Here is a 57,671-nt window from a genome sequence, read left to right on the forward strand (position 1 = left end):
CGAAAGACCAAGGGTTCCTGCTTAAAGCTAATCTGAGCAGGGTAAGCCGGCCCCTAAGACGAGCCCGAAGGGGGTAGTCGATGGGAACCACGTTAATATTCGTGGGCCTGGTGGTGTGTGACGGATCTCGTGAGTTGTATCTCCTTATTGGATTGGAGGTGCTTCGAAGAGGTTCCAGGAAATAGCCCCACCGTATAGACCGTACCCGAAACCGACACAGGTGGTCAGGTAGAGTATACCAAGGCGTTTGAGAGAAGTATCCTGAAGGAACTCGGCAAATTGCCTCCGTACCTTCGGAAGAAGGAGGCCCTCACATTGCGCAAGCAGTATGAGGGGGCACAGGCCAGGGGGTAGCGACTGTTTAGCAAAAACACAGGACTCTGCTAAGTCGGCTTCAAGACGACGTATAGGGTCTGACGCCTGCCCGGTGCTGGAAGGTTAAGAGGAGGAGTGCAAGCTCCGAATTGAAGCCCCAGTAAACGGCGGCCGTAACTATAACGGTCCTAAGGTAGCGAAATTCCTTGTCGGGTAAGTTCCGACCTGCACGAATGGCGTAACGACTTCCCCACTGTCTCCAGGATATGCTCAGCGAAATTGAATTCTCCGTGAAGATGCGGAGTACCCGCGGTTAGACGGAAAGACCCCGTGCACCTTTACTGCAGCTTCAGAGTGGCATTAGGAAAGAACTGTGTAGAATAGGTGGGAGGCTTTGAAACTTGGGCGCCAGTCCGAGTGGAGCCGAAATGTGAAATACCACCCTGTTGTTTTCTGATGTCTAACCTCGCACCGTTATCCGGTGCAGGGACCCTCTGTGGCGGGTAGTTTGACTGGGGCGGTCGCCTCCTAAAGAGTAACGGAGGCGCGCGATGGTAGGCTCAGGACGGTTGGAAACCGTCTGTTAGAGTGCAATGGCATAAGCCTGCCTGACTGCGAGACTGACGAGTCGAGCAGAGACGAAAGTCGGTCATAGTGATCCGGTGGTCCCTCGTGGAAGGGCCATCGCTCAACGGATAAAAGGTACGCCGGGGATAACAGGCTGATGATTCCCAAGAGCTCATATCGACGGAATCGTTTGGCACCTCGATGTCGGCTCATCACATCCTGGGGCTGGAGCAGGTCCCAAGGGTTTGGCTGTTCGCCAATTAAAGTGGTACGTGAGCTGGGTTCAGAACGTCGCGAGACAGTTTGGTCCCTATCTGCCGTGGGCGTCGAAATTTGAGAGGAGTTGACCCTAGTACGAGAGGACCGGGTTGAACATACCTCTGGTGTACCTGTCGTGGCGCCAGCCGCGCAGCAGGGTAGCTATGTATGGACGGGATAACCGCTGAAAGCATCTAAGCGGGAAGCCTCCCTCGAGATTAGATTTCATCGAGTCGTAGTAGACCACTACGTTGATAGGTTGGGTGTGGAAGCGCAGTAATGCGTGAAGCTAACCAATCCTAATTACTCTTTTCGCGCTTGAAGTCCCACCATCAATGACAGTGCTGATCTTTCAGCAACGTCGATGGCGGATGATTAAAGTCTACCAGATAAATATTCCCTGCACGGGCATCGATTATAACCCAATTTCACTTTATTGTGAGCGCCTGCTACATTGCTTGGTGACCATAGCGTTTGTGACCCACCCGATCCCATCCCGAACTCGGCCGTGAAACCAAACTGCGCCGATGGTACTACCGCTTAAGCGTTGGAAGAGTAGGGCGTCGCCAGGCATTGCAGCCGGCGCTTGCTAATAAAGTGCATTGGAAGAACCCATTCATAATTCAAAAGGCGGACCGCTGTCGTTCATTCGACGGATGTCCGCCTTTTTTCGTTTTTGCCCCGTTGAAATACAGGGCATTTGGTGGCGCGGGATGGAGCAGCCCGGTAGCTCGTCAGGCTCATAACCTGAAGGTCGTAGGTTCAAATCCTACTCCCGCAACCAATAAAACACCCCGCCTTGCGCGGGGTTTTTTGTTGGTTTTGGTGGATTGTGGATTTTCACCTCGTTTAGCCGAAGCAATGGCAAAGCCATTGCGGAGACCACGGCGAAGCCGTGAAATCCTACTCCCGCAACCAGCAAAACAGCCCGGCTCGTCCGTTTTTTTTGTTTTTCGACAGACTGAATTTTAATATCGTTCCCACGCAGGAAACACTGCTGCAATCGGCTCGAAGTTGCGCGGGAATCCGCGTAGCAATTTGTAAATTTAATTTACCAATCTTGATTTATACCACTGACATTGCAAGAATAAGCCCGAGGGGAAATCTTGTGCCTATTGAAAAAGCTTTTGCGTATTTAATTGCTCCGGGAAAGCGTGCGGAAAAACCATCAAGCATTTCAAGCAAGGAGATTTCACTAAAGAAAAGCAAGTTGAGTGATATGCTCGCTGGAATCTTTTCTGACGAACCAAGCACGCATGATTTTGATATTCTTTTTAATCCGGCGCCCAATGGCGGACAGAACAACGAATGCCGTGACCTTATGCTGTCATTTCATTCAAATCCATCACTGAGAACCGGGCAATTGATCGCAGAACGTTTACAAAAAGTAACCGATCACCGGAGCGGGACTGGACTGTTCTTTTTGCTCAAGGGCTATCACGGTTTGAGCCAGCGGATCATTATGTCGCGGTTTCCGACAGATCAGGCGATCAGGGCTGATACAACCTCAGGGTCTTTAGATGTCGAATTTTTGGAGGAAGTATTTATAAAGCGCATGTCATCGTATAAGGCTGCTATGGTTGAGCACGAAAACCCAGTGGGCGGCTTTTGGACAGGCATTGCAACTGACCGTCAAGCAGGGCAATCGGGCGAGCACATCTCAGAGTACTGGCTTCGAGATTTTCTGAATGCTGATTTTTCTGAAACACCGGCCCACGGCACTAGACGGTTAGCTACAGCCCTTAAAGATGCGCTTAGGGCAAACCCAAGTGCCTCTGTTAAAAGCGAGATCGCTCATGCAAGCTCACTTGCATCGGCTGTATTTCAGAATAAATCTCTTACTATTCAGGCTTTCTGTCAGCATTTTGCATTGAGCGCTGCCGCTCAGGATACAATCAGGGCAGCCCTGAATAAGCCGAGTTTGTTTGGCAGAACTTTTATGTTCGATGCCAACCAATTCAAGACTGTCGCCCCCTACCGCACTATTGAAATGAACACTGGCGCTATCCTGACTGCGCCGAATGATGACTTCGAAGCGATATTTGAGTCTAATACAACAGGCGATGTAGTTGAATACAAAACTCGTGGTAAAATTAGCGACCAGCGGCTTGCTAAGAAATGAGCGCGGACTACGCGATCTTAGATGAGTATTCTGCGCGGCACTCAATATTGGTTCAAACAGCCGAAAAATTACAGCTGCATTTGAGGGAGTTAGTGTTAGGTTTACCTCGCATAGACTCCGTTGTTGCCCGCGCAAAGGACCCGCATCGGTATTTCGTAAAGGCTACCAAAGTTGACGATACCGGTAAGCCAAAATATGCTGATCCTCGATATGAAATCCAAGATCAAATTGGTGTCAGGATAAATGTGCTGTATCTGTTTGATGTTGAGATTGTGCGACAGCACCTAATGCGTTTTATGCGGCACATTGAAGAAGCGCCTAAATCGCCAATCAATGACGAGGCCTTTGGTTATTTTGGGCATCATTTTATATTCCAATTGCCTGATGATGTGGTTTCGGATTTACACAAAAAAGAAACCCCACAGTTCTTTGAACTGCAAATTAAAACCCTGTTTCAGCATGCCTGGTCAGAAACCCATCATGACCTCGGTTATAAAGCTAAAAGGGATCTGACATCTGATGAGCGCCGGCACATCGCATTTACGGCGGCACAAGCTTGGGGTGCGGACAAGATCTTTGAAGATTTAGCAGCCCCTCTTGTGTTGAACGATAATGATACAAGTCCTGACGCTTTACTACGCCACCCCCGCTGACCATGCCCAACTCGCGGACGTCATCTTTGACGCTGTGCGCAATGGGCCGAGCCTCTATACCGAAGCGCAACGGGCGGCTTGGGTGCCGGAGCGCCGAAGCGGTCCGGAGTGGGATGCGCGGCTTGCCGATAAAGACATAGTCCTTGCCCGCGATGGGGAGCGTATCGTCGGATTTATGAGTATTGAGGGCGGCGGCTATATCGATTTCGCCTTTATCCGGCCTGAAGCGCAAGGGAGTGGCCTGTTCCGCGCGCTTTTCAATAGTGTCGAGGCGCATGCCCGCGCTGCGCATGAACCACGGCTTTGGGTGCATGCCAGCCTGATGGCGCAGCCTGCCTTTGCCGCTGTCGGTTTTGACGTTGTTGAACATCAGGTCGTGCCTATTGGCGATCAGGATTTGAAACGGGCGTGCATGGAAAAGCTGCTTTAAGCTGGGCCGTCCGTTGGCCTGCCCCACCCCGCCGCCATCTCCTTCAAAACACAGCCTTTGTTGACAAAGCGTCCCATTCCCCCGCATGCTCGCCGCAAAGGATATGGGGGAATCCATGAACGACGAACAATTACAACCGCATAGCGCCTTTCGTTTTCACGGAAGCTGGCAGGAATTTGCGCGTATTGCCTTTCCCAATTTGTTGCTGACCATTGTCACCTTGGGCATTTACCGTTTTTGGGCGACGACGCGCGAACGCGAATATTTGTGGGGTAAGACCGAATTTATTGACGAACGTCTGGAATGGACGGGCCGCGGGATGGAGCTTTTTATCGGCTTCATCATGGTATTTGTGCTCATCGGTTTGCCCTTCATTGTCATTCAATTGGTGTCACAGGGCCTGATTTTTCAGGGCGTGCCGGTGTTGGCCGGACTGCTGACGTTCGCGATGTTCTTATCCTTATTCTACCTCACCGGCGTCGCCTATTTCCGCGCGCTGCGTTACCGGCTGAGCCGCACTTATTGGCGCGGCATTCGCGGTGGCAGTGATGACCCCGGCTTCCAATATGGGCTGTCCTATAACTGGAAATGGATCGTTGGCTGGCTGCCGATATTCCTGATGGTGCCCTGGGCGATGATATCCTTGTGGAACGACCGGTGGAACGCGATGAGCTTTGGCCCGCACCGGTTCAGCGCAACGGCGCAATGGACGCCGCTGATGAAGCGTTATCTGTTATTCTACCTTGTGCCGTTCCTGATTTTTGTCGGCGCCGTGATCTTTGGGATCAGCATGGCGGCCTCGGGCGGCGCGCCGGCGGCGATGGGCGGCGCTGGCATGGCGATTGGCGGCATATTGGCCATCGTCGCGGTGTTGATATTTTACATCATGTTACCTTTGGCCGCCTTGGCCTTTTACAGCAAATATTTCCGACTGGCCGTAGGTGGCTTGCGGTTACACACGCTGGAATTCGCCTTTCGCGCGCGGTCGGTGGATTGGGTGCTGTTCTTTTTGGCCAATATGGCAATCATCATCTGCACCTTGGGTATTGGCTATATCTTCATGCCCTATCGCAACTGGAAATTCTTCGTCGAGCATATGGAAGCCTATGGCGAGATTAACATCGACGAGTTGACCCAGTCGCAGACCGTGGTCGAAAAACATGGCGAAGGTTTGCTCGATGCCTTTGACGTGGGGGCGATCTAAACGATGTCCACATTCTTCACTGCCGCGCATTATGACGGGCAAAAGGCCGTTAAACGCGCGGTCGAAGTGGAAGTCATGGGCCCGCAATTTTATGTGGTGGAGAATGCCTGGCGCAGTGGCCCCTTTGCCTTTGCCGATGTCGCATATGTGACTAAGCAGGGCGATGCCGATGTCTATGGCCTTGCCGGCCATGATGGGTGGCGGTTGATATTGTCGGGGCCTATACCCGCGGACTTGAGTGCTATGTTGCCTGCGCCCCGCAAATATGGCGGATGGGTGGACCGGCTTGGGTTGGGGAAGGCCGCGATTGCCTTTGCGCTGACCAGCGCGGCAGCGGTTGCGGTGGTGTTGTTCAGCCCGCAGTGGCTGGCGCCGTTGATCCCCGACAGTGTCGACGACAGCTTGGGCGATGCATTGGTGGGCGATTTTGGCGGCCGCTTTTGCCATACGCCAGCGGGTGACGCCGCGCTCCAGAAACTGGTCGCATCGCTGGATGATGCGCCGCAAGATTTGCGGGTGGAGGTCGCCAATATTGATATGTTGAATGCGGTGGCCTTGCCCGGCGGCAATGTCATCTTGTTCGACGGGCTACTGAAACAAGCGCGCTCGCCTGATGAGGTTGCGGGCGTCTTAGCGCATGAAATCGGTCATGTCCGTGAACGGCATGTGATGCAGGCGTTGCTGCGGCAAATGGGCCTTGCGGTGGTGCTGGGCGGCGTGGATGGCAATAGTGGTGCTCTAGTCAACAATATGCTGGCGATGAGCTATAGCCGCGATGCGGAAGCCGAGGCCGATGCGTATGCGATGCAGGCGCTGGGCAGCGCTAATATCTCGCCAGTGGGCACGGCGTCCTTCTTCGACCGGCTTTCCCAATTGGATGGCAGCGCCGGCGTGGTGAAAGACAATGCAGGCATTACAGGCTATCTTTCCAGCCACCCGCTGTCTGCATCGCGCAAAGACGCGTTTGAAAAGAGCATCGTCAAAGGCAAAAATTACAAGCCAGCGCTGACACCGACAGAATGGACGGAGCTGAAAACGATGTGCGCGCAGGATCGGGAGGCGAAATCGGGCTTGGGCTTTGATTTTAATTAGGGACCGCGTTACAATCCTGCCATCCGCTCACGACATTCAATAAGGAAATCTTCCATGTTCAACCGCCTGTTTGTCGATCATCCCAAAAGCGTCGATGAAAATTATGTTGAACATTTCGGCGTTGCCAGCCGCTTTGGCTTGACGATGATTTGGGGCGGGATGAAGGCTTTGGTCCACGCGGTCATCCCCGGTCTGTGCATCACATCGGGCAGCGATACGGTAAAGCGTTTGAACACCATCATGGTCGAACAACGCCGTGCGAAGGGGCAGGATGTGACCCAAATGATGACCGTTGACTGGGTAATCTGACGCTGTTGGAAGCCGCCGCTCAATGTGTCACGCGCGCCGATGGCGTTCGTTTGGCCTATCGGCATTCGCCGGGGCGCGGACCCACTTTGGTTTTTCTGCCCGGATATAAATCGGACATGCAAGGCGGTAAGGCGCAGGCGCTCGCGGCATGGGCGGCGGCGCACGGCGTGGCCATGCTTCGGATGGATTATTCCGGTTGCGGCGAGAGCGACGGCAGGTTTGAAGACGGCACGCTCGACATGTGGCGCGACGATGTTTTGGCGGTGCTTGCGGAGGCCAAGGTCGGGCCGATCATCTTAATTGGCTCGTCCATGGGCGGGTGGCTCATGCTGTTGGTGGCCGAAAAGCTGGGTAACCAAGTCGCCGCGATGGTGGGCATTGCTGCCGCGCCCGATTTTACCGACTGGGATTTTGATGCTGCCGACCGCGCGACCATCGCCGCCACGGGTCGCATCGAACGCCCGAGCGATTATGGCTATGACCCCATGCTTATCACCCAAGATTTTTGGCAATCGGGGCAAACAAATTTACGGTTGGCGGGGCAGGTTGCCATTGATTGCCCCGTACGGTTGATTCACGGGCAATGCGACCCCGATGTGCCATGGGAAACGTCGTTGAAGCTCGCAGATGCGCTTCGTTCATCCGATGTGCAGACGATATTGGTCAAGGATGGCGACCACCGGCTTTCACGGGATCAGGATATTGCGCTGCTGATTGATGTTGTTGCGAAGCTGGCCTGCTGAACTTTACAGGAGCGACCATGCTGAATTTTCTGCCCATAATGCTGCAACTGGCAGCGCCTGCCGCTGCGCAACCGCTTCCGACTTTGGACGAAGTGCAGTTTTCCGAATGCCTGACGCTTGCCAGCAAAGACCCTGCATCGGCGATTTCCAACTTTAGTCTATGGACGCAGCAAAAGGGCGGTTATCTGGCGCGCGCGTGTCATGGCTTTGCGCTGGCGACCGATTTTAAATTTGATCTTGCGGTGCCGATTTTGACCGAGGCGGCGACTTTGGCGGAAGCCAAAGGCGACCCGCGCGCCGCGCGTTTCTGGGCACAAGCGGGCAATGCCGCGATTGCGGCGGGGCAGGCGGATATTGCGGTCGACGCGCTCGGCAAGGCGCTGGCGTCCAATAGCCTTGCGAACAACGAGCGCGCCGATAGCGAAGTGGATCGCGCGCGGGCTTTGGTGGCTTTGGGCAAAAATGCCGATGGGGAGGCCGCCTTGGCCACCGCGCGGCAATTAGCGCCCGAAAATGGCGCCGCATGGTTATTGTCGGCAACCTTGGCCCGGCGATTGAACAAATTGCCCGATGCGCTGGCCTTTATTCAAACCGCGGCGGCGGTGCTGCCCAGTGATCCGGCTGTGGCGTTGGAGGCGGGCAATATCGCCATTGCCGCTGGTGATGATGATACCGCGCGGAAGCAATGGGAACAGACCATCAAGATCGCGCCCAATAGTCGGCAAGCCACAACGGCAAGGGCGCAACTTGCGGCTTTAGCGGCGGCGTCACCAGCCCCTAAGGATGAGGTGCAATCCAGATAGGCGCGCCACCCCTTGCGTGGATAGCAGCCAAGGTTCATGATGTTGCGGCAAACAACGCGCTTTTGTGAATGGAATGAAAATGCCCATAACCTATCTGCACAGCATGATCCGTGTCACGGACCCCGACGCAACGGTCGCTTTTTTCAAGCTGATCGGGTTGGAGGAAGTGCGCCGCTTTGACAGCGAAGCAGGGCGGTTCACGCTGATCTTTTTGGCGGCACCGGGGCAGGCAGGCCTTGCTGAGGTAGAGTTGACGCACAACTGGCCGCCGGAAGATGGCAGCGCGCCGGAAGTGTATGACGGCGGACGGAATTTCGGCCATTTGGCCTATCGCGTCGATGATATTTACGCGACCTGTCAGCGGCTGATGGATGCAGGGGTGACAATCAACCGCCCGCCGCGCGACGGGCACATGGCCTTTGTGCGGACGCCCGACGGCATTTCGATTGAGCTGCTGCAAGAGGGCAATCTGCCGCCTGCGGAACCATGGGTGAGCATGCCCAATGTCGGGGTGTGGTGAGCATGCTGGAGATACTGCGCGTCCCCGTTTTGTCGGACAATTATGTCTGGCTGGTGCATGAGGCGCGTAGCGGTGAGACTTTGGTCGTCGATCCGGCGGTGGCGGCGCCTGTTTTGGCGGCGGCCGAAGCGCGCAGGTGGACAATCACCCAAATCTGGAACACGCATTGGCACCCCGACCATGTCGGCGGCAATGCAGAGATTAAGGCCGCAACGGGCTGCGTCATCACGGGGCCTGCGGACGAAGCCGAGCGGATACCGACGCTGGATGTGCATGTGCGTGGCGGGGATGTCGTCCAATTGGGCGACGTGCGCGCGACGGTGCTGGACGTGCCCGCCCATACCGCTGGCCATATCGCTTATCATTTCGCGACCGAGAAAGCCGCCTTTGTCGGCGATACCTTATTCGCGATGGGCTGTGGCCGCTTGTTCGAAGGCACGGCGGCGCAGATGTATGACAATATGCGCAAGCTGGAGGCTTTGGACGACGATACCGCGATTTATTGCGCGCATGAATATACGCTCAGCAACGCCCGCTTTGCGGTGACCGTCGAGCCGGACAATGCCGATCTCGCCGCGCGTTTGGCCGATGTCATTGCTTTGCGCGACCGTGGCGAGGCGACTGTGCCGACGACGATTGCGCTGGAACGCGCAACCAACCCGTTCATGCGCGCTGCATCGGTGGAGGAACTTGCCGCCCGCCGCGCGGCGAAGGACGCCGCCTGATATCCAAAAAGATTCCAGCCCGGGATATGTACCCGGGCCGGAACATTGCAGTTATCGGGAAATGCTTATTCCCAATAATAAGGCATGCGTTTGCGCGTTCCTGTGACCTCTTCATTCAACGTCGCTGCGTCATATAGGCGGCCACCAATCATGACCTTTGCGACCTTGTCCGAATTGCGGATGTCGACGCTGGGGTCAGCGTCCAAGATGACGAGATCCGCAAGCTTGCCAGCGGCGATGGAGCCTATATCCTTGTCATAGCCTAGCGAGCGCGCGGACTCGATGGTGCCAGCGGCCAGCGCCTCAACAGGGGACATGCCGCCACGGACGAAGGACCATAGCTCCCAATGCGCGGCAATGCCGGCTTCTTGGCCATGCGCGCCGATGGCGACAGGGACGCCCAGCTTGGCAAGCTTATGTGCCTCACGCGCGCTGTTGTCGTCGACATAATCCTCTTCCGGCGCAATTTCGCGGCGGGCATTATTGGCCGCAAGCTCGGTCGGCGGATAATGCTTGGCCATCAACGGATGCCGGAACACATCGGTGTGTGACCGCCAATAAGGGTCACCCGCTGGGCCGCCATAGGTCACGACAAGCGTCGGCGTATAACCTACCTTCGACTTGGAGAAGAATTGCAGCACGTCATCGTAAAAGATGTCGAGCGGGACATTATGTTCCACGGTGGTGTTGCCATCGGCGATCAGGTTCATGTCCATCCCGAACAGCGAACCCCCTTCGGCCACGGAGCGCATATTCTCCTGCAGCGCGGCGGCCACTACCTGCTGACGCTGTTCACGGCGCGGCTGGTTGTAGTTTTTGACGCTGTGCGCGCCTTGCGCCTTCAACCGCCGGACATGCGCCAACGCATCATCCAGACCGTTGATCTCGGCATAAACGTCCGCGGCCTTGGCGCCATAGACGATCTCGCCGGTTGAGAAGGAACGCGGCCCAAGCAACAGGCCAGCCCGTTGCATTTCCAACGCTGGGAACACAGTGGCGGCGCTGCTCGATGGGTCATGCCGTGTGGTAATGCCCATGGCGAGGTTGAGCATATTCACCCAATTTTGCTGCGGGGTCATTTCGTCCACACCATAAGGGCCATGGGCATGCGCATCGACAAGGCCGGGAATGATCGTCTTGCCAGCAACGTCAACGGTCTTTGCCCCCGCCGGAATGGCAAAGTCGCCTGCCTTGCCAACGGCCTTAATCCGTTCATTTTCGACCAAGATGACGGCATTGTCGATGATCCCGCCGCTCTTGTCCGCCATGGTGACAACGCGCGCGCCTGTAAAGGCAACGACGCCTGTCGGGCGGTCGGAGGTAACGGGCATTGAAAGCGAAATGCCTTCCTTCGGCGGGGTAAATTTGACGGGCTTTGCGTCTTTGGCCAATGGGCCATTAGGATAAAAGGCAGCGGTCTGCGCCGAATAGAGCGTTGGCCCAATGGCCCAATGCAAGGCGTCGCCATTACGGCTCCAATGCATATATTCCGCGCCGCCCTTGCTGACCTTCACCACGGGAAGCGCGCCGCCCGATGCCGAAGCCGTCACTTCTTGTGTGCCTGGCATCAGAGGCATGACAAAGGCTTCGTAATTTTGGCGGAAGGCAAAATTATTGCCGTCGGGCGATACTTCGTAAATCGTAGTTAGCTCGCCGCTGGCATGGGTGCGTTTGGCTTCGCCATTCATATCTACGCTGACGAGCATGCGCTTGTTCGCGCCCGATTCAGTATAAAACATCCGGTCGTTGGACGCACCGAAATGCGGAGTGGTTCCCGCCGAGGTGATGCGCGTCGCTGCGCCGCCCATTGCCGGCATACGGTAAATGCCGGCTTGGTCCGAGCGCAAGGGCGACGTCAGCCCGCCGCCTTCCTGCTTTTCAAAGACAATCGTCTTGCCATCGGGCGAGAAACGCGGACGGGCATAATGGCCGGGCTGCGCCGTTGCCTTTTTGGGCGTGCCGCCGCTTGCGCTGATGGTGTGGATGTTGCCAAGGCCCTTATCGGTCCAGTGCACATAAGCGATGGTTTTGCCGTCCCGTGACCAAGTGGGATATGCCTCCATACCGGTATCGGCAGAGGTCAGGCGTCGTGCGGTGCCGCCAGTGGCTGGCTTGACCCACAATTTGCCCATGGTTTCAAACAGAACGGTACGGCCGTCTGGTGAGGTCACTGGGCCACGCGGCATTTTGGTTTCAAAGCTGGCGGGCGCGACGTCTATAGCCGGGCGTGGCGGGTCAATCATATCGCGCGTGTCCGAAACGCGGAACGGTATGACGCTGGATGCGCCGCTGGGCCAATCAACCTTGCGGATCTTGCCACCGGCCCAGAAATAGATGGTCTTGCTATCGGGCGACCAGTCCATATTGGGATATACGCCCGTGACGGCCCAAGTTTCCTGCACATCTTGATCCAGCGCGTCGTAAATCTTGCGCTCTTCGCCCGTGCTGAGGTCCTTCACATATAATTTGGACTGCGTCCGTTCGCGGCGGACAAAGGCGATTTTTTGGCCATCGGGTGAAGGCGTCGGGCGGACCGATCCGCCAACGCCAGCCACTGCCGTTTCGACCTCTCCGGTTTCGATATTATAGCTTTCAATATCGAAAATCTGGCCGTTGGAATCCTGCGCATATTGGAAAATCGGGCCCGGCGTGATGTTGCGCGTGTAATAAATATGCTTGCCATCGGGCGCGAAGATGGGCTCGCCCAGCTCCTTCTGATGCTGTTCATTGGGCCGCTTGACCAACAAGACGCCCGCGCCGCCCGAAACATGGTAAAGCCAGATTTCGCCCGTCCCAAGCGAACGACCGGTGGTGAAGTGCTTCTTTGCGGCGATGAAGCGGCCATCGGGGCTCCAGCTTGGCTGATTGAGCAAGCGGAAATCCTCTTTGCTCATCTGCCGTTTGTCCGAACCGTCGCGGTTCATAATCCAGATATTGTCGCCGCCACCCCGGTCAGAGGTAAAGGCAATGCGCTTTCCATCCGGCGAAAAGCGCGGCTGCGTTTCAAAGGGCAGGCCTTCGGATATACGCGTTGGCGTGCCGCCATTGACGGGAATGGTATAAATATCGCCAAGCAGGTCGAACGCAATCGTCTTGCCATCGGGGCTGACGTCAAGGTTCATCCACGAACCTTCATCAGTGTCGATGTTGATTTGTCGCAGGGTTAGGCCTGGAGGCGCGGCGACATCCCATTTGGGTGCTTTGTCATCCATAGCGGCTGGCGCTTGGGCAAATGCGCTCGTCGGTAGGATAGCCGCGCTCAGCAGCAAGACAGATTTAATGTAATTTTTCACGGATTGGCCCCCCTGCCATTTTTGTTATGTTACAAGCTGTCATGCCTAGCGACAGACTGCAAGCCCGCATCGCCCGTTCGACAACGCGCACCCATCGTTCGGCGAACGACAATGGTAACGAAAAGGGGGAAAGCGTCGGCGGCTGAGTGCAGCCAACCGACGCATAGCAGATATGTTTGTGACTTTTTATCGAACGGTGACGGTCACCGCGCGGCGGTTTTGGGCCCAGGCCTGCTCATCCGATCCCAAGGCCGATGGCCGTTCTTTGCCATAGCTGACGGTTTGAATGCGGCTGGCATCGACGCCGATGGAAACGAGGAAGTTTTTAGCGGAATTCGCGCGGCGCTCACCCAAAGCAAGGTTGTAATCGCGCGTGCCGCGTTCATCGGCATGGCCTTCGACGGTGATGCGCGTACCTGGATATTGCGCCAACCATTGTGCCTGACGCCGGAGTATCGCCTGATCTTCGGCATCGATGTTGAAGCGATCGGTTTCAAACAAAATGCGGTCACCGAACTGACCAACCTGTTGCAGGAAATCTTCCTGACTGCCGGGCATGATCTGGCCCGCGCCCATAGCATTCGGATCGGTTGGCGTTTGGCCATAATCGGTGCCTTCGGCGGCGGGTGGTAAGGTCTCGACCTTCTTCTTGCCGCAACCCGCAACAAGTGCGGTAGATACCAACAAAAGGGCTGCCATTTTGATCGTCTTTTTCGTCATGGTATTCTCCTTGGGCTTTGCCCGACATTCGGTCGGGATTTATATATGAGCGTTAAATATGTTACGGCAAGACGGGGCCCCATGCCGGGTCGGAACCATCGACAGGCGTGGGCAATTGGCGTTCGTTGGAACCGGTCAGGTCAACTTGCCAGATACTTGTTTTCCCACTTCCCTTGGCCGTGCGGAAGAATTGGATAACCCGGCCATTGGGCGCCCAAGTCGGCGCTTCGTCTTGCCAGCTATTGGTCAATAGTCGTTCGCCCGAACCATCGGGCCGCATCGTACCCACGCGGAAGTCGCCTGCGATGCGGGTAAAGGCAATCAAATCACCCCGGGGGCTCCATTCAGGCGTGGCATAACGGCCCCCGCCAAAGCTGATCCGGCGTTGGTTGCTGCCATCGGCGTTCATCACATAGATTTGCTGGCTGCCTGAACGGTCGCTTTCAAAGACAATCTGACGGCCATCGGGGGAAAAACTGCCGCCGACATCAATGCCGGGCGAGCTGGTGAGTTTCACAGGCGTGCCGTTGCCGCTCGCCGATATTTTATAGACGTCGGTATTTCCCGAAATCGCCATCGAATATAATATGGTTTGGCCATCGGGCGACCAGCGCGGTGCGAAGGTGGGGCCGTTGGATTGCGTAATAAGCCGCTGACGCCCCGCATCAATGTCATAGACGTAAATGCGCGGATTGCCGTCAACATAGGACAAATACAGGATCGATTTATAATTGGGCGAGAAACGCGGGGTGAGTGCGGTTGATTGGCCATTGGTGATAAAGCGATGGTTTGCACCATCCGAATCCATAATCGCCAGCCGCTTAATCCGCTTATTCTTAGGCCCACTTTCGGCGATATAGGCAATGCGACTGTCGAAAAAGGGCAGCTCGCCCGTCAGCCGTGAATAAATGGCATCGGCGCATTTATGCGCAGCCCTGCGCCAGTCGCGCGGCGGTACGTTAAAGCCAAGCCGAGTGGTTTCACTGCCAAAGCCAACATCATACAGATAACAGCCAACGGTCAAATTGCCATCACCGCCCACGCGGACAAAGCCCTGCACCAGTTGTTCAACCGGACGCGATTTCCAATAACCAAATTGCGGCGCGGTCACTTCGGCTAGTCCAATCGCGCGTAAGCCATTTGGCCCTTGGGTTTCAAATACGCCCGATGCGCGCAGGTTGGAGGAGATAACCTCCGCAATTTGCCGGCCAAGCGCCGCGCTGTTGCCGGCGGGTGTATCGACTGGCGATGGCGCGACTAAGGCAGGGACCGCGATAGAGCGGGTTTTGGCGGTGTCAAACTCGACCAATTCGGGCTCATCTGTTGCAGGCGGCGGTGTTTGCGCCATTGCGGCTTGCGTGCCCAAAAACAAAAGCAGGAAAGACGCCAGTTTCCGGTTGAACGCAAAGAGTGACATATATCTCATTCCTTTATCCCGTGGCGCGCAAACGCAGCGCGTGGGTTTTCCAAACGTCATGATATTCGGGATCAAGCCCGTTATAAGGTGATGCTGCGCGCACCGCTTGCAAGATGCAATCTTTCAACAGGCCCGCTTGCGGCTGGTTGCTTTCATTTATGCCCGTTTGCCTGTCAAAACGTACGGCAGCCAACCTGCCCGATGGTTCAAGGCTAAGTGTAACGAACGTCTCGATTTTGTTGATGTCGACACCCGTAGGCGCGCAGGCGCGTACGCGACCGCGGATTTGACCCGCGATACTGACACCCACGGAGCGGCGCACTTCGGTGGCGGTTTTGGTGGCGGGTGTGCCCACCGCCTTGCCCGCGCCCGGGGCCTTGCCGATATTGTTAATACTGTCTTCAAAGCTGCGGCTGAGGCCGCCGGGCTTGGCGGGTGTCGTGCCTTTACCGCTGACGGTCGGCGCTTTGACGGTTTTGGGTGGAGCGGCGGCAGCGGTTTTTACCTGCTTGGCTGCGGCCTTGGTAACTGTTGGAGCTGTTTCTGGTTTCGCGGGTTTAGGCACAGGCTTGGGCTGCGGCTTTTCGACCTTCATGACGGGTGTCGGGGCCGGTGGCGGCTCTGCTGGCGCGGTCTCGCCGGTGGCAGGTGGCGCAGATTCCTCTTGGATCGCATCCGGCGCGCTCGATACATCGGCAATTTCACCGACAAGAGAAACCGAAATGGATTCAGGCTTAGGCGCGGTTTTCGCAGAGGCCATCAGCCCAAGCGCGAATACGCCCAATAATAGGGCGTGGCCACCAATTGCGGCGCCAAATCCTAATATTTCCGTCCGATCCATTGTCATCTGTTTAGGTGTCGTTGGATGAACCGGTGGTGACTAAGCTGACGCTGTTTAATCCCGCTCTGTTCAATTCGCCCATGACGCGCATCATTTGGCCGTAGCTGATGGCGGTATCGCCGCGCAGCATGATCTGACGCGGCTTGTCTGGGGTTTGCGTGGCGGCGATTTCGTCAAGCCTAACGGGGAGGTCCGCGGGTGCGACCTGCGTGCCATCGATGAATGTGATGCCGTCGCGGTCAATCGCGATTTCAATGGGTTCTTCTTGCTCAGCCAGCGCATTTGCGCTGCTTTCCGGTAATTCGATGGGGACGCCCGTTACCAACAAAGGCGCGGTGACCATGAAGATGATGAGCAGAACGAGCATCACATCGACAAAGGGGGTGACGTTGATGTCCGCCATCGGTGCGCGCCGTCCGCCCCGCCGCCGTCCGCGTCCGCCACCGCCGCTGCCAGATGAAGTGTTCATGGCCATGGTTTACGCCTCAAGCTCCAACTCGCGGCTCAACGTGCCATGAAAGCCATCGGCAAAGCGGCCCATGCGCGCTTCATATTGGTTCAGCCGGTGGGAAAATCGGTTATAAGCGATAACCGCTGGAATGGCGGCAAACAGACCAATAGCGGTGGCAAATAACGCCTCCGCAATCCCTGGCGCGACGACCGCAAGGCTGGAATTTTGTTCCGCTGCAATCGCGGCAAAGCTGCGCATAATGCCCCATACCGTGCCGAACAGGCCGATGAACGGCGCAACTGAGCCCGTAGTGGCGAGAAAGTTCAGACGATTGGCAAGGCGGTCGGTTTCTGCAGCAATTGTAGCATCCATCGCCGTGGCCAGCCGCTCCCGCGTTCCGGCGCGATCAATGTGCTTGCCCTTGGTTGATAGGCGCCATTCGGCCATGCCGGCGGCAAAGACCTTCGCAACCGGCAGTTCATTTTGGGCATGCGCCTTGGAAAATGCAGCAATATCCGAGCTGCCCCAAAATTCACGTTCAAACGCTTCGCTTTTCCGGTTGATGCCAGCCATTTTGATCATGAAGCTGATGACGATGGTCCACACCCAGACGCTGGACAGCGCCAGGCCGACAATGACCGATTTGACCACCAAGTCGGCGTCCATAAACAAATCAACGGGTGAAAAGCCCATATTTTGGGTCGCGATAAGCAGGCTCATGGATATCCTATTCTGCGGGGTGATGGAGTATCGGCTGGAACGCGGCAACCCAATGCGCAGGTTGTCGGCGGGCCTTGCCGTCGGGTGAAACAAAGGCCGCGGTCACCCGCGCCTCGGTGAGTATTTCGTCGCCGCGCATGACGGTTTGATGAATGTCGCAACTGGCCGCGCGGACGGTTTCCACGGTGCTAATGATGACTAACGCATCGTCAAAATGGGCCGCACGGCGGTATTTGATGTGCATGTCTGTCACGGCATATGCGCCTTGCCCCTCGGCATGAACGGCCCGTTGATCAATGCCAACGCACGCCAGCATATCGGAACGCGCCCGCTCCATGAAATGCAGATAGCGGGCATGATAGACCACGCCGGAAAAATCGGTGTCTTCAAAATATACGCGCACGGCAAAATAGTGCCGCGTGCCGTCAAAATGGCCGTGATAGGGTTGGGGCATGGACATTGATTGACGGCTTACCCCAAGGACTCCGCCACTGGAAGGGGATTTAAGGCGACTAAAGTCGCTTTATCTCGCCAACACATCAAGCCACCTACAAAAGCCGTTGCGAAGTGCCCAAATTTACGAGTCAAACAATCCGTCCTGTGACCCTGCGGGCGGGTTGAGGCCAAGATGTTTCCAGCCCGGCGCATTGAGGCAGCGGCCACGCGCGGTGCGCGCGATGAGGCCCAATTGCAGCAGATAAGGCTCGACCACATCCTCAATCGTGTCGCGCGGTTCGGACAGGCCAGCGGCCAGCGCCTCGACGCCCACGGGCCCACCGCGATAAATGTCGGCAATCATATGCAGATAACGTCGGTCCATCGCGTCTAGCCCAAGCGCATCAACCTCCAACCGGTTGAGCGCGCTATCGGCGATTTTGGCGGTGACAACGGGTTCACCCGCGACATTGGCAAAATCGCGCACGCGGCGCAGCAAACGTCCGGCAATACGCGGCGTTCCGCGGGCGCGCTTGGCAATCTCATTCGCGCCATCTGGGGCAATGCCCAAATCCAAAAGCCGCGCGGCACGCGTGACCACCAGCTCGAGCTCCGCATGGGTGTAGAAATTTAGCCGCACCGGAATACCGAAACGGTCACGCAAAGGCGTGGTCAATAAACCCTGCCGCGTGGTCGCACCGACAAGCGTAAATGCAGGCAAATCAATCCGCACCGACCGCGCCGACGGTCCTTCGCCGATCATGATATCCAACGCGCGGTCCTCCATCGCGGGATAGAGTATTTCCTCCACCACGGGGCTCAGGCGATGGATTTCGTCAATGAATAGGACGTCGCCATCTTCCAAATTGGTCAATAACGCGGCCAAGTCACCGGATTTGGCGATGACAGGGCCAGAGGTGGCGCGGAAACCGACGCCCATTTCCTTTGCGACAATCTGCGCCAAGGTCGTCTTGCCGAGCCCCGGCGGGCCAAAGAACAGCACATGGTCCAAGGGCTGCCCCCGCCCCTTTGCCGCCTCAATAAACACGCGCAAATTATCGCGCGCGGCCGCCTGACCGATAAATTCGGCAAGCGTTTTGGGCCGCAATGCAGCGTCAATATCCTCGGGCCGCTTGTCCGGCGTGGTGAGGCGGTCTTCGTCAGTCATCGCGACGCCCGCTTCAACGCCAGCCGCACGAGCGCATCCAAGCTTGCATCGGGGCCGAGTTCCTCAACGGCTTGCGCCACGGCGGTGCCTGCTTCGCCGGGTTTGAAGCCAAGGTTCGCAAGCGCGGACATCGCATCTTGCGCATGGTTCCCATTTGCGGCGCCTGTGGCCATCAATTTTGCGCCGCCGCTTATGCCGGCCAAAGCGCCGACCTTATCCTTCAATTCATTGACGATGCGGCTGGCGAGCTTTGGTCCGACACCATTGGCGCGCGCAACCATTGCCGCGTCGCCGCTGCCGATAGCCAGCGCGAGGTCGGCGGGTTCGATCGCCGACAATATCGCGAGGCCAACCTTGCCGCCGACACCTTGCACGCCCGTCAGCAGGCGGAACCAGTCGCGTTCTTCGCGGGTGGCAAAGCCGATGAGGCGCATGTCGTTTTCCGACACTTGCATTTCGGTGAAGACGGTGGCGAAATCATCGGTCTTGCCTAAGGCCGACAGCGTCCGCGCGCTGGCCTGCACCAGATAACCGACGCCGTTGACGTCAATCACCAGATGGTCAACGCCCGTTTCATCAATCCGGCCATACAGCTTTGCAATCATGTCTGTGGGTTAGCTGTTCGATTTCAAATCGGCAAGCAAAAGAGAACATCGCGTGAACAGGAGGGTGTTTTTCTCGAGATGAACGGGTCAAAGCAGGACATGATGCGCATGGGTGATGGCGACCGCCAATGCATCGGCCGCATCAGGCCCTGCGATTTTCAAGCCTGGCAACAGGATGCGCAGCATGGCTTGAACTTGCTCTTTTTCCGCTTTGCCGTTGCCCACGACGGATTTTTTCACAAGCCGCGCGGCATATTCGGTCACCGGCGTGCGGTTGCGCGCCGCCCCCAACAGCACCACGCCGCGCGCTTGCCCAAGCTTCAGCGTCGATTGCGGGTTTTTGTTGACGAACACCTCTTCAACGGCCGCATAATCGGGGCGGAAGTGATCGAGTACCGCGCTCAATTTTTCGTCCAAAAGCACGAGGCGGTTGGCCAAAGGCAGCTTGGCGTCAGTTACAATTTCGCCATTGTCGATATGCGAAAGGCGATTGCCTTCTTTGCGGATAACGCCCCAGCCGGTAGTCCCCAGGCCGGGGTCAAGCCCAAGGATGATCATCCCAGCTTCGCCATCACCTCGTCGGACACGTCATAATTGCCCCATACGGTTTGGACGTCGTCATCGTCTTCCAAAGCGTCGATCATCTTGAGCAAGGTTGCCGCATTGGCTTCGTCAACTTCGACCAAAAGCTGTGGTTTCCACGCAAGCTTAGCGCTTTCAGCCTCTCCAAGCGTGGCTTCAAGTGCCTTAGCGACTTCGTGCAGCGCATCCATGCTGGTCCAGATGCTGTGTTCGTCTTCGTTCGACTCCACATCCTCGGCGCCCGCTTCCAATGCCGCTTCAAACACGCTGTCTGCGTCGCCTGCGCGCGCAGGATAAGTGATCAGGCCCATGCGGTCGAAGCCGTGGCTCACTGCGCCCGAAGCGCCGAGATTGCCGCCATTTTTGCTAAACGCGGTGCGCACATTGGTTGCCGTGCGGTTACGGTTGTCGGTCAATGCCTCAACGATGATTGCAACGCCGCCGGGGCCATAGCCTTCGTAGCGCATTTCATCATAGCTTTCGGCGTCCCCGCCCGACGCTTTATCAATGGCGCGTTGGATATTGTCCTTGGGCATCGATTGCGCCTTGGCGGCATTGACCGCGAGACGCAGGCGTGGGTTCATGTCTGGATCGGGCATGCCCATCTTCGCGGCAACGGTAATTTCACGCGACAGCTTGGAAAATTGCGCGGAACGTTTTTTGTCCTGCGCACCTTTGCGATGCTGAATGTTCTTGAATTTGCTATGGCCTGCCATGGCTCTACTCTTCTCTGGCTAAAGGATATGAAGCAGCGCCCTTACATCAGGCACGCGCCATTGGGCAAGCCATGTGCTTTAACGCAGCTTCGCGTCGGTCGCGAAAGCCGCCGACTTACGCTAGACCAAGCGCCGATTTATAGGTGTCGAGAATGGCTTCCATTTCCTGACGGTCGTCTTGGCTCATTTTGCGCAAGCGGACGATCTGGCGCATGATTTTTGCGTCATAGCCTTGGCTCTTAGCTTCTGAATATACGTCGCGGATGTCGTCAGCGATGCCCTTTTTCTCTTCTTCCAAGCGCTCGATGCGTTCGATGAACAGACGCAGTTGGTCCGCGGCGATATTGCCTTCAGCCATGATGTTTCCCCTATGTGTTGGACGGGGTATAAAACCCCGAATCAGAATGGCACCCGCTTAGAACATGAACCCCGCGGCGTCACCCTGAACTCGTTTGCGGTTTTTGCTTTTCGGTTCGCTACTTATGTCCCGCGTTTTTCGCGACGCTTTCTTTCATCCGTTCCAATTGTTCCGGTGTTGCTTCGTTTTGATATTTCGCCTTCCACTCTGCGGCGGGCATGCCGTGGATTATCTCGCGCGCTTCGTCTTTTGTGAGCTGCCCGTCCGCTTCCATCACCCAATCGGCTAGGCAATTGCGGCAAAAGCCGGCGAGGCCCATAAGGTCGATATTCTGGGCATCATGCCGGTGCTGCAAATGCGCGACGAGGCGGCGAAATGCGTTGGCGGCGGCGGCGTCTGAAATTTGTCTGTCCTGTTGCATAGCTATGCGCCCTTTTCGTTCCTGACTTGCCGCGTTATGGGGCGTTTGACGTTTAAAATCCATATCGCGGAGCCAATTCCATGCAATATCATAAACCCCGCATGCGCAAGGTCCGCATATTGGCCACCTTGGGCCCCGCAAGCGATACGCCCGAGATGATCGAAAAATTGTTCCGCGCAGGCGCAGATGCTTTCCGCGTGAACATGAGCCATGGCGATCAGGCGGATAAAGCGCAGTTGATTGCCAATATCCGCGCGCTGGAGAAATCCTATAACCGGCCAACGACGATATTGGTGGACCTGCAAGGTCCAAAATTGCGGGTTGGAACCTTTGCCGATGGCAAGGTCGAGTTGCACACGGGCGATAATTTCCGCCTCGATACTGACGCGACACCGGGCGACGCGCATCGTGTCCATTTGCCGCATCCGGAAATCTTTGCTGCGTTGGAGGTGGGCGCACGCTTGCTGCTAGACGATGGCAAGCTGGTTTTGCGCGTGACCGAAATGGGCGCTGAACATATTAACACCATAGTTGAAGTTGGCGGGATGCTGTCGAACCGCAAGGGGCTGAACGTCCCTGATGTTGTGGTGCCGATTGCGGCGTTGACGGAGAAGGACCGTTCGGACCTTGCGTTCGCGCTGGAGCAAGGCGTCGACTGGATCGCGATGTCTTTCGTCCAACGGCCCGAGGATGTGGCCGAAGGCAAGAAGCTGATCGGCGATAAGGCCGCTTTGTTGGCCAAGATCGAAAAGCCTGCCGCGATTGGCCGGTTGGAAGAAATCCTTGAGCTGGCCGATGGGGTTATGGTTGCACGCGGCGATTTGGGCGTGGAATTACCGCCCGAGCAAGTGCCGCCGCTGCAAAAGAAGATTGTGTCCACCGCACGGCGCATGGGCAAGCCCGTCGTGGTGGCAACGCAGATGCTGGAATCGATGATCGTTTCGCCCTCACCAACACGGGCAGAGGTTTCGGATGTGGCGACGGCCATTTACGATGGCGCGGATGCCGTAATGTTATCGGCGGAAACCGCGGCCGGTGCTTGGCCGATTGAGGCTGTGTCGATCATGGACCGTATTGCGCAACAGGTGGAGGGTGACCCGGATTTCTTCAAACGCATCCATTTCACCGAAACCCCCGCCGATGGCACGACCGCCGATGCCTTGGCGGAAGCCAGCGGGCGTATTGTCGACACCGTGGAAACCAGCGCTATCGTCTGCTTCACATCGTCAGGTTCAACAGCGCGCCGGATTTCGCGCGAACGTCCTGCTGTGCCTTTGTTGGTGCTTACCGCAAGTCAGATAACTGCGCGTCGCTTAGGACTGCTCTGGGGTGCTTTTGCCGTGCGTACGAAGGATATTGGTTCGTTCGAAGAAATGGTCGCCAAGGGCAAGCGCATGGCGTTGCGTTACCATTTGGGTCATGCCGGTGGACGCATTATCATCATGGCAGGCGTGCCGTTTGGAACGCCGGGGTCAACAAACGTGCTGCATATCGTCCGCCTGACGGGTGACGAATTAAAAGGGCATTAAGCGCCAGCGGCGCGATTAGGGCAGAAGCAGGCTGCTGTCGCCATAGCTGTAGAAACGATATTCATGGGCAATGGCATGCGCATATGCCGCTTGCATGGTCTCGCGCCCCATTAAGGCGCTGACCAGCATGAACAACGTCGATTTGGGCAGATGGAAATTGGTCATCAGGCCGCCAATCGCCTTGAAACGATAACCGGGCGTTATGAAGATATCGGTGTCGCCTTCAAACGGATGAACGACGCCATTTTCGTCCGCCGCGCTTTCAACAAGGCGTAGCGACGTTGTGCCGACCGCAATCAAACGTCCGCCTGCCTCGCATATGCTATTGAGGCGCTGCGCGGTGGCGGCGTCTATGCTGCCCCATTCGCTGTGCATGCGGTGTTCGGTGGTGTCATCGGCCTTGACCGGCAGGAATGTGCCTGCGCCGACATGCAACGTAAGGGTCGCTGTTTCTATGCCCGCTGCGTGCACCGCCTCCATCAATTCTGGCGTGAAGTGGAGGGAAGCTGTCGGCGCGGCCACTGCGCCATCCTTTTGCGCGAACATCGTTTGATAATCTTGCGCATCGCGTTCGTCGGTTGGCCGCTTGCCCGCAATATAGGGTGGTAGGGGCATGGTCCCTGCGCGGTGTAGCAGGATTTCAACCGGCTCCTCCCCTTCGAAAAACAAAGTGAAGCTGCCGTCATCATGGCGTTCTTCGGATATGGCCGTGACGCCTTGGCCAAAATCAATCACATCGCCGGGATGTAGGCGTTTGGCATTGCGGATAAAGGCTTGCCACCGGCGCAGGTCGATCCTTTTGTGCAAGGTCGCACCGATGGACGCATCGCCGCGCATCCCCTGAAGCTGCGCCGGAATGACCCGTGTATCATTGAAGATAAGGCAATCGCCCTTGCGCAACATTTGCGGCAGGTCGCGTACCGAGCGGTCTACCATTGCAGCATCCCCGCTTACACATAACATACGCGCAGAATCCCGCGGGGAGACGGGACGCAACGCAATCCGCTCGGGCGGAAGCTCGAAATCAAATAGATCTACGCGCATGGGGGGTGTGCTTCGCGCTTATCCAGCGTTTAATTGGTCAATGGTGATGGGTGCTTCTGCGGGTGGCGAGGCAAAGGCGGGCGGTGGTATATTGTCGGCGGCGATAGAAGCTTGAAGCACCTTGCTTGGGTTCAACGGCGGCTCGCCGCGTTCGATGGCGTCGACAAATTGCATGCCCGATGTCACGCGGCCAAAGACCGTATATTTGTTATCCAAGCTAAAACGTGGCTGGAAACAGATGAAAAATTGGCTGTTGGCGGAATCCGGTTCGTTCGTGCGCGCCATGGATACCGTGCCGCGCAAATGCGGAATTCTGTTAAATTCGGCCTTCAGGTCGGGAAGTTCTGATCCGCCTTGGCCTGTGCCCGTAGGATCCCCCGTCTGCGCCATGAAACCATCGATCACGCGGTGAAAGGTGATGCCATTGTAAAAGCCTTGCCGGGTAAGCGCCTTGATACGCTCGACATGGGCAGGGGCATCGGTTGGATACATTTGAATCGTAACTCGGCCGCCCGTGGAAAGATCTAAGACCAAAACATTTTCAAGGTCCGGCGCGGCCGGAGCGGGCGCAGGCGTCTGCGCAAAGGCTGGTGCCACAGCAAAGGCAAAAATGCCGGATAAGAGTAATGCAAACTTCGAAAACAAGGAACGTACGGACATTAATAAAGTGCCTCTGAAAACCGGATGCACCTTCCTTAACGAACGACGCTGTCGCTGTCATGAACGATTTTGCGACTGCGACGTAGGGCCTGTTCATGCAGACGGCAGCCTACAAGACACTGTTGCGCAAATGATACACTGCCAAGCCATTGTGGGCTTTTGTATCCAATTTGTTGCGCATGCTCAGGTTTTCCGGCAATATACGTATTAGCCGGGGGGTTTGAATTTGTTGCGCGAACGTATGATGCGTGTCGTGACGTTTAAATATCCGGGAAATTCAACAGCCGCAATGGGACGGGAAGCCGTTTACTGTGGCGATATCATTAGGGGCTAGGCCGTGAACAGTACACGTATCAGCAATTTAAAATATGCAGCAGCACCGCTTGCAATCGGGCTTGCGTTGATCTCAACGCCATCATTTGCGCAGGACCAGGACGCTCAAGATATCGTCGTCACGGGTTCGCGTATCGCGCAGCCAAACCTGACCTCGTCATCACCGTTGGCGGTTACTACTGCCGCGCAAATTGCCGAAACCGGCCTTACCCGCCTGGAAGATGTTCTAAACACGCTGCCTCAGATTGAAGCTTCTCAGACCGCTTTTGTATCCAATGGCGCTACAGGCACAGCTACACTTGATCTTCGTGGCTTGGGTTCAACGCGTACCTTGGTTTTAGTCAATGGCCGTCGTTTGCAACCTGGTTCTACCAACTCGGTTGCCGCTGACATCAACCAGATCCCAGGCGCATTGGTTGAGCGAGTTGATGTTACGACCGGCGGTGCATCATCGGTTTATGGTGCCGACGCTGTTGCTGGCGTTGTCAACTTCATCATGAAGAAAGATTTTAAGGGCATTCAGCTTGATGCTGGGATCTCTTACTACATGCACCAAAATGGCGACAACTTCGTGACCGATCGCTCGAAAGCACGTAATTTTGCTGTGCCTACTGATTTGGCCTTTGACGGTCGTGCGTTCAATTTCGATTTCGCTATGGGCTCTGATTTCGGCGAAGGTCGCGGAAACGTTGTTGCTTATGCGACATACCGTAAAATTAGCGCTGTCATGCAAGGCAATCGTGATCATTCGGTTTGCGCTTTGAACGACGGGGGCACGGCTTGCGGTGGTTCGTATAACTCACCAAATGCTAACTTTGACCTCTATCCTGTATTTGGCGGCGAAACTCAGTATGACTATAACGCATTCCTGACACCAAATGCTGCGGGCACGGGTTTTGTGGATGCGGGTAGCAATCTGTATAACTATGCGCCGACAAACTATTTCCAGCGGCCTGATGAGCGTTACACATTGGGCGCGTTTTTAGATTATGAGGTCAGCGAAAGCTTCCATCCATATATGGAATTGATGTTCATGAGTGACCGTTCGGTTGCTCAGATCGCTGAGTCAGGTACATTCTTTGCTGAGCCATATAATTTCTCATGCGCTACAAGAAATCCTGCGATTAGCGTAGCGCAGCAAGCTGTTCTTTGTAATCCAGCCACTTACGGTGCTCCCAACCCGATTGATGGTTTTGAAGCTTATATTGGAAAGCGCAATGTTGAGGGCGGTGGCCGTCAGGATATCATGCAGCACGATAGCTTCCGGATACTTACAGGTGCTAAAGGTGATTTAGGTGGCGGTTGGTCCTATGATGCATCTTTGCAATTCGGTCAGTCTTCACTGAGCAATTCATACAAAAATGACTTTCTTTTGACGTCCGTTGCGGATGCAGTGAATGCGGGAACCTACCTTGTCTGGCAGAATGGCCTGGTGACTCCAGAATTTGCTCAAAGCTTAGGCGCAACGGGAACGCGTACTGGCGTTACGAAGCAATTCATCGCAAATGCGTTCGTAACCGGGGATCTTGGATTTGCGATTGCAAATGACCCAGTGGCAGTGGCCTTTGGTGCAGAATATCGTAATGAAATTTACTCGACCGTTTCCGACTATGTGTATGAAAAAGGCTTGTTGGCTGGTCAGGGCGGCCCAACACCTTCGGTTTCCGGTAAATATAATGTATCCGAACTTTTCAGCGAAGTTTCGGTTCCTTTGCTTCAGGACACCAGCCTTGCACGTGATGTGCGTCTTGAACTTGGCTATCGTTATTCGATGTATAATGTCGACGGCGGGTCTTCTCCAGAGACGCATACCTATAAGGTACAGCTGAATTGGGAAGTAAACGACATGCTGCGCATCCGCGGCGGTTATAACCGCGCTGCACGTGCGCCAAATGCGCCTGAAATGTTCAATCCGCAGAGCATCGGACTTTGGGGTGGTGCAGATCCTTGTGCTGGCGCAAGCCCACAATATACGCAAGCGCAGTGTGCATTGACCGGCGTTTCTGCAGGGCAATATGGTCGCGTATCGGCTAGCGCCGCATCGCAGTATAACGGCTTGTATGGCGGCAACGTCGACCTAAAGCCTGAAAAAGCTGACACATGGACTGCTGGTTTCGTCCTTACGCCTTCTAACAGCTTGAGCTTGTCGATCGATTATTACAAGATCGCGATGTCCGACGTTATTGGCCTCTATCCTGCTGAGCAGCAAATTCGGGACTGTGCTACGGGGGCAAACCCAGCGGCATGTAATCGGATCAAGCGCAATGCAGCAGGGAACCTTTGGCAGGGGTCGGCGGGCTATGTCGGCTTGACCAACGACAACCTTGGCGATCGTGATTTCCAAGGTGTGGACGTGGCGGCAAGTGCACGTATGCCATTGGGTTCCGGCTCATTGAACTTCGGTTTGACAGGTAGCTATCTGTTGAAGAAGGAGTATCAGGACTATCCAACAGGTACGCCATATGATTGTGCTGGAATATTCAGCTCGGTTTGCTTCGTATCCCCTGATTGGCGCAGTACAGCTCGCGTTTCATATAATGCAGCTGACTTGTTCTCAGTTACCGGCAAATGGCGCTTCATCAGTGCTGCTGATGGCCCCGCGGCCAATGGCGCCACCAAAATTAAGGCTCAAAGCTATTTCGATCTCTCGTTGAACGCTGATGTCAACGACAACTTTGGAATTAGCATTGGTGCGAATAACATTTTGGATAAGAATCCACCATTGGTCGGCGGTAAATATGCCTCTAATGGCAATACCTATGCAGGTTTCTACGACACGCTGGGTCGTTATGTTTTTGCGGGTATTTCATTGAAATATTGATCTAACATTCAATATGTTCACGAAAAGGCGGCGTCGAAAGGTGCCGCCTTTTTTTGATGTATAATTATTCAGTTTCAATATCGGGAATTGGTTTACACATCCCAGAAAACCTTATTCGGCAGCCTTTATGTCAAAGGCTACCGTAAGGCGCTCACCTTTTGGGAAGGGGCGTGTGCCATGCCACAAAATGGATGGGAAAAGTGCCAAACGCCCGACTTTTGGTTCGATCAAAGCCAACGGTTCTAAATCTAGGCCAAGATCATGCGGCGGTTTGCCAAGTTCGAGCCAGCCTTCTGCCGAATTTGCCGAAGTACCAAGTGTATCGGGAAGCGCTACATAAAGCGCGGAACTCATCCATCCCTGGCTGTGATAATGCGCCTCATGAAACCCTGAATTCTGAAGCCTGATGGACCAGCTACCTGTATAACGTACGCTTTGCCTGGGACCGGACAGGAAAGGATGGGCCGGGTCCACGGGCGGTAAATCCGCCACAACTTGCTTCACTGCGTCATGTACCAGTGATCGGAGGTGGACAATTTCGGGATCTGTCCGGGCGAAAAGATGTCCATCCGTCTGTGTCCCGCCACGCGGGCTCTGGTCAAAGGGATGTTGCGCCATTTGTGCGTGCAACTGCTTCAGTTTTTGCACAAGCTGGCCTTGCAGGGTCTGGAATTCAGATATGTCGACATAGGACACCAAGCGACCCTGCGCTTCCAACCACTCCAATCGCGAATCTGCCAAAACGCGCCAAAGGGTCCAGACATAAACCCAGCTATCCATATCGTTGAAATGCATTGCGTGACGTTCGGCAAGCTCGAGGGCCTTCGCATATTGATGCTTGCGTATTAGATGCCTCACATAGCTGATGTGCGGCACCTGATTCTCGCTAAGGCTATCGAATAGCGCATCTGCATTTTGTAGGTCGCCGGCCGTTGACGTTATCTCGGCCAAGGCGCCGCGAAGCAATGGCGGAAGCTCCAGGAGGCCTCCACGCTGCAATGCAATTTCAATTGATTTCGAGCTGCCCTCCATTTTAGCGACATCTTCCAGACGGCGCATCCAAAGCATATCGTTCATCGGGAGGCGGGAGCACGCACGCTGATATCCAGACAGGGCCTCCTCGGCCTGCCCTGATTGCCAGGCTATTCGTGCTCTTAATGCCCAGCCATTAATCCATTCGGGCTGTGTTTCAAGCTGTGCGTCTAGAAAATGGAGCGCAGCCACAGCTCCGTCCCTATTCCATATCGCCGCTGCCAAACCTTGAGTTATCGATAAATCGTTTGGATCATGTTCTTTGGCCTTTGTGTAAGAGGCTACGGCGTTGCCGCACCCTCCATCAAGTTCCAGCCTCGCTTTTAGGTGTAATGCCCCGCTTAGATTGGGATTAAGCTTCAATACATGCTCTGTTTCACGCAGTGCCGCAGCGGTGGAATCAATTTTCTGTAGGAATAAAGCGTATCGATGACGGAGCGCCGTGCTTTCGGGGAACATGGCCGTCATAACATTGTAAGCCGAGATGGCTGCCTTCTCGCCAAACTGCCTATGTATAAACCCAAGGCGGGCCATGCAGATATCGGAGCGTTCGGGTGCTTTTTGCCAAGCATCGTCAAAACTTTTTTCTGCTTCTGCTATATAACCTAGCTTCTCTTGGAGCGCAGCGTGGTTTGCGCACAGATAGGGGTCAAATGGAGGCTTTTCTATCCGCCTTGCGAGCAAAAATTTAGCATTAGCTTCAGCTTCTCTTTGCAAGCTGCGCAGCGCAAGCGCTTGCAAATGAATCACCGCGACATGTTGTCCAATGGCCGCTTCGAGTAACGACAGTTGCTCAAGCGCTTCCTCGCCGCGCCCAGAGTCGAGCGCCTCCCTAGCCATGTTAAACCGATCGTTCGGCGAAGCTGCGCTTAACAATTTTGTGTTATTCTCATGGAGGGGCGGTACTAGCCTTCATTCCCTAATTGCGGACCGCCTTGACTGCCTCGCTTCTCGCGAAGTAACTTGGCATTTTCATCCCTATCCTCGGCCCACTCTGCTTCGGTTTTGCAGATCTTGGTCTTGTTTAAACGGGAACCCGTATTAAGAAAACTCTTGCAAATCTTCTTTTCGGTCTTGGCTGCAGCCTCATTACTTGGCGCTTGCCCAAACGCTGGTGCGGCAGTTACGGCGGCAACGGATATACCAATTGCAATTAAACGGTTTTTCACGCGAACTACCTTAAATCTGATCCTGCTTTTTCCTATAAGAATGGTTGAAAATTGTCCAGCATCCTTTAGCGGCAGCGATTGGGTGCGTTTATCTAATTATAAGCTTTAGCCTCCGATCGCTTGCATATAGAGAAGCCGCGCTTCTTTCCTGCATTTCGGAGCGTAGCGCCATGTTGTCTAAGCGGTGATGAACAGGATGCTCTATGGAATAAAACGTTTTCCAGCAGCATGCCGACATAGCTGTAAGCCCTATAGATAGTGCATAAATTGACTGTGGCAAAAAAGTTACATTGTTGAAATATATTTGTAATTGTGTCCCAATTTGTTGCGTAGAGCACGCATATCCGTCAAAGCGCGCCTAATCCTATGCATTTTATCGCGTTGCGCGTGCTATTTGCACGTCTTGCGTTAATGAAAATGCTGGGGAGTTTAACGGCCAATGGATCGGCAGGCATGCTGCTAAGCCATGGCATTAATGAAGGGGCAGTACCGTGAAGAACACACGTATCAGCAATTTGAAATATGCCGCAGCGCCACTCGCGCTCGGTGTCGCATTGATTTCGACGCCATCATTCGCACAAGACGTGGCTCCCGCTGCAGAAGCGGCTGACGCCATTGTTGTGACGGGCTCGCGCATTGCGCGGCCGGATCTCACTGGCACCAATCCGGTAGCTGTGGTTTCCGCCGAAGAGTTTAAGCTTGCGGGCGCTATTAACGTTGAGCAAGTCATCAACACGCTGCCGCAGGTCCTGCCAGGCACGACAAGCTTCTCAAACAATCCTGGTAACGGAGCGGTTACCTTAAACTTGCGCGGCATAGGCTCGACGCGGACTCTTGTTCTCGTAAATGGTCGTCGTTGGATGTTTTATGATACCAACCAAATCGTTGACCTCAACACAATCCCGCAGTTTCTGATTTCCGGTGTTGATGTTGTTACGGGCGGTACATCTGCGGTTTACGGTTCGGATGCCGTTTCCGGCGTGGTGAATTTCCGCTTGCGTGAGCTGGAGGGTATCGAAGCTGGTACCACCTATTCATTAACAGATAAGGGTGATGGCGCGCGTTATTCAGCCAACATCGCAATTGGTTCGAGCCTAGGTGATGGTCGCGGTAATGTGACAATGTTCGCCAACTACACGCGCCGTAAGCCAATTTTCCAGGGCGCACGCACCTTTTCTGCAACAGCAGCTGGCGACGGATGCATTGTTCCTGGTAGCACGAATTCTGTAACTGAGATTGGTACGCCTTATCCGTCTGGCATTACAGTCTCCACTTGTGGAACACGCGGCGGCCAAGTTGGCTTCGTGCCACAGGGTTCTGCCACTGGTCCTATCGGAACCTTTGGTTCGGGCACCAGCACGTACATCTTTAACCCAACTGGTGGCGGCTCACGCGTTTTCAACGATCCAGGCGATCTTTATAACTTCGCTCCAGCCAACTATCTGCAGCTGCCGCAAGAGCGCTATCTGCTAGGTGCGTATGGCAGCTATGAAGTGACCGATGGCATCGAATTTTACTCAGAACTGAGTTTTGTCAACAACCGCGTTGCAGCGGAACTCGCCCCGACACCAACTGGTGTATCGGCACCTCTGTTAATTGCTAGCCCTTATTTCGACGCCGGCACCCGCGCTCTGTTGACCGCTAATGATGCTGCAGAAGCTTTGTCTGCTGGTACCCGTGGTGATGGCTATGCCCAGACATCGGTTTCATACCGCTTCCTGTCGGCTGGCTCGCGTAATTCTGAACAGACACGTCAGGCATTCCGCTTGTTGGGTGGTTTCCGTGGTGACATCACCGATAATTTGAAATTCGACATGTTCTATTCGTACGCCCGGACGAGCAATACGCAAATCCAGCAGGGTAACGTTTCGAGCAGCCGTTATGTAAACGCCTTGACTGTCGAATTTGTGCCTGGAAGCACGACCGATCTTCGGTGTAGGGATGCATCCGCACGCGCCGCAGGTTGCGTACCGATCAACGTATTCGGTAGTGGTCTCGCCAGTGCAGAAGCGGTCAAGTATGTTCGCGTGCAGTCAACGAACCTTGAACAGTCTGAACTTACCAATGCGGTTGCTTCGGTATCGGGCTCATTGTTCAACCTCGGTATGGGTGCGGACGATGTCGCTTTCGCGTTCGGTGGCGAATATCGCAAGATGGCGTCACGTTACATTCCGGACGAATTCCTGGCATCAGGTGATGTTCTTGGTTTTAACGCCGGTAAGCCAACCAGCGGTTCTTATGACGTGAAGGAAATCTTTGGGGAGCTCAATGTTCCTGTCCTTGAAGACCAGTTCATCCACCGTTTGGGCCTGAATGCGGCAGCCCGTTATTCGGACTATTCGCTTTCGGCTGTCGGCGGTAGCTGGACCTATTCGGGTGGCATTGACATTGCACCGATTGAGGATGTGACGTTCCGTGCGCAGTATTCGCGCGCTGTTCGCGCACCAAATGTGCAGGATCTTTTTGCGGGCAATTCAACTGGCTTCCCAGCTGCAACCGATCCTTGCTCTGACCGTGGAACCGCTGCATCGCGTACTGATGCCTTGCGTGCCTTCTGTCTCGCTGCCGGTGTTCCAGCCGCGACAGTCTTCACCCGTGCGGTGCAGCCTAATGCGCAGATTCAGGCAGATTTCGGTGGCAGCCCGACGGTTGAGGAAGAAACTTCCGATACCTTCACCGCTGGCATCGTCTTCCGTCCGAGCTTCGTACCACGTCTGAACATCACGGCAGACTATTTCAATATCTCGGTCGATAACACTATTGGTGTTCTCGCTGGTGGTGTTAGCTCGGCGCTCTCGCTGTGCTACAACACCATTCAGGATCTGAACAACCCAATTTGTTCGGTCTTCGTTGGTATGCGTAATCCTGCGAACGGCGCTCTCGGTCAGACCTCGGGTGGTAAGAACCCGCAGTTCCGTTCGGCAAACGTCGGTAACCTGGAAACCAGCGGCGTTGACGTACAGGTTGATTATTCGCTACCAGTAATGGACGGCAATCTGGGCTTCTTCTACTTGGGCACGTGGCTTGATACCTATCGGAACACGCCGATTTCATCGATCCCAGAGCGTGAGAATATCGTTGAAGGTACCCATGGTCAGCCGAAGTACCGTCACAATGTCCGCGTGACCTATAGTCAGGGTCCAGCCTTGTTCTCGGTTCGCTGGCGTTATGAAGACGGTACGCAGGACAGCCGTATTCAGAACGTGTTCAACGGAACGCAGCGCATCGGAACAGATCCTGCTCTGTTACCGAAGCCATATGTTGGATCGACCAATTATATCGATCTGAGCGCTGGCTTTGACGTGAATGAGAACTTCTCGCTTAATGCGGGTGTTAACAACCTCTTCAATGCACAGCCACGTATCCTCGGATCGGCTGCGGAACAGGCCAACACGCTTCCTAGCTTCTATGATGTTCTGGGTCGCGATTACTTTATTTCAGCGCGCTTCAAATTCTAAGAAACGCCTGACCTAAAAAAGGGCGGTTGACCGAAAGGTCAGCCGCCTTTTTTGTTAGCGCCGCAACAACTGCGCGCTCGCTAGAATTCAACGCCTAGCGTACAACGGTGACGTCAAAGGCGACAGTCATTCGGCTTCCCTCAGATATGGGGCGAGTTCCATGAAACATTGTACTCGGAAACAAGATGCAGCTTCCAACTGTCGGTTCGAATGAAAACAATGCAGGAAGGCCAGTTTCAAGGTTGATTGGCGGGGCACCAAGATCTAGCCAGCCCGGCCCACCCTGTTGAGACACTTCAGCAGGCACCTCGAAATAACAGGCTGACGAAATCAAACCCTTTGGATGGATATGGGGCGCATGATTGCCCCGCCCGAATAGGCGAATTGACCAACTGCTTGTAATCCCCCAAGTGGGTTCACGCTTCGAGAGCAGGGGATGTAGTGGATCTGGTTTTGGAAGTCCTGCCCTATAGTCATTAAGAATGTCTAAGAGCGCAGTTTTTAAATGTGTTAACTCTGGGTCACGCCGCGCAAACAGAGCGCCCTTTGTTTGGCTACCAGATTTAACCGACTGGCCCACCGGCGGCGCAGATGTTTCGTGGATTTTTAATAGGCATTGCTGAATATTGGAGAGCTCGCCTGAACATAATGGAAGTGCAATTTCTCGGACTAGGCCTGTTTGCCCATGCAACCATTCATGTCGCGTATCGCCTTTGAGGCGCCAGCATATATCAAGGAGTGACCAAGCTGAAATATCTGCTACTTTTGTTTTCGTAAGATCGAAAAGGCGGCGTTCAGCCTGATCTACCAAACCAATGCGGATTAAGTTGCGGCATCGTGCAATGTGCCACTCCGCTAATCCGGGTTGGTCGAACCGCGAGAAAAGTTGTTCGGCTTCCGATCCGGCGCCAGCTTCACCCAACGCAATACATAAATCCAGCAAGATCGTTCGATTTTCAGGCCATTTTTTATGTGCTTGCCGCAGGACCTCTGCTGCTTCCGCAAAGCGATCAATGCCGGAAAGTATATGTGCCCAGCCCAGATATAACTCCGGGGTCGGATGTGCCAAAAGCGCCTTCTCAAATTTGGAACCAAATTGGGCATCATTGCCCGATGACCAGAGCATTTCCGCATAAAGACTATGCCCTTCTACCCAAGTCGGCAGTTGATCAACCAGTGCGCTGGCACATTCCAATGCTTCACTTTGGCGTCCAGCAGCGACTAAGGCCTGTGTGTAATCAAGAAAAAGCTTGGGATCACCGGGTGATTGGGCAAGCGCCTCCTCATAACAAGCAACTGCCTTCTCATCACCACATTCCAAGGCAAGTCGAGCTCGACCGGTAAGCGCGCGCGAGTTAATTGGTTCGATTGTCAAGGATCGATCATAGCTGCTGCGGGCTGCGGAGAAGTCATCTGAAAGCCGCTCTGCATCACCGCGTAGGGCCCAATATTTCGCATTTGTGTGACCTGTCCAACTGTCGGTCAATAGCCAAAAAGCCTCTTGCGAGCGGCCTAGGCGAAGAAGGAGGATCGCTTTATTGAAGGCGGCCTCTTCCAAATTTCTATCAAGTTGCAGGGCACGGGTGAAAAGCTCCAGGGCTTCTTCGCTGCGGCCGGAGTGTGCATAAAAATTGCCAACACTATTGGCAAAACGTGCATCTTCGGGAAAAAGCGCCAGTCCTTTGACGTAGAGTGCATCGGCCCCATCATTGTCACCCTGGCTTGCTAGAGCTGCGGCCTCTCGCGCAATAGTAGCCGAGTTCGTCATCGGTCGGATAGCCAACCGGTAATTGCAAAGCGACTATTTGGAGCGAATGGTGGAACATAGCTCACTAGGTGATTTTGTGGCACAAGAAACAAATTCAGTGCGTTGAAACGCGGCCGAAAACCCTCAACCACATCTCCCTCATCATCCAAAAAGAGGAGATAGCCGCCCCAGTCGGGATGCCAGTTATCTGGCGCTAGGTTCAGGACATATGCTATCCGCCAGCCCTGTGCGACATGGCTGTCGGTATGATGGCCCAAATAATGGTTTGCGGCAAACAATGTGGCTTGAGCATCTGCGCGGATCAGTTCCTTGATACCGGTGACTTCGCGGACGAGATTAAGAAATTCAGGTGCATTTAGATGCTCTAGGAGTATTTCGTGAGGGCCATTGGGGTCCCAACGTTCGTTGAGAGCATCAACAATCGGATAATGTGCATAGCGAAATGCATAACGCCCTTCCGCAGAGAGAGCCTCGGCGGATGCAGCCGCTTGATTGACACGCTCTGCCCCTCCGGTTTTCATCATATCATCAGATTTAAAGCTCTTTGCTTCAGCGACTGCATTTTCGTCGCTGAATATCGCCATGCTCCAGCGTGTCTGCTGTTTTAAGATCGACAAAAGTTCCTGCGCTGTTTGAGGCGTTAGAACGTTGCGGACTTGAACTCTACCATTTTGCAAAAAGCGGCGGGCGAGCTCTAGCCGGTCAATTTCGGGATTGATTTCAAACAGATTTTTCATCGTCGTCAGTCACTTGATTATTAGTGGAGCGGTCTTCGTGCGGCTTTATAAAACGTTAGCACCGCAGTTAATTGGCGTCGAGTTAGTTATCATCTTCTTCACATCGATTTTATAGCTATCCGGTTTGTGGCCTCCGGCGCGGTCATTATGATTCTGGGTGTCTCGGAGTTGAACGAGCGGACTTGAATATCGAAAACACCGCTTACTTTACACACATCCATCTGCCTATAGAAGGAGCCATAAACCTGAGTTTGTGATGGAAGCGGCAATGATGAGGATGAATCCTACGCTGGACGTATCGGCGCTGGCCAAAAGCTTTAATGAAAATGGGCGCGTACATATTCCCGAATTCCTGCATGCCGAAGACGCGAAGGCTCTCTATGAAAGGCTGCGCTACCGAACCGACTGGGTACAAGTCTTGGCGACGACGAACGGTGCTGTTGAGCTTGATCGGCCCACGCGAGCACAATTGGATGATGAACAAGTCAAGGCGCTCAATAACGCAGTTTATGCGCAGGCACGTTCTGGGTTTCAGTATCGCTTCGAAACGGTCCGTGTACCCGATAGCGCAAGCGAACGGGCAGCAGGCACGGATATCATCTTTTCCTTTGCCAATTTCATGTCGACCGACAATGTGCGAGATTTTCTGCGCACGATTACCGGCTCTGAGGAGATAGAATATGCAGACGCCCAAGCGACGGCATATGCGCCCGGTGACTTTTTAACTGGTCATGACGACGCCGTTGAAGGAAAATTCCGGCGGGCGGCTTATGTGTTTGGCCTAACGCCTGTCTGGCGGCTGGAATGGGGCGGATTGCTTCTGTTTCACGGGTCAGACGGTCATGTTGATTGCGGATGGGTGCCGACATTCAACACCCTTAATTTATTCAAAGTGCCTCAATTGCATAGTGTCAGTGAAGTTACGCAAGCCGCAGCCTATCGTCGTTACGCGATTACTGGCTGGCTGAGGGCCCATGAGCAACCGGACTGACATATGTAAATTTCAAAATGATGCCGTCGTGATAGTTCGGCACGTATCCTCACCCAGTCGATAGTTTGAGTGCACCATCGCCTTCTTCCACCCTAACCGTGGCGCCATCGGGGATGCCGCCGCGCAGGAGCATGTCGGCCAGCGGGTCCTGAAGATAGCGTTGGATCGCGCGTTTCAGCGGTCGGGCACCATAAACAGGGTCATAGCCCACGCGCCCAAGCCATGCTTTGGCTTCGTCGGACAAGGACAATGTAATCTTGCGATCCTTGAGCAAATTTTGCACACGTTGCACCTGAATATCGACAATCGGGGCCATATGATCAGCGCCTAAGCGATGGAACAATATGACCTCGTCCAAGCGGTTCAGGAATTCGGGCCGGAAATGGCCGCGCACGATTTCCATGACTTGTGGTTCCACGTCTTTCACATCCTGCCCGTCCTCCATCGCGGCCAGATGCTGGCTGCCTAGATTGGATGTAAGGATGATAAGCGTGTTGGAGAAGTCGACGGTGCGGCCTTGGCCATCGGTCAGGCGGCCATCGTCCAATACCTGTAGCAGGATATTGAACACGTCTGAATGGGCCTTTTCCACTTCGTCAAACAAGACGACCTGATAAGGCCGTCGGCGAACGGCTTCGGTCAGCACGCCGCCTTCTTCATAACCGACATAGCCCGGAGGCGCACCGACGAGCCGTGCAACGCTGTGCTTTTCCATATATTCAGACATGTCGATGCGGACCATCGCATTGTCGTCGTCGAACAGGAAAGATGCGAGCGCCTTGGTCAATTCAGTCTTGCCGACACCCGTTGGGCCAAGGAACAGGAAGGATCCCAGCGGGCGGTTCGGGTCTTGCAGCCCCGCGCGCGAACGGCGCACAGCCTTGGACACGGCTTCTACCGCGTCCTTCTGGCCAATCACGCGCGCACCGATAAGCTGCTCCATATTGAGCAATTTATCGCGTTCGCCCTCCAGTATTTTATCGACGGGGATGCCGGTCCAGCGGCTAACAACGCTGGCAATATCTTGCGCGGTGACTTCTTCGCGCAGCATGGCGTTGCCTGCGGCGGCCTCTGCGTCTTCCAATTGCTTTTCGAGGCCCGGTATCGTGCCATATTGCAGCTCGCCTGCCTTGGCGAGGTCACCCGACCGCTGCGCCTGTTCCAATTCGATACGCGCGCCATCGAGTAGTTCTTTGATTTTGGCTTCGGCAGAAATCTTGTCTTTTTCGGCCTGCCAACGTTGTGTGAGTTCCAGCGATTGCTGCTCCAGATTGGCAAGCTCACCTTCCAAATTGGTCAGACGATCTTTGGATGCGGCGTCGCTTTCCTTGCTTAAAGCTTCGCGTTCAATCTTTAACTGGATGATCCGGCGGTCGAGCGTTTCAATCTCTTCTGGCTTAGATTCCACCTCCATCCGCAGACGCGATGCCGCCTCGTCCATCAGGTCTATAGCTTTGTCGGGTAAGAAACGGTCGGAAATATAACGATGCGACAGCGTGGCGGCACTTACCAAAGCACCGTCGGTAATACGCACGCCATGGTGCAGTTCATATTTTTCCTTTAGGCCGCGCAGGATGGAAATCGTGTCCTCGACCGTAGGTTCGCCGACGAAAATCGGCTGAAACCGGCGTTGTAGGGCGGGGTCTTTTTCGACATGTTTCTGATATTCATCCAGCGTCGTCGCGCCAATGCAGTGCAGTTCGCCACGCGACAAAGCAGGCTTGATCAGGTTGGCGGCGTCCATCGCGCCTTCGCCTTTGCCCGCGCCGATAAGCGTGTGCATTTCGTCGATGAACAAGATGATGTCACCCTCGGCCTGCTTGACCTCATCCAGCACGCCCTTCAACCGCTCTTCAAATTCACCACGATATTTCGCGCCTGCGATCAATGCGCCCATGTCGAGCGACAGCAATTTGCGATGTTTTAGGCTGTCGGGCACGTCACCATTGGCGATGCGCAGTGCCAGCCCCTCGGCAATGGCGGTTTTGCCAACGCCTGGTTCGCCGATCAGTACGGGGTTATTCTTCGTCCGGCGGGCAAGGATTTGGATTGTGCGGCGGATCTCTTCGTCGCGGCCAATGACGGGGTCCAACTTTCCGGCGCGCGCAACTTCGGTAAGGTCGCGGGCAAATTTCTTCAGCGCGTCATAGCGGTCTTCAGCGCCTGCGGTATCGGCTGTGCGGCCGCCCCGCAATTCGTTGATGGCGGCATTCAAACCTTCGGCAGTGACCGCTGCGGTGGCGAGCGCCTTTCCTGCTGTGGTGGTTTTCGCCAGCGCCAGTGCCAGCAACAGCCGTTCGACAGTGACATAGCTGTCGCCGGCTTTTTGCGCGATCTGTTCGGCAGCATCGAGCACGCGTACCGCATCATTGTCGAGGCCGGGGGTCTGTTGCGCACCACCGCCCGATACGGCAGGGACCTTCGCCAGCGCGGCGTCTGTCTCACGCAAGGCCGTCGTCGCATCGCCACCAGCGGCCTTGATCAGGCCAGACGCCATGCCTTGTTCATCTTCCAGCAAAGCTTTTAGGAGATGTTCAGGCCCGATCCGCTGATGGCTCATGCGAATGGCAACAGTCTGCGCGCTTTGCAGAAAACCCTTGGCGCGGTCCGTGAATTTTTCGAGGTTCATGCGCTATTTCCTAAATGGCCGATGGTGCCTTTGCTCACAAAGGCACCATATCTACACAGAATGTAGTGCGGCATTTTCGCAACACAAGTGCTGCGACCATTCAGCGGAAATGCAACGGCGTCGATATTATTTCCAGTTGCGGGCAAGTGCATCCAGCAATTGCACGCCCCATCCCGACGCGCCCTTTGGCGTCACTGGCCCAGACCTATCCGCCCAGTTGACGCCCGCAATATCAATATGCGCCCAAGGAATATTTTTATCGACGAAGAAGCCAACAAAGGTTGCACCAAGGCCTGCGCCCGGACCGCCGCCTTCAACGACGTTTTTAATGTCGGCAATGTCGGATTTCATATCATCGAGATAATTTTTGTGCAGCGGCATCCGCCACACATCTTCGCCTGTTGTGGCGCCCGCTGCGGTAACCGCCGCTGCCAATGTGTCGTCACGGCTGAATAGGCCAGCATATTCGTCGTTCAAGGCGCTAACAATGGCGCCGGTCAGCGTTGCCATATTTACCAAAGCGGCTGGTTTTTTATGGGCGACAACATATTCATTGGCGTCCGCCATTACCAAGCGGCCTTCGGCGTCTGTGTTGAGGACCTCAATGGTCTTTCCGCTCATTGTACGCACGACGTCGCCCGGACGCTGCGCATTACCGCCGGGCATATTTTCCGACAGCGCGGCAACGCCGATGACATTCACCGATGCCTTTGACTTTGCGAGCGATAATACAGCGCCCATGATGCTGGCTGCGCCGGACATGTCGGACTTCATCTCCCACATGCCTGCGCCGGGTTTCAACGACATGCCGCCGGAGTCAAAGGTAATGCCTTTGCCAACCATCGCCAAGGGCGCACCATCGCCAGCGCCGCGATATTCGACGATCATCATCCGTGACGGACGGCGCGACCCTTGGCCCACGCCAAGTATCGTCCCCATGCCCAATTTACGCATCATCGGTTCGTCCAGAACTTCGATTTTGACGTTCGCTGTGTTGCCAAATGCGGCGCGGACGCGCTCCACAAAGGTTTCGGGGTAAATCACATTCGCAGGCTCAGCTGCCAGATCACGCGATAAGGCGACGCCTTCGGCCAAGGCCGCATGGCGCGACTTCCACAAAGCTTCGGCGCTGCCCGCTTCGTTGCTGATTATGGTCACGGGGTTTGTCGGCGGCGTTTTGCGGTCGACAGTTTTATAACGATCAAACCGATATTGGCCCATGGCATAGCCCAAAGCAGCGGCCGCGGCTTCGTCTTGGTTAAGGCCGCCTGTGATGGTGATAGGCTGGCCCTCATCGCGCAAATCTTGTGCTGCTTTGCCCGATGCGTTGCGGACATGGGCGATGCGGTCACCTTCCTCGCCAACGCCGCTCAATAGGATGCGCGCATAATTGCCAATGCCGCGCAGCGATAAAGAGCTTCCTTCTTTGCCTTCAAATTTTGCCGAAGCGATGGCTGCGTTCAGTGCTTGTGCCGTTGCCGCATCAACCACGTTGGTTGGCAGCGTCGCATTGCGCATCAATATAACCAAAGCGCCGGACGTTGGCGCTGTTGTCGCAAAATTGATGGGTCGTGTCTGCGAATGCGCAGCTGTCGATGGTAGGACCCCTGATCCAATGACATCGGCTTGCGCAAATGCGGGGGTGATTGCGGTGGTTGCAAGTGCAAGGGCAATTAGGCTGCGATGCATAAGGGAACTTTCCTTTCCGTAAATCTTGGTTATGCCGGATATGTACGCAAATGGATCGATGTGACAAGGTCTCATTGCAGGGGGAGATTAAAATGCGGAAATTTTTGTGGGCGTCCTTGGCGCTTGTGGGTGTCGTTGCCGGTGCAGGCGCGTTGTGGGAGCCGTTGGCGGCCACTGGATATGAAATGCCAAAGCGCAGCTATGACGTGGAAATTGTGCGCGATGAATTTGGCGTGCCACATATCAATGGCAAAACCGATGCTGACACCGCTTATGGCCTTGCCTTTGCGCATTCCGAAGATGATTTTGCGACGATACAGGATGTCGTTGCCATGACACGTGGGCGCTATGGCGCGATTGCCGGCTCCGATGGCGCCAAGGTCGATTATGTGATGCATTTATTGGGTGTGCGTGAGACTGCCGAGACGCGCTATATGGAATTATCGCCTGAAGTGCGCGCGGTGGCAGAGGCTTATGCCGCAGGCGTGAACCATTATGCGGCAAAACATCCCGAGGAAGTCCGCCTGTCGAAGCTGTTTCCCGTCACCGGACAAGATATTGTTACAGGTTTCGTGCTGCGGGCGCCGTTCTTTTACGGTCTAGATGCCGCCATTGGTGCGTTGACCGAAGGCAAGCCGTTGCCAAAGGAAAGTGCCGCGCCAATGACCCCCATCGGGCGCGATCCGGAAATGAACGGTTCGAACGCCTTTGCCATTGCGCCAAAGCGAATGGCCGATGGCAAGACATGGCTGATTTCCAATTCGCACCAGCCTTATGAAGGGCAAGTTGCTTGGTATGAAGCCGTGACCCATTCGGGCGAGGGGCTGGATATGGCGGGCGCTTTGTTCCCCGGATCGCCTTTTGTCCTGCTGGGCCACAACCGTCATTTGGGTTGGACCAACACCGTTAACCGTCCCGACTTGATCGATGTCTATAAATTGGTGATGAACAAGGCGGGCGACCAATATCGTTATGACGGCAAATGGATGCCTTTGTCATCGAAGCGGGTGTGGTTGCCGGTGAAAATGGGGCCGTTTAATCTGCCCGTGCCGCAGACGATATACCGCTCCATCCACGGGCCAGTTATTAAAAATGACAAGGGCTATTTCGCCATCCGCTATGCGGGCATCGACAATGTAAAAGTCGTTGAGCAATATTATCGCAACACCAAAGCGACGAATTGGGACGAATGGACCAAATCGATGGCGATTGGCGGCATTCCTGCGACGAATTTCATTTATGCCGACAAGACGGGGCGCATTGCCTATATTTACAATGCTCTCTTCCCCAATCGGAAGCCGGGACATGATTATACCAAATTGCTTCCGGGCGATACATCGGCGGTGATGTGGGAAGGTCCCGTTGGCTTTGACCGTTATCCCAAGATTGTGAATCCTGCATCGGGTTTTGTCCAGAACGCCAATAACACGCCGTTTCTGGCGGCGGGTCCGGGCTCGGAGATGAATCCGGCTGATTATTCGCCTTATTTGGGTATTGAGCTTGGCATGACCAATCGCGGTTTGCGCGCAACAGAGTTGCTGGCCGCCGATACATCGATCACGCCGCAAGAGCTGCTCGCGATTAAAATGGACATGATCTACAGCAAGAAAAGCTGGGTCGGGGCGTGGATGGCATCCTTTGCGGCGCTGGATTTGAAAGACGCGCCGGAGCTTGCCGAAGCGCAGAAGCTGCTCGCCAGTTGGGATTGGTCCAGCGATGGCAAGGGGCGTGCCGATGCCCTTGCCGAACGTATCATCCGTTTTGGCGCGCGGCGAAATTGGCGCGGCGAAAAAATGCCCGATCCCCGCGAAACGCTGCAGGAGGCTGTTACAGAGTTTAAAGAACGCTTCGGACGGATTGACCCCCCGCTTGCCGAGATTCAACGCCTACGGCGGGGCGATGTCGATTTGGCGATGCTTGGTGGCAGCGACGCGTTGCGCGCCACAACGATATGGGATGCCGAGCAAGCCGATGGCAAAATGCGTGTCCGGCATGGCGATAGTTACATCATGCTGATGCGTTGGGACAAGGACGGCAAGGTGCAATCGGAATCGATCCAGCCTTATGGTTCGGCGACGAATCGCTCCGAATCACCGCATTATACCGACCAAATGAAATTGTTCGTTGCGGGAGGGTATAAGCCAGTACATTTCGAATGGGCCGACGCCGTCAAAAATGCAAAACGCCGTTATCGGCCATGAACGCCGTTTGTCGAAAATTTTGGGACAGAACATTGTGTTTATCGGTGTCGCCGCTATCTCTAGCGGCAATGATTTTTAGCTATAGGAGCAGAATATGATCCGTAAATTAACCCTCGCCTTGATGATGTCGGGCTCGGTGCTCGCGGTGCAGACACCCGCCTTTGCGCAATCAGCCGCGCCCGTTTCGAAATTGGTTGAGGCGGTCAATATTCCGCATGAAAAATTCACGCTCGACAACGGCCTGACCGTTTTGGTGCATGAAGACCGCAAGGCCCCGATTGTGGCCGTGTCGATCTGGTATGGCGTGGGTTCCAAGAACGAGCCAAAGGGTAAAACGGGCTATGCCCATTTGTTTGAACATATCATGTTCAACGGCAGCGAAAATGCGCCGGGCGATTATTTTGAATATACCAAGAAAATCGGCGCGACTGACCTGAACGGAACTACATGGCTGGACCGCACCAATTATTTTCAGACTGTGCCAACCACGGCGTTGGAATCGGCCTTGTTCCTCGAAAGCGACCGTATGGGCTTTTTGCTCAACGCCGTGACGAAGGAAAAGCTGGATAACCAAATCGGCGTTGTTTCGAACGAAAAGCGTCAGGGGGACAATCAGCCTTTTGGCTTGGTTAGTTACAAGCAGTCAGGGACGCTTTTCCCCGTTGGCCATCCATATCATCACAGCACGATTGGTAGCTTGGAAGATCTATCGGCGGCGTCGCTCGATGATATGAAAAATTGGTTCATCGATCATTATGGTCCGAACAATGCCATACTGGTTTTGGCCGGCGACATCAATGCGGCGCAGGCGAAGCCATTGGTGGAAAAATGGTTCGGCAGCATTAAGCGCGGCAAGGACGTTGCGCCTGTTAATGCACCCGTGCCAACGCTCGAAAAAGACGTGAAAATCGTCATGAAGGATAAGGTGCCGACCACGCGCATCTATCGCAACTGGGTTGTGCCCGGTCTTGCTGATCCCGATGCCAATTCGCTGTTCATCGCGATGAGCGCGCTAGGCGGCCTATCGAGCTCGCGTCTCGATAATATTTTGGTGCGTCAGGAACAGAGCGTTGTGGGCGTGTCTGCCTATCTCATTCCCTTCGTGCATGGCAGCTTGGTCAACATTCAAGCTGACGTAAAGCCCGGCGGTGATGCCGATGCGGTGGCGAAGCGTCTGGATGAAATCTTGGCCGATTATATCAAAACCGGCCCGACCGCCGAAGAGGTGCAGCGTGTTGCCGCAAGCAACATTGCCCAGCAAATCGATGGTCTTGAACAAGTCGGTGGCTTTGGCGGCAAGGCCGTCGCTTTGGCCGAAGGCGAACTATATGTTGGGGACTCGTCCTTCTACAAGAAGGAATTGGAGCGTCTTGCTTCTGCAAAGCCAGAAACGGTGAAGGCCGCGATGCAGAAATGGCTGACGCGGCCTGTACTTGAAATTCGCGTCGAACCCGGTGAGCGCGAAGCCTATAAAGAAGTTGCCGCAGGATCAGGCAGCCGCACCGGCACGTTAACGGCACCTGCATTTTACGCGCCTCCAGGTGCCGACGATGTATCGGTATCGGCGCCCGTCGCATTTCAAGATCGCAGCAAATTCCCTGAACCGACAAGCACGCCTGCGCTCGATTTTCCGACAGTGGAAGAAACAACCTTGAGCAATGGCATTAAGGTGTTCTTCGCGCGTCGCGCGGCGGTGCCAACGGTCCGCGTCGCGGTGAGCTTCAATGCGGGCTATGCGGCGGACCCAGCCGATAAGCGCGGCATTGCGTCGATGATGTCGACGATGCTGATGGAAGGCACAACGTCGTTGACCTCGACCCAAATTGCCGAAACCGAAGAGAAATTGGGCGCTGACGTCAGTGTCGGTTCAACACTCGACCGGACGGTTGCGAGCTTGCGCGCGGTCAAGCCCAATCTGGGCCTGTCGCTTGATCTGCTTGCGGACGTTATCAAAAATCCAGCCTTTGCGACCAATGAGTTGGAGCGCGTCCGCGTTCAGCAACTGACCCGGATCAAGGCGGAAAACAACCAACCGCAGGGCATCGCCGTGCGCCGCCTGCCGCCCTTATTATACGGTGCTGCGCATCCTTATGGTGGACCACAGACCGGCAGCGGATATGTAGAGACCGTGGCAACAATCAACCGCGCCGATGTTGCCAATTTCCATCAGTCATGGATGCATCCATCGAAAGCGGAAATCTTTGTTGTGGGCGACACCAGCTTGAAAGAAATCAAGCCCATGCTGGAACAGCGTTTTGGCAAATGGAAGCCCGCAGCTGCGCCCGCGCCAGCAAAGAATTTTGCGGTTGCATTGCCAACACCGGAATCAAAAATTCTGCTGATTGACCGTCCAAATTCCCCGCAATCTTTGGTGCTTGCTGGCCTTGTGCTAGATGCAAAGGGATCGGATGATTTGCTGTCCCTGCGCGCAGCGAACGAAATTTTTGGCGGTGATTTCCTGTCGCGTATTAACATGGACCTGCGTGAAACCAAGGGCTGGTCCTATGGCGTGCGCAGCCAAATCAATGGTGCCGAAGACCGTGTGCCATTTTACATGTTTGCGCCGGTGCAGACCAACCAGACGGGACCATCGGTCAAAGTCTTAATTGACCAATTGAAGGACTTTAACGGCGCCAAGCCAGTGACCGCGGCGGAACTGGAAAAGACCATCAAGGGCAATGTTCTCAAACTGCCCGGCAATTACGAACAATCGTCGGCTGTGCTGGGGCAAATGCAGGCGGATCGCCTGAATCAACGGCCTTTCAATTATGCCGAAACCTTGGCGGACCGGTATAAAGCGCTGACTGCGCAGGGCTTGAATGACGCGATGCGGGTCAAGGTAGATCCATCAAAGATCACTTGGTTGGTTGTGGGCGATGCGGCGAAGGTGAAACCGCAGTTGGAAGCACTGGGATTGCCAATTGAAATGGTGACCGAAGCTGCTAACACCAATGCAAGCAACAATGCTAAATAAGGAGCAAGGATATGGCAGCAGTTGATGGTGATTGGGACGTAACAATCAAAAGCCCAATGGGTGACCAAAAAGCAGTGTTGACCGTCAAAAGCGACGGCGGCAGCTTTTCTGGCCAGATGTCCGGTGGACTGGGTTCCATGGATATTGCCAGCGGCACTGTAGATGGTGATACGTTGAGCTGGGGCATGGACATCACTGTGCCTATGCCTATGCATTTGAACGCAACAGCTACCGTGTCGGGTGATGCCATGACCGGCGAAGTAAAGGCTGGTGCCTTTGGTTCGATGGGCTTGACCGGCACACGCAAGTAAAGGTCGCAGCGCGCGTTTTGCGCTGATACGCGAATGACGGGCCGTCTACCCCACCGGGTAGGCGGCCTTGTTCTATGTAGCGCCAATGCTTATGTTGCTTAAGAACGCGTTTCCTCCGAATCGCGATGATCAAGATCGGAGCCACGTCATGAACCAGCTTGTTCCCCCGTCGCAGTCGCGCATGTCCTTGGTACGTTGGGCGCTGTTTGTGATCCCGACGATCATGTTTCTGGGTTTCCTTTCCGGCACTATGTCCGGCTCAACTGCCGAAAACGCTTGGTATCAAACATTGCTTAAGCCCGAAATCCAGCCGCCGGGTTGGGTATTCGGTGTCGTTTGGCCCACTCTATATCTCATGCTGGGCTTGGCATTTGCGATGGTGTTGAGCGCACGCGGCGCGCGGGATCGCAATAGAGCAATCCTTCTTTTTCTGGCTCAGCTCGTGATCAACTTCGCTTGGTCACCGATATTTTTTGGTGCACATCAAGTGACCGCCGCCTTTTTCATCATTCTCCTCATGCTTGGCGTGGCAATCGCCACGACCTTCGCATTTGCGCGGGTGCGCAAGGCTGCGGCGTGGCTGATGGTGCCCTATTTGGTGTGGATCAGTTTTGCAGCTATTTTGAATTTTCAGATCGATCAGCTTAATCCTGACGCGGAAAGCCTTTACGTTCCGGCTGTAACTTCCCAAATAGGATAATATCGGTCCACCCCCGACCGCAATGGAGTGAATATCATGCAAAGCGAAAAGCGCATTTTTGACGATTTAGCCAAGGTTTTGAACGGCGTTGCCGGAACCGTGGCGGGCATGGGGCGTGAGGCCGAAGCGAGCGTGCGTGAACGCGCGCGCGAATGGGCTGGCGGTCTTGACCTTGTGTCCCGCGAAGAATTTGATGCCGTCAAAACATTGGCGGCCAACGCCCGCGCCGAAGCTGATGCGTTAGGTAAGCGGGTCGCAGCCTTAGAAGCGGCATTGCACGCAAAAGGCGGCGCGGCCCCTGCCAAGGCGAAGCCAGCGACCAAGTCGGCAAAGGGTTCCGCCTAAACTTTTCCACAGTTGGCCCACAGCCTAATGTTGCGCGTCGCCGCAAGGCCCTTGCGTGCGAGTCCGTCAGGGGGCAGACTCGGCTCAACACCACAGGCGCAATCATCATGCACGACGCAGACGAACAATATGAGCAATTCGAGCGCGATGAATCCGCGCCCGTAGACATGCTTGCGGCTTTGTTCGAAGCGCGCGGCTGGTCATTTGAACTGGAAGGTGAAGACGAAATCACCGCTGAATATAAGGGCAGTTGGGCCAGTTATCAGCTCCGCGCTATTTGGCGTGAGGAAGACAATGCGCTTCAACTGATCATATTGCCGGACATCACCGTGCCGACGGACAAGCGGGCGCATGTCTACACGGCGCTTGGCCTTATCAATGAACAATTATGGCTCGGCCATTTCGACATGTGGTCGGCCAATGGCATATTGTTGTTCCGCCATGGCAGCCTGATGGCTTCAAATGGCCTGCTGGGTGTTGACCAAGCGCAAACCATCATTGACGTTGCGATTGACGAATGTGAGCGCTTCTATCCTGTGTTCCAGTTCATCATCTGGGGCGACAAAACACCCGAAGATGCCATCGCTAGCGCCATGATCGAGACGCATGGCGAGGCGTAAACGCGCTTAGGTCCCGACCCTAGTCCGTACGTTTTGCTTTAATCAGATAATGCATATAGCCCATGGCGATGGGCTTATCCCGATCTTCTTGCCATGCCCGTGCCTCAACATTGGCCATGGTTCGGCCAAGGCGCGTGACTTCGCCTATGGCATAGGTCATCTCGTTCACGCCCCCGCGCATGAAATCGACAGTGACATTGACCTGCTTGATGGCAGAATCGCTACCCTTGGCGCGCAAGGCCCGGTGAATAGCGACGATAGCTGCAATCTCGAGCAAGCCAGAAATGGCCCCGCCATGCAAAAAGCCGGGCCGGCCCTGAACACGGTCGGCAAAAGGCATCGCGATAACGGGCGCGCCGTCGATTTCGTCGACAATGCGCATATCAAGCGCGCGGGCATAAGGCGGAAGGGCGAGCAAATCGGTCATGCTATGCGGTCCCCAATGCGAATGAACGTGCCGCTGGCATGGGCCAAGGGTTCGTCTGGATTGCCATTATGGGCAAAGCCACGAACGAAACCGATGCTGTTGGTCAAATGATAGCAAATTCCACGACCATAAACGCGTTCGCCCGATGGCGATGGCCGCAGATAGTCAATCCGCAGGTCCATCGTCACTTGTGGACGGAACTCACCCAGCTTGGTCCAGATTGACATGCTGGTGGCGTTATCCATGAGGCTGATAATCACGGCAGAGGCCAATATGCCCGTGTCGGGGTCCGCAACAAGATCTTCGCGCCAATCAATCGCCAGCTCAACCCAGTCATCGCCATGGCCAACATATTCCATGTCGAGAAATCCGCCATGGCCGAATTTACCCATCATCTTGTTAACCAAGGCAGGGTCAAAGGCCGCGCCCTTTGGCGTGATGCTGCCTAGATCAGGTTTGCCAAATGCCATTTTATTCACTCGCAATTGTTGCAGGAAATGTCGGTGCTAAGCGCGCTTTCGAAAGCTGCTCATAGGCAAAGCCAGCCAGATGTGAAACGTCCGCAAGGGGCAATGGGCATCTCAAGGTCACTTTCCTTCCCCCTTGGCGAGTTCTGTCCCCCGGTCGCGTGCCGCGCGCAGGGTTTGCGTCATCAATCTGTCTAACGCCGTATCTGCGTCCAGCACCGCAAGGCCAGCGGCGGTTGTGCCGCCCGGGCTGGTGACTCGCGCGGCGAGTATTTCGGGTGTTTCGGGTGACGTCGCAGCTAAAATCGCGGCCCCTTCGGTCATGGATATCGCCAGTTGCGCGGCAACCTCTGGTGGTAGCCCCGTTGCTTCCCCGCCTTTGGTTAGCGCATCAATGACGCGGTAGATAAAGGCAGGGCCTGACCCCGCCAGCGCCGTGACCGCATCCATATGGGCTTCGTCGTCTATCCAGATGACCGCCCCCAATGGCGCGAGCCACGTTGCGATGTCTGCTTTGACCAATGCCGTTTCATTGGGCGCAAACACGCCAAGCGGGGACTTGCCGATAGCGGCCGCCAAATTGGGCATCAGCCGGACAATCCGCGCAGTTGGAAAGGCAGCCGACAAAGTCTGCGTTGTTGTGCCCGCAAGTATAGAAATCACCAATGCGCCGGGCGCAAGTAATGGCGCAATGTCGGCGGCGAGCGATGATAGAAGCTGCGGCTTTATACCTAAAATCAGTATATCAAACGGCTGCTGCACCTCTTGGGCCGACCGCGACACCGTAACACCCGCGGGCAGGTCATTGGCGGCAGGGTCGACCACATGGAAACTGTCCGGCGATACGCCAGCCGCAAGCCAGCCGCGTAGCATCGCGCTGCCCATATTGCCGCAGCCGTAGAAACAGATTTTCGATGGAAAAGCAGACAAATGGACGACCTTGATACTGTTCAAGCCAACCTCATGCCCTATCCTTGCGTGAACGGCAACCGCAGGAACAGCGATAAGCCCTCTGGCGCGGGCATGGGTGGCGGGCTTGCATGGCGCACCGCATCCGCGCGGGCGCGATTAAGGATCGCAGATGGGACATTCGCATCATGAAAAACATGGTCGGCCTCACCCAATAAACGCGCGGTCAGCAAGGTCAGGTCATCGGGATTATCCGACAATAACGTAATTTCGATGATGCGGTCGCTTTTGGGTTCGTCGGCGACTTTCAACCAATGCGCGACCGTGTCGGGCGTGTGATTGCCAAATGGGTCGAGCAGGCCACCTGCGGCAAAGCCCTGATCCAGCGCGCGGCGGCGCTGTGGCCCCGCTGGCCAGCGGTCACGAATGGCGGTGCGCGCAGCCGAAATTGCATTGGCAAGGGGCCCCAAAGTTTCGGGCAACAAGGTTTCAATCCGCTGACGAATGGCCTTTGCCATTCCCGCCGAGGCGCCGCCGGTCCCAACCGCCACCAAAACAGGCGCTCGATCTACAATGGCTGGCGTGGTGAAATCGCAGATTTCAGGCCGATCCACGACATTGACGAGCAAACCGCGCGCTTTCAATGCATCGGCGGCGGCGCAGGCTTCGTCTTCTTCGGCGATGGCGACAAACGCGATACGTGCGTCCGTGTCACCCGCATCAACACATATACCGCCTGCGCGTTCGATCAGCCGCCGTTTGGCATCCGCCATTTCGCCTTCGCCGACCAAAATGACATTCCGGTCTTTCAAATTCACAAAAATCGGCAGCTGGTCCAAAGCGCGTTCCTATTTCAGCCAGTCGGGCACATGCTCCGCCGCCAATATCGTTGCAGGCGCAATCCGTTCCGCGACAACCGCGAATTTTTCGCCATCGACGAGGACTTCGGGTACCAATCCACGGCTATTATAGGTGCTTGCCATCGTTGCACCATAAGCGCCAGCGGTCCGGAAAATAGCCAGATCATTGGGGGCAACGGGGTCAATGTTGCGGCCCATAGCGAAGGTATCGCCGGTTTCGCAGACGGGGCCAACAATGTTGGCCATCATCTTTTGCCCATTTGGCACAACCGCCTCAAAATCATGCCAAGCATCATAGAGTGCTGGACGGGCGAGGTCGTTCATCGCAGCGTCAACAATCACGAACGGCGCTTTACCCGCGCCAGGCTTCACGCGAATGACCCGCGTCAGCAAGACGCCCGCATTGCCCGCGATCACGCGGCCGGGTTCGAACATTAACCGCACGCCCCAATCCTTGGTCACGCGCGCCACCATCGCGCCATATGCGGCAGGCTCCGGCGGATTGTCACCGTCACGGTAACGCACGCCAAGGCCGCCGCCTAAGTCGACATGCGTGACCTCATGTCCTGCGCCACGCAATTCCTGCAGCAATATGCCCACTTTTTGGAAAGCGGTTTCAAGCGGCTCGAGGCTCGTCAACTGGCTGCCGATATGCAGGGCGACACCGCGCATGTGTAGATGCGGCAAAGTGCTTAGCCGTGCGTAAATGCCCGGCGCGCGGTCAATGCCGACACCAAATTTATTGTCCGCTTTGCCCGTTGAAATCTTGCCATGCGTGCCTGCGTCCACATCAGGATTGATACGCAACACAGCCTGCGCCGTTAGGCCAAGCGCAGCGGCCAGTGCCGCCAGCTCCACGCCTTCTTCTTCCGATTCAATGTTGAACTGGCCAATGCCCACCTTCAAGGCGCGGGTCATTTCTTCGGCAGTTTTACCAACGCCGGAAAAGACAATATCTTCAGCGGCCATGCCAGCGGCCAGTGCGCGGTCCATTTCGCCGCCTGACACGACATCGGCGCCATAGCCCTGCCGCGCCAAAATTTTTAATACGGCGAGGTTCGGGTTCGATTTTACCGCAAAGGCCAAATGCGGATTATCCAGTCCAGACAAAGCCGCCCGAAACACCTGCGCATGTCGTTCGAATGTGGCCCGTGAATAGACATAGACGGGCGTACCAACGGCATCCGCGATATCGGCCAAAGGCACATTTTCGGCGTGCAATACGCCATCGATAAGGTGAAAATGGTTCATAGAAATTTATTCGGGCTCAGTTTTGGCAGCTGGCGTTTGCGCTTCGGGGTTTAACGGTTTGGGTTTCTCCCCCGGCGCAATGTCAAAGGGATCATCCTCGCGCCGTTCCGAACGTTTCAACAATTCATCGGTACGCCCGGGACGCGCCTGCACCGATGGTGTCGTTAACACGCCCGCGCTTTGCTCGGCTGTCTGGCCATAGGCCTTTGGCGGCAAGGCATTGCCCGAACGGGGTTCAAGGTCGCCGACTTTGCCGCATGCCGTGGCCGCAAGAGCGATAATGGTCACACACAGGATGCGTTGCAATGTCATGCCTCAAGTTCCTTTTTTGCCGCCGCTATTGCTTCTTGCACGCGCACGGGCGCGGTACCGCCCGCGCTGGTGCGGCTGGCGACAGAACCATCAATCGATAGGTCAGGCAAAATACAGCCTGCGAGCATGGGGTTGATCGCGGCAAGGTCGTCAGCGCTAATATCCGACAGGCCAATACCGCGCGCTTCGCACGCCTTCACAACGCTTCCGGTTACATGATGCGCCTCCCGGAAGGGCATGGCAAATGCGCGCACGAGCCAGTCGGCCAAATCGGTTGCGGTTGAAAATCCGGTGTCTGCGACTTCCCGCATGCGCGGCGTATTGAACGTCACATTGGCGACCATCCCCGTCATCGCCGCAATGGATAAAGCGAGCAGGTCATACGCTTCAAACACCGGTGGCTTGTCGTCCTGCATATCCTTGGAATAGGCCAAGGGCAGGCCCTTCATGGTGATCATCAGGCTGTTCATGCAACCCATGATCCGCCCAGCATGGCCACGCACCAGCTCGGCCGCGTCAGGGTTGCGCTTTTGCGGCATGATTGAGCTGCCCGTTGACCAGGCATCGGGCAACGCGATGAAGCCAAAGGGCTGCGATGCCCATAAAATCATTTCTTCGGCGAGACGCGATAAATGCAAGGCGGTCTGAGCCGCCGCCGTCAGGAACTCCAAAGCGAAGTCACGGTCGGATACAGCGTCCAAGCTGTTGCCCATTGGACCATCAAAGCCAAGTGCAGCGGCGGTGGCGGCGCGATCAATGGGGAAAGATGTGCCCGCCAAGGCGGCAGCCCCCAAAGGCGAGAGATTCAGGCGGCTGCGACAATCGGCAAAGCGGCTACGGTCGCGTTTTGCCATTTCATAATAAGCCATCAAATGATGACCCAGCGTCACCGGCTGCGCCACTTGCAAATGGGTGAAGCCCGGCATGATGCTGCCGACATGTTCTTCGGCGCGGGCAACGAGCGCCAATTGAAACGCGCGCAGGCCAGCGTCGATTTCTTGTGTCGCATTGCGCACCCATAGACGGAAATCGGTCGCCACCTGATCATTACGGGATCGGGCGGTGTGCAGGCGCGCGGCAGGTTCGCCAATAAGCGTCCGCAGGCGGGTTTCTGTGACCATGTGAATATCTTCAAGCGTCAGATCAACAGGCACGCCATTGGCTTGATATTCGGCGTGGACCGCGTCGAGCCCCTTTTGGATGGCGGCATTGTCCGCATTGGAAATGATACCGTTCGCGGCCAACATATCGGCATGCGCTTTGCTGCCCGCGATATCCTCTTGCCAAAGACGCTTGTCGAATGGGATGGAGGCATTTATCTCGCGCATAATTGCGCCGGGGCCTTCGCCGAACCGGCCGCCCCACATGCTATTGGAATCCGACATGCGCTTTGTAATTGCCCTAATCCTTCTGGTGTTAACGGGATGCGATAAAGAAACCCCAGCCGAGGGGCAAGCGCAACCCGCATCTGCCGAAAACTCTGCTGCCGCAGGTAAGGCGGATATCATATTGGAAAGTGCACATGGCGCGCGCGCCACGCTCAGTTACAAATTTGCAGGCCAAAAGGCGCCTACCGCGCCCTTTGCGGACGCCAATGGACAGGATGTGACTTTAGCAGATTTTGAAGGCAAGCCGTTGTTGCTCAACATTTGGGCGACCTGGTGCGCCCCCTGTAAGGCCGAAATGCCGACCTTGGATGCGCTGGCAAAGCTGGAAAAGGACCGGATGGCAGTGATTGCGGTATCCCAAGATCTTGAAGGACGCGCGCCCGTCTTGGCCTTTTTCAAAGAGACTAAGGTCAAGAATCTGGTGCCCTATACCGATGCTGACAACGCGATTTTGACCGCATTCAACAACGCCATCGCGCTGCCCACGACCATATTATACGATAGCGCAGGCAAAGAGGTCTGGCGGATTGCGGGCGGTGTCGAATGGGATGACGCCGAAATGGCAAAGCTGTTGCGCGCTGCAGATTGATGCGTGGTTGCGCCGATGAGCTAAAAAATGGTGCGGCCAAGAAGACTCGAACTTCCACGGGCTTTCGCCCACAACGACCTCAACGTTGCGCGTCTACCAATTCCGCCATGGCCGCACGCGCCTAGACAGGTAGGAGGCGGCCCCTAGCAAAGCGTGTCGGTAGGCGCAACAGGCATTATCGTTTCGGTGATGCCAAGGCGTCTCGTGTTGAACTTACTGCAGCACAACGCGGTCGACGCCATATTTGCGCATTTTCTCAATCAAGGTGGTGCGCTTTAGCGTCAACAAGCGCGCAGCCTCAGATATGACGCCATCGGCGTGGCCCAAAGCGGTTTGGATACGCTCCAATTCAATCCCTTCAATTTGCGCCTTAAGGTCAATAGGCGCGTCCCATGTTTCCGGCTGGGGCGGCGCTGCATCGGGCACTGGCGCGGCACGTGGCTTTATATTCATCCGTGGGGCAGCGCGGCCAAGCAATTGGTCCACAGCAAAGGCATCAATGGTCTCGCCATGGAATAATACATTTGCGCGCTCTACGATGTTACGCAGTTCTCGAACATTGCCGGGCCAATCATGCGCCTGCAGCTGCACGATAGCGGAATAGTCAAAATGGCAATGCTCTGCTTTATGTTTGCCGCGCTGAAAATGCGCAATCAATTGGGGTATGTCCTCGGCACGTTCGGCGAGCGTTGGCACATGCAACAGGACGACGCCCAAGCGAAAATATAAATCCTGCCGGAAACGTCCGTCGGCAATCGCCTGCTCAAGATTTTGATGCGTTGCCGAAATGATGCGGACATCCACGGGCAATGCGCTGTTGCCGCCGACGCGCGATACCAAGCCATCTTCCAGAACGCGCAGAAGCTTAACCTGCATGTCGAAACGCATGTCGCCAATTTCGTCCAAAAACAGCGTGCCCTTATGCGCATTTTCAAAATGGCCAATGCGCCGCGCCTGTGCGCCGGTAAATGCGCCGCGTTCATGTCCGAACAATTCGGATTCAATCAACTCAGCGGGAATAGCGCCACAGTTCAGCGCGACATAAGCTTTGGTTGCCCGAAGGCCGGCCGCATGAATGGCGCGGGCGACAACCTCTTTGCCTGACCCCGACGCGCCGCAGATCATCACGGACGCAGACGCGTTCGCCACGCGTCGAACCATATCCCGCAACAGACGCATAGGCGCGCTATCGCCAATCAAATATTCTTCAATCGCGATCGGCTTGGCGATTACCGCCGTGTCGACGCACATATGCGAGGTCATTAAAATTTTCCCAACAAAATAAGGTCTTGGGAGCTAAATTGGGCAATAAAGTAAACAGATGGTTAACAAGCTGCGCAGAAATTCGATTCTGTTCCGATATGGGTTGCAGTTGCTATCTCACTGATTTTCTTTACAAAACTTTACATCCAATTTGGGATGCTATCTGCCTTCTGAAACCGTCCGCCAACCCAGCGTCAGCGACATGCGTCGGTTGCGCGAATCATAGGGATTTTTGGGGAAAAGGGGTTCTCGATCAGCTACGCCTTCGATGCGCAAAAATTGCGAATCTGAAATTCCTGACCGGACCAAATGGGCTCTCGTGGCCTCTGCGCGGGCGGATGAGAGCTGCCAGTTGTTAATACCTAAGCGTGCGGACACAGGTTGCGCATCGGTATGCCCACGAATGATCAGGCCATTTGGTAGCCCGCGCAGGGTTTCGGCGACTTGGGCCAAAAGATTAAGGGCATCGGGGGTCAAGATGTCAGTTCCCGATATGAACATGGCAAAATTGGCGTCGTCGATCAGGTCAATACGCATGCCCTCGCGTGTTTCAGTAATCCGCAGGCTTTGCGCAAAGCGCTTCATCGATTTGTCCGAATTGACTTTCCTGACCAGCTTGTCGCGTACGGCCTTAAAATTGGTTTTATCTTGGCCAAGTCCAGTCGCCTCTTTTGGGCCACCGGTTGCATCACGAGGAATAGACATGCTGCGTGTCCCTGTCTGGCCAGCACGATTTGGGTAATTGTCGACTGAGGTAATGGAATCGCCACCAAAAAAGCCTGTGGAACCCGCCGTATCCTGTTTACTCGCCACCAATGTCGGCGCGAAATAGTCCGCCAACGCTTTGCGCTGTTTCTCGGTCGTGGCGCCCAAAAGCCACATTAAAAGGAAGAATGCCATCATCGCCGTGACGAAGTCGGCATAGGCTACCTTCCAAGCGCCGCCATGATGCGCCGAATGCGGTGCTTCATATATTTTTTTGACAATGACCGGACGGATAGGCGCGGCTGGTTTCGGCATTACCGACCTCGCATCCCGTCAAAGACCTCAGCAAAGCTTGGCTGATTGGAATGTTCAATACCCGAACGGGCGGCCTCGATAACCAATGGCTGCGGATGGCCGTGCAGCGACGCGATGATCATTTGTTTGACGACATGATAAATAGCGGCATCGGCCTCAATGACTTGGCGCGCGCGGTTGGCAAAGGGTCCAACCAGTCCATATGCCAGTAACACGCCCAAAAATGTACCTACCAAGGCAGACCCGATCATGCCGCCAAGGATGGCAGGTGGTTTGTCGATAGAGCCCATGGTTTTAACAACGCCCAACACCGCCGCCACAATGCCCAGCGCTGGAAGCGCATCGGCAAGGCCCTGCAAGCCGTCGGCTGGCTTGATATTGTGGTGATGGTGGTTCTTGATGGCATTATCCATCACTTCTTCGACCGCATGTGGATCAAGCGTGCCGGAGGATACAACGACAAGCCGCAAGGTGTCGCAGATCAAATGAATGAGCGTCTTATCTTTCAGCAATTTTGGATATTCGCTAAAGATTATCGAATTGTCGGGGTCTTCGATATGGGGTTCAATCGCGACTGGCCCATCGATTTTCATCATTTTCATCAGTTTTGCGACCAAGAAGATGCAGTCGAGATAATCCTGCTTTCCATATTGGGGGCCATTAAACACCTTCATCAGGCTGGCCCAAAGCGACTTTAGGTCATTGA

Annotated in this window: 52 protein-coding genes, 2 tRNA genes and 2 rRNA genes (2 of these 56 running past the window's edge); 24 read left to right on the forward strand and 32 right to left on the reverse strand. The window is 55.3% G+C overall.

The genetic code is table 11. The features are described from left to right. The 13 genes from D7D48_RS00675 to gloB all read left to right on the forward strand — a co-directional run. Window positions 1-1,463: ribosomal RNA gene (locus tag D7D48_RS00675) — 23S ribosomal RNA — on the forward strand; it begins 1,329 nt to the left of the window's first position. A gap of 134 nt (window positions 1,464-1,597) precedes the next feature. Then, a 5S ribosomal RNA gene (gene rrf, locus D7D48_RS00680) occupies window positions 1,598-1,712 on the forward strand. Between the two features lie 135 nt (window positions 1,713-1,847). Next, window positions 1,848-1,924, forward strand: a tRNA-Met gene (locus tag D7D48_RS00685). Window positions 1,925-2,035: 111 nt separating this feature from the next. Then, entirely contained in the window at window positions 2,036-3,262 is a 1,227-nt protein-coding gene (locus D7D48_RS00690) for a hypothetical protein (protein WP_125229471.1), read from the forward strand. Further along, the gene (locus tag D7D48_RS00695) at window positions 3,259-3,915 is read left to right on the forward strand and encodes a GTP pyrophosphokinase (protein ID WP_125229472.1); all 657 of its coding nucleotides are present in this window, start codon (window positions 3,259-3,261) and stop codon (window positions 3,913-3,915) included. The genes D7D48_RS00690 and D7D48_RS00695 overlap by 4 nt, the downstream gene beginning before the upstream one ends. After that, entirely contained in the window at window positions 3,875-4,345 is a 471-nt protein-coding gene (locus tag D7D48_RS00700) for a GNAT family N-acetyltransferase (RefSeq protein ID WP_125229473.1), read from the forward strand. Before D7D48_RS00695 ends, D7D48_RS00700 begins: the two co-directional genes overlap by 41 nt. Window positions 4,346-4,460: 115 nt before the next feature. Continuing rightward, the gene (locus D7D48_RS00705; protein ID WP_125229474.1) at window positions 4,461-5,549 is read left to right on the forward strand and encodes a YjgN family protein; all 1,089 of its coding nucleotides are present in this window, start codon (window positions 4,461-4,463) and stop codon (window positions 5,547-5,549) included. A gap of 3 nt (window positions 5,550-5,552) precedes the next feature. Continuing rightward, window positions 5,553-6,641, forward strand: coding sequence for a M48 family metallopeptidase (locus D7D48_RS00710; protein WP_125229475.1), 1,089 nt, complete (start codon window positions 5,553-5,555; stop codon window positions 6,639-6,641). Between the two features lie 54 nt (window positions 6,642-6,695). Then, window positions 6,696-6,950: a DUF6356 family protein gene (locus D7D48_RS00715; RefSeq protein WP_125229476.1), complete on the forward strand. Its 255-nt coding sequence runs from the start codon at window positions 6,696-6,698 to the stop codon at window positions 6,948-6,950. Beyond that, window positions 6,947-7,693, forward strand: coding sequence for an alpha/beta hydrolase (locus D7D48_RS00720; RefSeq protein ID WP_125229477.1), 747 nt, complete (start codon window positions 6,947-6,949; stop codon window positions 7,691-7,693). The genes D7D48_RS00715 and D7D48_RS00720 overlap by 4 nt, the downstream gene beginning before the upstream one ends. Window positions 7,694-7,710: 17 nt before the next feature. Then, a complete protein-coding gene (locus D7D48_RS00725; protein ID WP_125229478.1) occupies window positions 7,711-8,496 on the forward strand; it encodes a tetratricopeptide repeat protein in 786 nt (261 codons plus the stop codon). A 79-nt stretch (window positions 8,497-8,575) separates the two neighbouring features. Continuing rightward, complete coding sequence (locus tag D7D48_RS00730) at window positions 8,576-9,016, forward strand: VOC family protein (protein ID WP_125230814.1); 441 nt, start codon at window positions 8,576-8,578, stop codon at window positions 9,014-9,016. A gap of 2 nt (window positions 9,017-9,018) precedes the next feature. Then, window positions 9,019-9,741 carry a hydroxyacylglutathione hydrolase gene (gloB, locus tag D7D48_RS00735; protein WP_125230815.1) on the forward strand — a complete coding sequence of 241 codons (723 nt, stop codon included), beginning with the start codon at window positions 9,019-9,021 and terminating at the stop codon, window positions 9,739-9,741. 65 nt (window positions 9,742-9,806) lie between these two features. On the opposite strand, the gene D7D48_RS00740 is transcribed toward gloB, so the two are convergent. From D7D48_RS00740 to D7D48_RS00800, 13 genes are all read right to left on the reverse strand, one after another. Next, complete coding sequence (locus D7D48_RS00740; RefSeq protein WP_125230816.1) at window positions 9,807-12,953, reverse strand: amidohydrolase family protein; 3,147 nt, start codon at window positions 12,951-12,953, stop codon at window positions 9,807-9,809. A 267-nt stretch (window positions 12,954-13,220) separates the two neighbouring features. Further along, entirely contained in the window at window positions 13,221-13,754 is a 534-nt protein-coding gene (pal, locus tag D7D48_RS00745) for a peptidoglycan-associated lipoprotein Pal (protein ID WP_125229479.1), read from the reverse strand. A gap of 61 nt (window positions 13,755-13,815) precedes the next feature. Further along, window positions 13,816-15,171, reverse strand: a complete 1,356-nt coding sequence (gene tolB, locus D7D48_RS00750) for a Tol-Pal system beta propeller repeat protein TolB (protein WP_125229480.1) — start codon at window positions 15,169-15,171, stop codon at window positions 13,816-13,818. Between the two features lie 13 nt (window positions 15,172-15,184). Beyond that, a complete protein-coding gene (locus tag D7D48_RS00755) occupies window positions 15,185-16,012 on the reverse strand; it encodes a hypothetical protein (RefSeq protein ID WP_125229481.1) in 828 nt (275 codons plus the stop codon). Window positions 16,013-16,022: 10 nt separating this feature from the next. Next, a complete protein-coding gene (locus tag D7D48_RS00760) occupies window positions 16,023-16,487 on the reverse strand; it encodes an ExbD/TolR family protein (protein ID WP_125229482.1) in 465 nt (154 codons plus the stop codon). Window positions 16,488-16,490: 3 nt separating this feature from the next. Then, window positions 16,491-17,183: a protein TolQ gene (tolQ, locus tag D7D48_RS00765; RefSeq protein ID WP_125229483.1), complete on the reverse strand. Its 693-nt coding sequence runs from the start codon at window positions 17,181-17,183 to the stop codon at window positions 16,491-16,493. Window positions 17,184-17,190: 7 nt separating this feature from the next. Further along, a complete protein-coding gene (locus D7D48_RS00770) occupies window positions 17,191-17,643 on the reverse strand; it encodes a YbgC/FadM family acyl-CoA thioesterase (protein WP_125229484.1) in 453 nt (150 codons plus the stop codon). A 117-nt stretch (window positions 17,644-17,760) separates the two neighbouring features. Beyond that, window positions 17,761-18,786 (reverse strand): Holliday junction branch migration DNA helicase RuvB, encoded by a 1,026-nt coding sequence (gene ruvB, locus D7D48_RS00775; RefSeq protein ID WP_125229485.1) that lies wholly within the window; start codon window positions 18,784-18,786, stop codon window positions 17,761-17,763. After that, complete coding sequence (gene ruvA / locus D7D48_RS00780) at window positions 18,783-19,391, reverse strand: Holliday junction branch migration protein RuvA (RefSeq protein ID WP_125229486.1); 609 nt, start codon at window positions 19,389-19,391, stop codon at window positions 18,783-18,785. The genes ruvB and ruvA overlap by 4 nt, the downstream gene beginning before the upstream one ends. Before the next feature lie 87 nt (window positions 19,392-19,478). After that, window positions 19,479-19,949 carry a crossover junction endodeoxyribonuclease RuvC gene (gene ruvC / locus D7D48_RS00785; protein WP_125229487.1) on the reverse strand — a complete coding sequence of 157 codons (471 nt, stop codon included), beginning with the start codon at window positions 19,947-19,949 and terminating at the stop codon, window positions 19,479-19,481. Next, window positions 19,946-20,689 carry a YebC/PmpR family DNA-binding transcriptional regulator gene (locus D7D48_RS00790; protein WP_125229488.1) on the reverse strand — a complete coding sequence of 248 codons (744 nt, stop codon included), beginning with the start codon at window positions 20,687-20,689 and terminating at the stop codon, window positions 19,946-19,948. The genes ruvC and D7D48_RS00790 overlap by 4 nt, the downstream gene beginning before the upstream one ends. A 115-nt stretch (window positions 20,690-20,804) precedes the next feature. Further along, window positions 20,805-21,047: a DUF2312 domain-containing protein gene (locus D7D48_RS00795; RefSeq protein WP_125229489.1), complete on the reverse strand. Its 243-nt coding sequence runs from the start codon at window positions 21,045-21,047 to the stop codon at window positions 20,805-20,807. 118 nt (window positions 21,048-21,165) lie between these two features. Beyond that, window positions 21,166-21,468, reverse strand: coding sequence for a DUF1244 domain-containing protein (locus tag D7D48_RS00800; RefSeq protein WP_125229490.1), 303 nt, complete (start codon window positions 21,466-21,468; stop codon window positions 21,166-21,168). Window positions 21,469-21,548: 80 nt separating this feature from the next. On the opposite strand from D7D48_RS00800, the gene pyk reads away from it, so the two are divergent. Beyond that, window positions 21,549-22,997 (forward strand): pyruvate kinase, encoded by a 1,449-nt coding sequence (gene pyk, locus D7D48_RS00805; protein ID WP_125229491.1) that lies wholly within the window; start codon window positions 21,549-21,551, stop codon window positions 22,995-22,997. Between the two features lie 15 nt (window positions 22,998-23,012). Here pyk and queA read toward each other — a convergent pair whose 3' ends face one another. Then, on the reverse strand, window positions 23,013-24,041 hold the full coding sequence (gene queA / locus D7D48_RS00810) for a tRNA preQ1(34) S-adenosylmethionine ribosyltransferase-isomerase QueA (RefSeq protein ID WP_125229492.1): 1,029 nt from the start codon (window positions 24,039-24,041) through the stop codon (window positions 23,013-23,015). A gap of 18 nt (window positions 24,042-24,059) precedes the next feature. After that, the gene (locus tag D7D48_RS00815; protein ID WP_125229493.1) at window positions 24,060-24,701 is read right to left on the reverse strand and encodes a peptidylprolyl isomerase; all 642 of its coding nucleotides are present in this window, start codon (window positions 24,699-24,701) and stop codon (window positions 24,060-24,062) included. A 337-nt stretch (window positions 24,702-25,038) separates the two neighbouring features. Between D7D48_RS00815 and D7D48_RS00820 the strand changes: the two genes are divergently transcribed. Then, a complete protein-coding gene (locus tag D7D48_RS00820) occupies window positions 25,039-27,855 on the forward strand; it encodes a TonB-dependent receptor domain-containing protein (protein WP_221738610.1) in 2,817 nt (938 codons plus the stop codon). 111 nt (window positions 27,856-27,966) lie between these two features. Here D7D48_RS00820 and D7D48_RS10480 read toward each other — a convergent pair whose 3' ends face one another. Both D7D48_RS10480 and D7D48_RS00830 read right to left on the reverse strand, forming a co-directional pair. Beyond that, on the reverse strand, window positions 27,967-29,079 hold the full coding sequence (locus D7D48_RS10480; protein ID WP_185739740.1) for a putative 2OG-Fe(II) oxygenase: 1,113 nt from the start codon (window positions 29,077-29,079) through the stop codon (window positions 27,967-27,969). A gap of 713 nt (window positions 29,080-29,792) precedes the next feature. Beyond that, window positions 29,793-30,056: a hypothetical protein gene (locus D7D48_RS00830; protein WP_125229495.1), complete on the reverse strand. Its 264-nt coding sequence runs from the start codon at window positions 30,054-30,056 to the stop codon at window positions 29,793-29,795. 491 nt (window positions 30,057-30,547) lie between these two features. Here D7D48_RS00830 and D7D48_RS00835 point away from each other — a divergent pair, with 491 nt between their 5' ends. After that, the gene (locus D7D48_RS00835; RefSeq protein ID WP_245964289.1) at window positions 30,548-33,514 is read left to right on the forward strand and encodes a TonB-dependent receptor domain-containing protein; all 2,967 of its coding nucleotides are present in this window, start codon (window positions 30,548-30,550) and stop codon (window positions 33,512-33,514) included. Window positions 33,515-33,608: 94 nt separating this feature from the next. Here the strand turns inward: D7D48_RS00835 and D7D48_RS00840 are convergent, their stop codons facing one another. Continuing rightward, entirely contained in the window at window positions 33,609-35,282 is a 1,674-nt protein-coding gene (locus D7D48_RS00840; protein WP_125229496.1) for a tetratricopeptide repeat protein, read from the reverse strand. Beyond that, window positions 35,279-36,019, reverse strand: coding sequence for a 2OG-Fe(II) oxygenase (locus D7D48_RS00845; protein WP_125229497.1), 741 nt, complete (start codon window positions 36,017-36,019; stop codon window positions 35,279-35,281). Before D7D48_RS00845 ends, D7D48_RS00840 begins: the two co-directional genes overlap by 4 nt. A 268-nt stretch (window positions 36,020-36,287) precedes the next feature. On the opposite strand from D7D48_RS00845, the gene D7D48_RS00850 reads away from it, so the two are divergent. After that, the gene (locus D7D48_RS00850) at window positions 36,288-37,010 is read left to right on the forward strand and encodes a 2OG-Fe(II) oxygenase (RefSeq protein ID WP_125229498.1); all 723 of its coding nucleotides are present in this window, start codon (window positions 36,288-36,290) and stop codon (window positions 37,008-37,010) included. 49 nt (window positions 37,011-37,059) lie between these two features. Here D7D48_RS00850 and clpB read toward each other — a convergent pair whose 3' ends face one another. Next, complete coding sequence (gene clpB / locus D7D48_RS00855; protein ID WP_125229499.1) at window positions 37,060-39,639, reverse strand: ATP-dependent chaperone ClpB; 2,580 nt, start codon at window positions 39,637-39,639, stop codon at window positions 37,060-37,062. A gap of 126 nt (window positions 39,640-39,765) precedes the next feature. Next, complete coding sequence (locus D7D48_RS00860) at window positions 39,766-41,328, reverse strand: leucyl aminopeptidase (protein ID WP_125229500.1); 1,563 nt, start codon at window positions 41,326-41,328, stop codon at window positions 39,766-39,768. A 92-nt stretch (window positions 41,329-41,420) separates the two neighbouring features. On the opposite strand from D7D48_RS00860, the gene D7D48_RS00865 reads away from it, so the two are divergent. The 6 genes from D7D48_RS00865 to D7D48_RS00890 all read left to right on the forward strand — a co-directional run bounded on the left by D7D48_RS00865 (window position 41,421) and on the right by D7D48_RS00890 (window position 48,479). Continuing rightward, window positions 41,421-43,529, forward strand: coding sequence for a penicillin acylase family protein (locus tag D7D48_RS00865; RefSeq protein ID WP_125229501.1), 2,109 nt, complete (start codon window positions 41,421-41,423; stop codon window positions 43,527-43,529). Window positions 43,530-43,623: 94 nt separating this feature from the next. Further along, on the forward strand, window positions 43,624-46,503 hold the full coding sequence (locus D7D48_RS00870; RefSeq protein ID WP_125229502.1) for a M16 family metallopeptidase: 2,880 nt from the start codon (window positions 43,624-43,626) through the stop codon (window positions 46,501-46,503). Window positions 46,504-46,514: 11 nt separating this feature from the next. Further along, window positions 46,515-46,814 (forward strand): hypothetical protein, encoded by a 300-nt coding sequence (locus D7D48_RS00875; RefSeq protein ID WP_125229503.1) that lies wholly within the window; start codon window positions 46,515-46,517, stop codon window positions 46,812-46,814. A 148-nt stretch (window positions 46,815-46,962) separates the two neighbouring features. Continuing rightward, window positions 46,963-47,514 (forward strand): TspO/MBR family protein, encoded by a 552-nt coding sequence (locus D7D48_RS00880; RefSeq protein WP_125229504.1) that lies wholly within the window; start codon window positions 46,963-46,965, stop codon window positions 47,512-47,514. A gap of 36 nt (window positions 47,515-47,550) precedes the next feature. Beyond that, window positions 47,551-47,859, forward strand: a complete 309-nt coding sequence (locus tag D7D48_RS00885; RefSeq protein WP_125229505.1) for an accessory factor UbiK family protein — start codon at window positions 47,551-47,553, stop codon at window positions 47,857-47,859. A 107-nt stretch (window positions 47,860-47,966) separates the two neighbouring features. After that, window positions 47,967-48,479: a type III secretion system chaperone family protein gene (locus D7D48_RS00890; protein WP_125229506.1), complete on the forward strand. Its 513-nt coding sequence runs from the start codon at window positions 47,967-47,969 to the stop codon at window positions 48,477-48,479. A gap of 19 nt (window positions 48,480-48,498) precedes the next feature. Here the strand turns inward: D7D48_RS00890 and D7D48_RS00895 are convergent, their stop codons facing one another. From D7D48_RS00895 to argH, 7 genes are all read right to left on the reverse strand, one after another. After that, a complete protein-coding gene (locus tag D7D48_RS00895) occupies window positions 48,499-48,906 on the reverse strand; it encodes a PaaI family thioesterase (RefSeq protein ID WP_125229507.1) in 408 nt (135 codons plus the stop codon). Then, complete coding sequence (locus D7D48_RS00900; protein ID WP_125229508.1) at window positions 48,903-49,376, reverse strand: PaaI family thioesterase; 474 nt, start codon at window positions 49,374-49,376, stop codon at window positions 48,903-48,905. The genes D7D48_RS00895 and D7D48_RS00900 overlap by 4 nt, the downstream gene beginning before the upstream one ends. Before the next feature lie 117 nt (window positions 49,377-49,493). Beyond that, on the reverse strand, window positions 49,494-50,327 hold the full coding sequence (proC, locus tag D7D48_RS00905; RefSeq protein WP_245964290.1) for a pyrroline-5-carboxylate reductase: 834 nt from the start codon (window positions 50,325-50,327) through the stop codon (window positions 49,494-49,496). A 14-nt stretch (window positions 50,328-50,341) separates the two neighbouring features. Then, on the reverse strand, window positions 50,342-51,121 hold the full coding sequence (locus D7D48_RS00910; protein ID WP_185739741.1) for a precorrin-2 dehydrogenase/sirohydrochlorin ferrochelatase family protein: 780 nt from the start codon (window positions 51,119-51,121) through the stop codon (window positions 50,342-50,344). A gap of 9 nt (window positions 51,122-51,130) precedes the next feature. Further along, window positions 51,131-52,393 (reverse strand): diaminopimelate decarboxylase, encoded by a 1,263-nt coding sequence (gene lysA, locus D7D48_RS00915; protein ID WP_125229509.1) that lies wholly within the window; start codon window positions 52,391-52,393, stop codon window positions 51,131-51,133. 6 nt (window positions 52,394-52,399) lie between these two features. Further along, window positions 52,400-52,705, reverse strand: coding sequence for a hypothetical protein (locus D7D48_RS00920; RefSeq protein WP_125229510.1), 306 nt, complete (start codon window positions 52,703-52,705; stop codon window positions 52,400-52,402). Next, complete coding sequence (gene argH, locus D7D48_RS00925) at window positions 52,702-54,090, reverse strand: argininosuccinate lyase (protein WP_245964291.1); 1,389 nt, start codon at window positions 54,088-54,090, stop codon at window positions 52,702-52,704. Before argH ends, D7D48_RS00920 begins: the two co-directional genes overlap by 4 nt. Between argH and D7D48_RS00930 the strand changes: the two genes are divergently transcribed. Continuing rightward, complete coding sequence (locus D7D48_RS00930; protein ID WP_245964292.1) at window positions 54,089-54,682, forward strand: TlpA family protein disulfide reductase; 594 nt, start codon at window positions 54,089-54,091, stop codon at window positions 54,680-54,682. The genes argH and D7D48_RS00930 overlap by 2 nt on opposite strands. Window positions 54,683-54,710: 28 nt before the next feature. Here the strand turns inward: D7D48_RS00930 and D7D48_RS00935 are convergent. From D7D48_RS00935 to motA, 4 genes are all read right to left on the reverse strand, one after another. Beyond that, window positions 54,711-54,797: transfer RNA gene (locus tag D7D48_RS00935), tRNA-Leu, on the reverse strand. Window positions 54,798-54,895: 98 nt separating this feature from the next. Beyond that, window positions 54,896-55,945 carry a sigma-54 interaction domain-containing protein gene (locus tag D7D48_RS00940; protein WP_245964293.1) on the reverse strand — a complete coding sequence of 350 codons (1,050 nt, stop codon included), beginning with the start codon at window positions 55,943-55,945 and terminating at the stop codon, window positions 54,896-54,898. 159 nt (window positions 55,946-56,104) lie between these two features. After that, window positions 56,105-56,965, reverse strand: a complete 861-nt coding sequence (locus D7D48_RS00945; RefSeq protein ID WP_125229512.1) for a flagellar motor protein MotB — start codon at window positions 56,963-56,965, stop codon at window positions 56,105-56,107. Next, window positions 56,965-57,671, reverse strand: partial view of a flagellar motor stator protein MotA gene (gene motA / locus D7D48_RS00950; RefSeq protein WP_125229513.1) — the 3' portion only. It continues 157 nt past the right edge of the window; the window shows 707 of its 864 coding nt (coding positions 158-864); its start codon lies off the right edge, out of view — the gene reads right to left on this strand; it ends in the stop codon at window positions 56,965-56,967. The genes D7D48_RS00945 and motA overlap by 1 nt, the downstream gene beginning before the upstream one ends.

It is taken from the genome of Sphingorhabdus wooponensis (assembly GCF_003933235.1).
In the GTDB taxonomy this organism is placed as follows: domain Bacteria; phylum Pseudomonadota; class Alphaproteobacteria; order Sphingomonadales; family Sphingomonadaceae; genus Sphingorhabdus_B; species Sphingorhabdus_B wooponensis.

Bases quoted from the DNA above. Each gene is read 5' to 3' on its own strand.
- D7D48_RS00695 (WP_125229472.1), top strand. From the start codon at position 3,259: ATGAGCGCGGACTACGCGATCTTAGATGAGTATTCTGCGCGGCACTCA.
- D7D48_RS00700 (WP_125229473.1), top strand. From the start codon at position 3,875: ATGATACAAGTCCTGACGCTTTACTACGCCACCCCCGCTGACCATGCC.
- D7D48_RS00705 (WP_125229474.1), top strand. From the start codon at position 4,461: ATGAACGACGAACAATTACAACCGCATAGCGCCTTTCGTTTTCACGGA.
- D7D48_RS00710 (WP_125229475.1), top strand. From the start codon at position 5,553: ATGTCCACATTCTTCACTGCCGCGCATTATGACGGGCAAAAGGCCGTT.
- D7D48_RS00715 (WP_125229476.1), top strand. From the start codon at position 6,696: ATGTTCAACCGCCTGTTTGTCGATCATCCCAAAAGCGTCGATGAAAAT.
- D7D48_RS00725 (WP_125229478.1), top strand. From the start codon at position 7,711: ATGCTGAATTTTCTGCCCATAATGCTGCAACTGGCAGCGCCTGCCGCT.
- D7D48_RS00730 (WP_125230814.1), top strand. From the start codon at position 8,576: ATGCCCATAACCTATCTGCACAGCATGATCCGTGTCACGGACCCCGAC.
- gloB (WP_125230815.1), top strand. From the start codon at position 9,019: ATGCTGGAGATACTGCGCGTCCCCGTTTTGTCGGACAATTATGTCTGG.
- D7D48_RS00740 (WP_125230816.1), bottom strand. From the start codon at position 12,953: ATGGATGACAAAGCACCCAAATGGGATGTCGCCGCGCCTCCAGGCCTA.
- pal (WP_125229479.1), bottom strand. From the start codon at position 13,754: ATGACGAAAAAGACGATCAAAATGGCAGCCCTTTTGTTGGTATCTACC.
- tolB (WP_125229480.1), bottom strand. From the start codon at position 15,171: ATGTCACTCTTTGCGTTCAACCGGAAACTGGCGTCTTTCCTGCTTTTG.
- D7D48_RS00755 (WP_125229481.1), bottom strand. From the start codon at position 16,012: ATGGATCGGACGGAAATATTAGGATTTGGCGCCGCAATTGGTGGCCAC.
- D7D48_RS00760 (WP_125229482.1), bottom strand. From the start codon at position 16,487: ATGGCCATGAACACTTCATCTGGCAGCGGCGGTGGCGGACGCGGACGG.
- tolQ (WP_125229483.1), bottom strand. From the start codon at position 17,183: ATGAGCCTGCTTATCGCGACCCAAAATATGGGCTTTTCACCCGTTGAT.
- D7D48_RS00770 (WP_125229484.1), bottom strand. From the start codon at position 17,643: ATGTCCATGCCCCAACCCTATCACGGCCATTTTGACGGCACGCGGCAC.
- ruvB (WP_125229485.1), bottom strand. From the start codon at position 18,786: ATGACTGACGAAGACCGCCTCACCACGCCGGACAAGCGGCCCGAGGAT.
- ruvA (WP_125229486.1), bottom strand. From the start codon at position 19,391: ATGATTGCAAAGCTGTATGGCCGGATTGATGAAACGGGCGTTGACCAT.
- ruvC (WP_125229487.1), bottom strand. From the start codon at position 19,949: ATGATCATCCTTGGGCTTGACCCCGGCCTGGGGACTACCGGCTGGGGC.
- D7D48_RS00790 (WP_125229488.1), bottom strand. From the start codon at position 20,689: ATGGCAGGCCATAGCAAATTCAAGAACATTCAGCATCGCAAAGGTGCG.
- D7D48_RS00795 (WP_125229489.1), bottom strand. From the start codon at position 21,047: ATGGCTGAAGGCAATATCGCCGCGGACCAACTGCGTCTGTTCATCGAA.
- D7D48_RS00800 (WP_125229490.1), bottom strand. From the start codon at position 21,468: ATGCAACAGGACAGACAAATTTCAGACGCCGCCGCCGCCAACGCATTT.
- pyk (WP_125229491.1), top strand. From the start codon at position 21,549: ATGCAATATCATAAACCCCGCATGCGCAAGGTCCGCATATTGGCCACC.
- queA (WP_125229492.1), bottom strand. From the start codon at position 24,041: ATGCGCGTAGATCTATTTGATTTCGAGCTTCCGCCCGAGCGGATTGCG.
- D7D48_RS00815 (WP_125229493.1), bottom strand. From the start codon at position 24,701: ATGTCCGTACGTTCCTTGTTTTCGAAGTTTGCATTACTCTTATCCGGC.
- D7D48_RS00840 (WP_125229496.1), bottom strand. From the start codon at position 35,282: ATGACGAACTCGGCTACTATTGCGCGAGAGGCCGCAGCTCTAGCAAGC.
- D7D48_RS00845 (WP_125229497.1), bottom strand. From the start codon at position 36,019: ATGAAAAATCTGTTTGAAATCAATCCCGAAATTGACCGGCTAGAGCTC.
- D7D48_RS00850 (WP_125229498.1), top strand. From the start codon at position 36,288: ATGATGAGGATGAATCCTACGCTGGACGTATCGGCGCTGGCCAAAAGC.
- clpB (WP_125229499.1), bottom strand. From the start codon at position 39,639: ATGAACCTCGAAAAATTCACGGACCGCGCCAAGGGTTTTCTGCAAAGC.
- D7D48_RS00860 (WP_125229500.1), bottom strand. From the start codon at position 41,328: ATGCATCGCAGCCTAATTGCCCTTGCACTTGCAACCACCGCAATCACC.
- D7D48_RS00865 (WP_125229501.1), top strand. From the start codon at position 41,421: ATGCGGAAATTTTTGTGGGCGTCCTTGGCGCTTGTGGGTGTCGTTGCC.
- D7D48_RS00870 (WP_125229502.1), top strand. From the start codon at position 43,624: ATGATCCGTAAATTAACCCTCGCCTTGATGATGTCGGGCTCGGTGCTC.
- D7D48_RS00875 (WP_125229503.1), top strand. From the start codon at position 46,515: ATGGCAGCAGTTGATGGTGATTGGGACGTAACAATCAAAAGCCCAATG.
- D7D48_RS00880 (WP_125229504.1), top strand. From the start codon at position 46,963: ATGAACCAGCTTGTTCCCCCGTCGCAGTCGCGCATGTCCTTGGTACGT.
- D7D48_RS00885 (WP_125229505.1), top strand. From the start codon at position 47,551: ATGCAAAGCGAAAAGCGCATTTTTGACGATTTAGCCAAGGTTTTGAAC.
- D7D48_RS00890 (WP_125229506.1), top strand. From the start codon at position 47,967: ATGCACGACGCAGACGAACAATATGAGCAATTCGAGCGCGATGAATCC.
- D7D48_RS00895 (WP_125229507.1), bottom strand. From the start codon at position 48,906: ATGACCGATTTGCTCGCCCTTCCGCCTTATGCCCGCGCGCTTGATATG.
- D7D48_RS00900 (WP_125229508.1), bottom strand. From the start codon at position 49,376: ATGGCATTTGGCAAACCTGATCTAGGCAGCATCACGCCAAAGGGCGCG.
- lysA (WP_125229509.1), bottom strand. From the start codon at position 52,393: ATGAACCATTTTCACCTTATCGATGGCGTATTGCACGCCGAAAATGTG.
- D7D48_RS00920 (WP_125229510.1), bottom strand. From the start codon at position 52,705: ATGACATTGCAACGCATCCTGTGTGTGACCATTATCGCTCTTGCGGCC.
- D7D48_RS00930 (WP_245964292.1), top strand. From the start codon at position 54,089: ATGCGCTTTGTAATTGCCCTAATCCTTCTGGTGTTAACGGGATGCGAT.
- argH (WP_245964291.1), bottom strand. From the start codon at position 54,090: ATGTCGGATTCCAATAGCATGTGGGGCGGCCGGTTCGGCGAAGGCCCC.
- D7D48_RS00940 (WP_245964293.1), bottom strand. From the start codon at position 55,945: ATGACCTCGCATATGTGCGTCGACACGGCGGTAATCGCCAAGCCGATC.
- D7D48_RS00945 (WP_125229512.1), bottom strand. From the start codon at position 56,965: ATGCCGAAACCAGCCGCGCCTATCCGTCCGGTCATTGTCAAAAAAATA.